Source organism: Comamonas aquatica NBRC 14918 (genome assembly GCF_000739875.1).
GTDB classification, from domain to species: Bacteria; Pseudomonadota; Gammaproteobacteria; order Burkholderiales; family Burkholderiaceae_C; genus Comamonas; species Comamonas aquatica.
In genome coordinates this window covers 1-55,415 of sequence record NZ_BBJR01000045.1, presented here as the reverse complement: position 1 = coordinate 55,415, position 55,415 = coordinate 1, and the positions used below count along the sequence as shown (strand labels likewise).

Annotated in this window: 55 protein-coding genes, 1 pseudogene and 1 riboswitch (1 of these 57 running past the window's edge); of the genes and pseudogenes, 30 read left to right on the top strand and 26 right to left on the bottom strand. The window is 66.5% G+C overall.

Annotated elements, in window-relative coordinates; genetic code table 11:
- The 3 genes from CA2_RS10320 to CA2_RS10310 form a co-directional block, all read right to left on the bottom strand.
- A protein-coding gene (locus tag CA2_RS10320; RefSeq protein ID WP_042416336.1) for a barstar family protein crosses the window boundary here: on the bottom strand, positions 1–346 show its 5' portion. It extends 80 nt beyond the left edge of the window; only the first 346 of its 426 coding nucleotides appear in the window; it begins with the start codon at positions 344–346; its stop codon lies off the left edge, out of view.
- A 128-nt stretch (positions 347–474) separates the two neighbouring features.
- The gene (locus CA2_RS10315) at positions 475–873 is read right to left on the bottom strand and encodes a guanyl-specific ribonuclease (RefSeq protein ID WP_042416333.1); all 399 of its coding nucleotides are present in this window, start codon (positions 871–873) and stop codon (positions 475–477) included.
- A gap of 131 nt (positions 874–1,004) precedes the next feature.
- Entirely contained in the window at positions 1,005–3,314 is a 2,310-nt protein-coding gene (locus CA2_RS10310; RefSeq protein WP_042416330.1) for an NADP-dependent malic enzyme, read from the bottom strand.
- Between the two features lie 270 nt (positions 3,315–3,584).
- Here CA2_RS10310 and CA2_RS10305 point away from each other — a divergent pair, with 270 nt between their 5' ends.
- Positions 3,585–4,586 (top strand): Bug family tripartite tricarboxylate transporter substrate binding protein, encoded by a 1,002-nt coding sequence (locus tag CA2_RS10305; protein WP_042416327.1) that lies wholly within the window; start codon positions 3,585–3,587, stop codon positions 4,584–4,586.
- A gap of 238 nt (positions 4,587–4,824) precedes the next feature.
- Here the strand turns inward: CA2_RS10305 and CA2_RS18570 are convergent, their stop codons facing one another.
- Positions 4,825–5,112 (bottom strand): DUF2061 domain-containing protein, encoded by a 288-nt coding sequence (locus tag CA2_RS18570; RefSeq protein WP_042416405.1) that lies wholly within the window; start codon positions 5,110–5,112, stop codon positions 4,825–4,827.
- A pseudogene (locus tag CA2_RS18565) lies at positions 5,113–5,313 on the bottom strand (DUF2061 domain-containing protein); the annotation flags it as partial. It lies immediately after the preceding gene.
- A gap of 326 nt (positions 5,314–5,639) precedes the next feature.
- On the opposite strand from CA2_RS18565, the gene CA2_RS10290 reads away from it, so the two are divergent.
- From CA2_RS10290 to CA2_RS10265, 6 genes are all read left to right on the top strand, one after another.
- Complete coding sequence (locus CA2_RS10290; RefSeq protein ID WP_245620933.1) at positions 5,640–9,284, top strand: PAS domain S-box protein; 3,645 nt, start codon at positions 5,640–5,642, stop codon at positions 9,282–9,284.
- Positions 9,247–10,296, top strand: coding sequence for an HD domain-containing phosphohydrolase (locus CA2_RS10285; protein WP_245620932.1), 1,050 nt, complete (start codon positions 9,247–9,249; stop codon positions 10,294–10,296). The genes CA2_RS10290 and CA2_RS10285 overlap by 38 nt, the downstream gene beginning before the upstream one ends.
- Before the next feature lie 11 nt (positions 10,297–10,307).
- Positions 10,308–10,838 carry a GNAT family N-acetyltransferase gene (locus CA2_RS10280; protein WP_042416318.1) on the top strand — a complete coding sequence of 177 codons (531 nt, stop codon included), beginning with the start codon at positions 10,308–10,310 and terminating at the stop codon, positions 10,836–10,838.
- 60 nt (positions 10,839–10,898) lie between these two features.
- Positions 10,899–11,420, top strand: coding sequence for an NUDIX hydrolase (locus tag CA2_RS10275; RefSeq protein ID WP_042416315.1), 522 nt, complete (start codon positions 10,899–10,901; stop codon positions 11,418–11,420).
- Positions 11,421–11,556: 136 nt separating this feature from the next.
- Positions 11,557–12,138 carry a DJ-1/PfpI family protein gene (locus CA2_RS10270; protein WP_042416312.1) on the top strand — a complete coding sequence of 194 codons (582 nt, stop codon included), beginning with the start codon at positions 11,557–11,559 and terminating at the stop codon, positions 12,136–12,138.
- Positions 12,139–12,286: 148 nt separating this feature from the next.
- On the top strand, positions 12,287–12,640 hold the full coding sequence (locus CA2_RS10265) for a ribbon-helix-helix domain-containing protein (protein WP_042416309.1): 354 nt from the start codon (positions 12,287–12,289) through the stop codon (positions 12,638–12,640).
- 46 nt (positions 12,641–12,686) lie between these two features.
- Here the strand turns inward: CA2_RS10265 and CA2_RS17205 are convergent, their stop codons facing one another.
- Both CA2_RS17205 and trxA read right to left on the bottom strand, forming a co-directional pair.
- Complete coding sequence (locus tag CA2_RS17205; protein ID WP_156106014.1) at positions 12,687–13,700, bottom strand: nuclease-related domain-containing protein; 1,014 nt, start codon at positions 13,698–13,700, stop codon at positions 12,687–12,689.
- 89 nt (positions 13,701–13,789) lie between these two features.
- Positions 13,790–14,746, bottom strand: coding sequence for a thioredoxin (trxA, locus tag CA2_RS10255; RefSeq protein ID WP_042416307.1), 957 nt, complete (start codon positions 14,744–14,746; stop codon positions 13,790–13,792).
- Between the two features lie 256 nt (positions 14,747–15,002).
- Between trxA and purE the strand changes: the two genes are divergently transcribed.
- The 6 genes from purE (at position 15,003) to CA2_RS10225 (ending at position 21,373) form a co-directional block, all read left to right on the top strand.
- Complete coding sequence (purE, locus tag CA2_RS10250) at positions 15,003–15,497, top strand: 5-(carboxyamino)imidazole ribonucleotide mutase (protein WP_042416303.1); 495 nt, start codon at positions 15,003–15,005, stop codon at positions 15,495–15,497.
- Positions 15,494–16,666: a 5-(carboxyamino)imidazole ribonucleotide synthase gene (locus CA2_RS10245; RefSeq protein ID WP_042416300.1), complete on the top strand. Its 1,173-nt coding sequence runs from the start codon at positions 15,494–15,496 to the stop codon at positions 16,664–16,666. Before purE ends, CA2_RS10245 begins: the two co-directional genes overlap by 4 nt.
- 9 nt (positions 16,667–16,675) lie before the next feature.
- On the top strand, positions 16,676–17,674 hold the full coding sequence (locus CA2_RS10240; RefSeq protein WP_042416296.1) for an L-threonylcarbamoyladenylate synthase: 999 nt from the start codon (positions 16,676–16,678) through the stop codon (positions 17,672–17,674).
- Positions 17,675–17,858: 184 nt separating this feature from the next.
- Positions 17,859–18,704: a hypothetical protein gene (locus tag CA2_RS10235; protein ID WP_042416293.1), complete on the top strand. Its 846-nt coding sequence runs from the start codon at positions 17,859–17,861 to the stop codon at positions 18,702–18,704.
- Positions 18,705–18,749: 45 nt separating this feature from the next.
- On the top strand, positions 18,750–20,459 hold the full coding sequence (locus tag CA2_RS18270; protein WP_169741465.1) for a hypothetical protein: 1,710 nt from the start codon (positions 18,750–18,752) through the stop codon (positions 20,457–20,459).
- 2 nt (positions 20,460–20,461) lie between these two features.
- Positions 20,462–21,373: a glycerophosphodiester phosphodiesterase gene (locus CA2_RS10225; protein ID WP_042416290.1), complete on the top strand. Its 912-nt coding sequence runs from the start codon at positions 20,462–20,464 to the stop codon at positions 21,371–21,373.
- Between the two features lie 66 nt (positions 21,374–21,439).
- Here CA2_RS10225 and dacB read toward each other — a convergent pair whose 3' ends face one another.
- On the bottom strand, positions 21,440–22,852 hold the full coding sequence (gene dacB / locus CA2_RS10220) for a D-alanyl-D-alanine carboxypeptidase/D-alanyl-D-alanine endopeptidase (protein WP_245620935.1): 1,413 nt from the start codon (positions 22,850–22,852) through the stop codon (positions 21,440–21,442).
- Positions 22,853–23,019: 167 nt separating this feature from the next.
- Here dacB and tsaB point away from each other — a divergent pair, with 167 nt between their 5' ends.
- From tsaB to corA, 4 genes are all read left to right on the top strand, one after another.
- Positions 23,020–23,718, top strand: a complete 699-nt coding sequence (gene tsaB, locus CA2_RS10215; protein WP_042416284.1) for a tRNA (adenosine(37)-N6)-threonylcarbamoyltransferase complex dimerization subunit type 1 TsaB — start codon at positions 23,020–23,022, stop codon at positions 23,716–23,718.
- Positions 23,718–24,224, top strand: a complete 507-nt coding sequence (rimI, locus tag CA2_RS10210; protein ID WP_052369912.1) for a ribosomal protein S18-alanine N-acetyltransferase — start codon at positions 23,718–23,720, stop codon at positions 24,222–24,224. Before tsaB ends, rimI begins: the two co-directional genes overlap by 1 nt.
- Complete coding sequence (locus CA2_RS10205) at positions 24,215–25,024, top strand: uracil-DNA glycosylase family protein (protein ID WP_042416280.1); 810 nt, start codon at positions 24,215–24,217, stop codon at positions 25,022–25,024. Before rimI ends, CA2_RS10205 begins: the two co-directional genes overlap by 10 nt.
- Before the next feature lie 203 nt (positions 25,025–25,227).
- Positions 25,228–26,214 carry a magnesium/cobalt transporter CorA gene (gene corA / locus CA2_RS10200; protein WP_042416278.1) on the top strand — a complete coding sequence of 329 codons (987 nt, stop codon included), beginning with the start codon at positions 25,228–25,230 and terminating at the stop codon, positions 26,212–26,214.
- A 155-nt stretch (positions 26,215–26,369) separates the two neighbouring features.
- Here corA and otnI read toward each other — a convergent pair whose 3' ends face one another.
- From otnI to CA2_RS10180, 4 genes are all read right to left on the bottom strand, one after another.
- Positions 26,370–27,185 (bottom strand): 2-oxo-tetronate isomerase, encoded by an 816-nt coding sequence (gene otnI, locus CA2_RS10195; protein WP_042416276.1) that lies wholly within the window; start codon positions 27,183–27,185, stop codon positions 26,370–26,372.
- Positions 27,186–27,323: 138 nt separating this feature from the next.
- Positions 27,324–27,908: a methionine biosynthesis protein MetW gene (gene metW / locus CA2_RS10190; RefSeq protein WP_042416273.1), complete on the bottom strand. Its 585-nt coding sequence runs from the start codon at positions 27,906–27,908 to the stop codon at positions 27,324–27,326.
- The gene (metX, locus tag CA2_RS10185; RefSeq protein WP_042416389.1) at positions 27,905–29,035 is read right to left on the bottom strand and encodes a homoserine O-succinyltransferase MetX; all 1,131 of its coding nucleotides are present in this window, start codon (positions 29,033–29,035) and stop codon (positions 27,905–27,907) included. Before metX ends, metW begins: the two co-directional genes overlap by 4 nt.
- Before the next feature lie 111 nt (positions 29,036–29,146).
- Entirely contained in the window at positions 29,147–29,725 is a 579-nt protein-coding gene (locus CA2_RS10180) for a TMEM165/GDT1 family protein (RefSeq protein ID WP_042416270.1), read from the bottom strand.
- A 90-nt stretch (positions 29,726–29,815) separates the two neighbouring features.
- Positions 29,816–29,918, bottom strand: a riboswitch (yybP-ykoY riboswitch).
- A 272-nt stretch (positions 29,919–30,190) separates the two neighbouring features.
- Between CA2_RS10180 and rbp (CA2_RS10175) the strand changes: the two genes are divergently transcribed.
- Together rbp (CA2_RS10175) and rbp (CA2_RS10170) are read left to right on the top strand one after the other, a co-directional pair.
- Positions 30,191–30,535 (top strand): RNA-binding regulator, encoded by a 345-nt coding sequence (gene rbp / locus CA2_RS10175; RefSeq protein ID WP_042416267.1) that lies wholly within the window; start codon positions 30,191–30,193, stop codon positions 30,533–30,535.
- A 215-nt stretch (positions 30,536–30,750) separates the two neighbouring features.
- Positions 30,751–31,185: an RNA-binding regulator gene (gene rbp, locus CA2_RS10170; protein WP_042416265.1), complete on the top strand. Its 435-nt coding sequence runs from the start codon at positions 30,751–30,753 to the stop codon at positions 31,183–31,185.
- 97 nt (positions 31,186–31,282) lie between these two features.
- Here the strand turns inward: rbp (CA2_RS10170) and lptC are convergent, their stop codons facing one another.
- Genes lptC through CA2_RS10155 form a run of 3 tightly spaced genes read right to left on the bottom strand, consistent with a single transcriptional unit; the run spans position 31,283 to position 33,440 of the window.
- Positions 31,283–31,882, bottom strand: a complete 600-nt coding sequence (gene lptC / locus CA2_RS10165) for an LPS export ABC transporter periplasmic protein LptC (protein WP_042416263.1) — start codon at positions 31,880–31,882, stop codon at positions 31,283–31,285.
- Positions 31,879–32,439: a KdsC family phosphatase gene (locus CA2_RS10160; RefSeq protein ID WP_042416260.1), complete on the bottom strand. Its 561-nt coding sequence runs from the start codon at positions 32,437–32,439 to the stop codon at positions 31,879–31,881. Before CA2_RS10160 ends, lptC begins: the two co-directional genes overlap by 4 nt.
- A complete protein-coding gene (locus CA2_RS10155) occupies positions 32,439–33,440 on the bottom strand; it encodes a KpsF/GutQ family sugar-phosphate isomerase (protein WP_245620931.1) in 1,002 nt (333 codons plus the stop codon). The genes CA2_RS10160 and CA2_RS10155 overlap by 1 nt, the downstream gene beginning before the upstream one ends.
- Before the next feature lie 263 nt (positions 33,441–33,703).
- On the opposite strand from CA2_RS10155, the gene CA2_RS10150 reads away from it, so the two are divergent.
- The 7 genes from CA2_RS10150 to cobJ all read left to right on the top strand — a co-directional run bounded on the left by CA2_RS10150 (position 33,704) and on the right by cobJ (position 41,071).
- A complete protein-coding gene (locus tag CA2_RS10150; protein WP_042416258.1) occupies positions 33,704–34,261 on the top strand; it encodes an adenine phosphoribosyltransferase in 558 nt (185 codons plus the stop codon).
- Positions 34,262–34,407: 146 nt separating this feature from the next.
- Complete coding sequence (locus CA2_RS10145; RefSeq protein ID WP_245620930.1) at positions 34,408–35,484, top strand: Lnb N-terminal periplasmic domain-containing protein; 1,077 nt, start codon at positions 34,408–34,410, stop codon at positions 35,482–35,484.
- A 51-nt stretch (positions 35,485–35,535) separates the two neighbouring features.
- Entirely contained in the window at positions 35,536–37,473 is a 1,938-nt protein-coding gene (locus tag CA2_RS10140) for an esterase/lipase family protein (RefSeq protein WP_042416255.1), read from the top strand.
- A 62-nt stretch (positions 37,474–37,535) separates the two neighbouring features.
- The gene (locus tag CA2_RS10135; RefSeq protein ID WP_081888952.1) at positions 37,536–38,957 is read left to right on the top strand and encodes a ferredoxin-like domain-containing protein; all 1,422 of its coding nucleotides are present in this window, start codon (positions 37,536–37,538) and stop codon (positions 38,955–38,957) included.
- Positions 38,879–39,508, top strand: coding sequence for a precorrin-8X methylmutase (locus CA2_RS10130; RefSeq protein WP_042416252.1), 630 nt, complete (start codon positions 38,879–38,881; stop codon positions 39,506–39,508). The genes CA2_RS10135 and CA2_RS10130 overlap by 79 nt, the downstream gene beginning before the upstream one ends.
- A complete protein-coding gene (gene cobI, locus CA2_RS10125) occupies positions 39,498–40,262 on the top strand; it encodes a precorrin-2 C(20)-methyltransferase (RefSeq protein WP_042416250.1) in 765 nt (254 codons plus the stop codon). Before CA2_RS10130 ends, cobI begins: the two co-directional genes overlap by 11 nt.
- The gene (gene cobJ / locus CA2_RS10120; RefSeq protein ID WP_042416247.1) at positions 40,256–41,071 is read left to right on the top strand and encodes a precorrin-3B C(17)-methyltransferase; all 816 of its coding nucleotides are present in this window, start codon (positions 40,256–40,258) and stop codon (positions 41,069–41,071) included. The genes cobI and cobJ overlap by 7 nt, the downstream gene beginning before the upstream one ends.
- Here cobJ and CA2_RS10115 read toward each other — a convergent pair.
- The gene (locus tag CA2_RS10115) at positions 41,032–41,799 is read right to left on the bottom strand and encodes a cobalt-precorrin-6A reductase (protein WP_042416243.1); all 768 of its coding nucleotides are present in this window, start codon (positions 41,797–41,799) and stop codon (positions 41,032–41,034) included. The genes cobJ and CA2_RS10115 overlap by 40 nt on opposite strands.
- On the opposite strand from CA2_RS10115, the gene CA2_RS10110 reads away from it, so the two are divergent.
- Genes CA2_RS10110 through cobF form a run of 4 tightly spaced genes read left to right on the top strand, consistent with a single transcriptional unit; the run spans position 41,798 to position 45,138 of the window.
- On the top strand, positions 41,798–42,997 hold the full coding sequence (locus CA2_RS10110) for a bifunctional cobalt-precorrin-7 (C(5))-methyltransferase/cobalt-precorrin-6B (C(15))-methyltransferase (protein WP_042416241.1): 1,200 nt from the start codon (positions 41,798–41,800) through the stop codon (positions 42,995–42,997). The genes CA2_RS10115 and CA2_RS10110 overlap by 2 nt on opposite strands.
- Positions 42,985–43,464: a cobalamin biosynthesis protein gene (locus CA2_RS10105; RefSeq protein WP_245620929.1), complete on the top strand. Its 480-nt coding sequence runs from the start codon at positions 42,985–42,987 to the stop codon at positions 43,462–43,464. The genes CA2_RS10110 and CA2_RS10105 overlap by 13 nt, the downstream gene beginning before the upstream one ends.
- Before the next feature lie 4 nt (positions 43,465–43,468).
- Positions 43,469–44,299, top strand: coding sequence for a precorrin-4 C(11)-methyltransferase (gene cobM / locus CA2_RS10100; protein WP_042416238.1), 831 nt, complete (start codon positions 43,469–43,471; stop codon positions 44,297–44,299).
- The gene (gene cobF / locus CA2_RS10095) at positions 44,296–45,138 is read left to right on the top strand and encodes a precorrin-6A synthase (deacetylating) (protein WP_042416235.1); all 843 of its coding nucleotides are present in this window, start codon (positions 44,296–44,298) and stop codon (positions 45,136–45,138) included. The genes cobM and cobF overlap by 4 nt, the downstream gene beginning before the upstream one ends.
- A gap of 925 nt (positions 45,139–46,063) precedes the next feature.
- Here the strand turns inward: cobF and CA2_RS10090 are convergent.
- The 10 genes from CA2_RS10090 to CA2_RS10050 all read right to left on the bottom strand — a co-directional run bounded on the left by CA2_RS10090 (position 46,064) and on the right by CA2_RS10050 (position 55,368).
- Positions 46,064–46,447, bottom strand: a complete 384-nt coding sequence (locus CA2_RS10090) for a putative barnase/colicin E5 family endoribonuclease (RefSeq protein WP_042416232.1) — start codon at positions 46,445–46,447, stop codon at positions 46,064–46,066.
- Complete coding sequence (locus CA2_RS18030) at positions 46,398–46,892, bottom strand: hypothetical protein (RefSeq protein WP_156106013.1); 495 nt, start codon at positions 46,890–46,892, stop codon at positions 46,398–46,400. The genes CA2_RS10090 and CA2_RS18030 overlap by 50 nt, the downstream gene beginning before the upstream one ends.
- Positions 46,831–47,121: an HGGxSTG domain-containing protein gene (locus CA2_RS18750; RefSeq protein WP_081888947.1), complete on the bottom strand. Its 291-nt coding sequence runs from the start codon at positions 47,119–47,121 to the stop codon at positions 46,831–46,833. The genes CA2_RS18030 and CA2_RS18750 overlap by 62 nt, the downstream gene beginning before the upstream one ends.
- A gap of 46 nt (positions 47,122–47,167) precedes the next feature.
- A complete protein-coding gene (locus tag CA2_RS10080) occupies positions 47,168–48,394 on the bottom strand; it encodes a plasmid recombination protein (protein WP_042416225.1) in 1,227 nt (408 codons plus the stop codon).
- Positions 48,395–48,480: 86 nt separating this feature from the next.
- Positions 48,481–48,831 carry a hypothetical protein gene (locus tag CA2_RS18825; protein WP_369441217.1) on the bottom strand — a complete coding sequence of 117 codons (351 nt, stop codon included), beginning with the start codon at positions 48,829–48,831 and terminating at the stop codon, positions 48,481–48,483.
- 10 nt (positions 48,832–48,841) lie between these two features.
- Positions 48,842–49,078, bottom strand: coding sequence for a helix-turn-helix transcriptional regulator (locus CA2_RS10070; protein WP_042416223.1), 237 nt, complete (start codon positions 49,076–49,078; stop codon positions 48,842–48,844).
- Between the two features lie 113 nt (positions 49,079–49,191).
- Positions 49,192–49,680 carry a hypothetical protein gene (locus tag CA2_RS10065; protein ID WP_042416219.1) on the bottom strand — a complete coding sequence of 163 codons (489 nt, stop codon included), beginning with the start codon at positions 49,678–49,680 and terminating at the stop codon, positions 49,192–49,194.
- 120 nt (positions 49,681–49,800) lie between these two features.
- On the bottom strand, positions 49,801–52,905 hold the full coding sequence (locus CA2_RS10060) for a type I restriction endonuclease subunit R (protein ID WP_042416374.1): 3,105 nt from the start codon (positions 52,903–52,905) through the stop codon (positions 49,801–49,803).
- Between the two features lie 219 nt (positions 52,906–53,124).
- Positions 53,125–54,030, bottom strand: coding sequence for a DUF3800 domain-containing protein (locus CA2_RS10055; protein ID WP_042416216.1), 906 nt, complete (start codon positions 54,028–54,030; stop codon positions 53,125–53,127).
- Positions 54,031–54,114: 84 nt separating this feature from the next.
- Positions 54,115–55,368 carry a restriction endonuclease subunit S gene (locus CA2_RS10050; protein WP_081888946.1) on the bottom strand — a complete coding sequence of 418 codons (1,254 nt, stop codon included), beginning with the start codon at positions 55,366–55,368 and terminating at the stop codon, positions 54,115–54,117.
- Positions 55,369–55,415 lie beyond the last annotated feature (47 nt).

Below are 55,415 nucleotides of genomic sequence, written 5' to 3'. Positions count from 1 at the left end.
ACTGCTCGCGCACCTCCTTGTCGAACTTGTGCGCGATCGGCAGCTGGTCCAGCACCACCACAAACCCAGGCTGGGGCCCGGCCTTGTGCAGCGGATCGGTCAGGCAGTCGTACAGGGCGTCAAAGTTCTTGCCAAAGTGGGCGGGAAAGTGGAATTGCACCGCAATCAGGTCCAGGGCGTCCTGCTTGGTCTGTGCGTGGGCCAGGTTGGCGTAGAGGAAATGCTGGCCGGTGGCCTGGGCGGCCTGCTGCAGGTCGCTGATGCGGAACGCACGGATGGACTGCACGATGTTGCTGCGCACACCACGCAAGAGGTTTTGAGGTTCGGGACAAGACGAAGTGTCCATCTCCGGAGTTCTTTCTATCGATCGTAGGTGCCCACACAAAGTTGGGGCAGAAGGTGTGATGGAGAGCGCGCTAACCCACAAGTTCCCCAACGCGGGATGGCTGCGATTCCAGTCCAAGTCAAGTGCACTCATGGCGTGATCTTCCGAAAACTGTTGTAGTGGTCGCTGGTGTAGTAGCAGGCTTCGGGCTGGTTCGGGGGCGCGCCACCGCAGACGATGCGCCGCGCGCCGCGGTCGCGGGCCCAGGGTGTCTTGACGGTGTATTCCCGGTAATACCCCCGGGGGTAGGCCGGCAGCAGGCGCTCCCGATTGCCAAACACCGAGCCATCCTTGTCGTAGGGAAAAGGGCCGCCCTGGAAAATCAAACGATAGGTGGTGCGCGCTTGCGAAGGCAGCTCTGCCAGAGCCACCGACTCCACGGGCAATGGCCCCCTGGCCTGCGCCAGTGGCATCCCCCCGGCCAGCGCCAAGCCCACCGCCATGGCCCCAACGGCCCGCAACACGCGCCGGATGGTCGCATCCCGCATTACGCAACACCTTTCAGAAGTCCTGGCTCCGCCCAGAAAATCGACCGCAAGTGTGACCCAGCCCCCTGCAAATTGCAAGAAAAAAGGGCCGATTGCCACCAGCAATCAGCCCTTTCTTGATGCAGACCGGCTCAGCGTGCGGCGTTCGCGTCCGCAACGGTCAGCGCCGTCATGTTCACGATGCGGCGCACCGTGGTGCTGGGGGTCAGCACATGCACGGGCTGACTGGCGCCCAGCAGCACCGGACCGATGGCGATACCACCGCCGGCCGCCTGCTTGAGCAGGTTGTAGGAGATGTTGGCGGCATCGATGTTGGGCAGCACCAACAGGTTGGCGGAACCCGTCAACGAGCTGTTGGGCATGAGCTTGGCGCGGGCCTCTCCGTCCAGCGCCACATCGCCGTGCATCTCGCCGTCCACTTCCAACCAGGGCGCCTGCACGCGCAGCAGCTCCAGGGTCTGGCGCATCTTGATGGCACTGGGCTGGTTGCTGGAGCCGAAGTTGGAGTGGCTCAGCAGCGCCACCTTGGGCTTGATGCCGAAGCGCATCATTTCCTCGGCGGCCATCACGGTGATCTCCGCCAGTTGCTCGGCCGAGGGGTCGTAGTTGACGTGCGTGTCGACCAGGAACACCTGGCGCTCGGGCAGCATCAGGCCGTTCATGCAGGCGTAGGTGGTGGCACCGGCCTTCTTGCCGATCACCTGGTCGATGTAGTGCAGGTGGATGGCAGTGTTGTTCCAGGTGCCGCAGATCAGGCCATCGACCTCACCCTTGTGCAGCAGCATGGAGCCGATCAGCGTCAGGCGGCGGCGCATTTCGATCTTGGCGATCGGGGCGGTGATGCCCTTGCGCTCGGTCATGCGGTGGTAGGTCTGCCAGAAATCGCGGTAGCGCTCGTCGTGCTCGACATTCACCACGTCATAGTCGCGCCCTTCCTCCATGCGCAGGCCGAACTTCTCGATGCGCTGGGCAATGATGGCCGGGCGGCCGATCAGCGTGGGGCGGGCGATGCGCTCATCGACCACGATCTGGGCCGCACGCAGCACGCGCTCCTCTTCGCCTTCCGAGTAGGCCACGCGCTTCTTGGCGGCCTTCTTGGCGGCGGTGAAGATGGGCTTCATCACGGTGCCGGAGGCATAGACGAAGGTCTTGAGGTGCTCGCGGTAGGCATCCATGTCCTGGATCGGCCGCTGGGCCACGCCGCACTCGGCCGCAGCCTTGGCCACGGCCGGTGCCACGACCAGCATCAGGCGCGGATCGAAAGGCTTGGGAATCAGGTACTCGGCACCAAAGCTCAGGCTCTGCCCAACGTAGGCGGCCGCCACTTCTTCCGACTGCTCGGCCTCGGCCAAGGTGGCAATCGCGTGCACGGCTGCGATTTCCATCTCGGTGGTGATGGTGGTGGCGCCGCAATCCAGGGCCCCACGGAAGATGTAGGGGAAGCACAGGACGTTGTTGACCTGGTTGGGGTAGTCCGTGCGGCCGGTGGCGATGATGGCGTCGTCGCGCACGGCCTTGACGTCTTCCGGCAGGATTTCGGGGTTGGGGTTGGCCAGGGCGAAGATGATGGGCTTGGCCGCCATCTTGGCGACCATGTCCTTCTTCAGCACGTTGCCGGCGGACAGGCCCAGGAAGGCGTCCGCGCCTGCGATCACTTCGGACAGGGTGCGCAGGTCGGTCTTTTGCGCAAACAGCGCCTTGTCTTCGTCCATCAGCTCGGTACGGCCTTCGTAGACCACACCGGCGATGTCGGTGACGAACACGTTCTCGCGCTTCAGGCCGACTTCCAGCAGCAGGTTCAGGCAGGCCAGGGCGGCCGCACCGGCGCCCGAGGCCACCAGCTTGATCTCGCCGATGTTCTTGCCCGCGACCTTCAGTGCATTGACCATGGCCGCCGCCACGGTGATGGCCGTGCCGTGCTGGTCGTCGTGGAAAACGGGGATGTTCATGCGCTTGCGCAGCTCGCGCTCCACGAAGAAGCACTCGGGTGCCTTGATGTCTTCGAGGTTGATGGCGCCGAAGGTGGGCTCCAGCGCGGCGATCACGTCGACCAGCTTTTGCGGGTCTTTCTCGTTGATCTCGATGTCGAACACATCCACGCCGGCGAACTTCTTGAACAGCACGCCCTTGCCTTCCATCACCGGCTTGGACGCCAGCGCGCCGATGTCGCCCAGGCCCAGCACCGCTGTGCCGTTGGAGATCACCGCCACCAGGTTGCCGCGGCTGGTGTACTTGAACGCGGCCGCAGGGTCCTTGACGATCTCTTCACAGGGGGCCGCCACACCGGGCGAATAGGCCAGCGCCAGGTCGTGCTGGTTGGCCATGGGCTTGGTGGCCGCGATGGCGACCTTGCCGGGCTTGGGGAACTGGTGGTACTCAAGGGCGGACTGGCGCAGCAGCGCGCGCTTGTCGGGCAGGGCGGGGGTGGTGTTCTCGGACATGTCGTCTCGTCTCCCAGGACGCTGATAAATTGATTGCACTCCGGCGGCTGGCCGTGTTCAATCTTTGGAATTGAGCGATCCATTGTAGGTGGTTGCTATCAAAAACACGGCTTATCCAGTACTGGGGGCGGGTCAAACACCTGCAACCAGAACATGCCCAATCCAGCAGCCCCGCATGCGCGCAAACAGACGGCCTGACCGGCCGCCACGGCGCGTTTTGCCGATATGCTGGCCACCATTAACAACACTAACCACGAATTAGGAGAACTAATGACTCACTTGGCTCACTCTTTGGCGGGCGGCTGGCGCGCAGCCCTGGGCGCGGTGGCACTGGCGGCCACCGCCTGGACGGGCGCCGCCCACGCGGCCGATGCCTACCCCAGCAAACCGATCACGCTGGTGATCCCGTTCTCGCCCGGTGGTTCGACCGACATCCTGGGCCGCCTGCTGGCGCAGAAGCTGAGCGAGAGCCTGAACACCTCGGTGGTGGTGGAGAACAAGCCCGGCGCCAACGGCACGATCGGCGTGGACCGCGTGGCCAAGTCCGCGCCCGATGGCTACACCATCGTGCTGGGCGATGTGGGCGGCATGTCCATGGCCCCCGGCCTGTACCCCAAGCTGCCCTACAACCCACTCAAGGACTTGGCCCCCATCAGCCTGGTGGGCCGCAGCCCGCTGGTGCTGACGGTGGGTCACAACAGCCCGCTGAAGTCGCTGGCTGACCTGACCGGCACGGCCAAGGCCAACCCCGGCAAGCTGAACTACCCCTCGTCCGGCACGGGCGGCCCCAACCACCTGGGCGGCGCGCTGTACGCCATCCAGGCGCAGGTCAACGTGACGCACGTGCCCTACAAGGGCAGCGCCCCGTCCGTGGTGTCGCTGGTGGCGGGGGAGACCGATTTCGGCTTCCTGACGGCCGTGACCATCAACTCGCAGCTCAAGGCCGGCAATGTGCGCGCCCTGGCCGTGGCGCACAACACGCGCCTGCCCGCCATGCCCGAGGTGCCCACCATGGATGAGGCCGGCCTCAAAGGCTTCACCGCCGACGCCTGGTTCATGGCCGCCGTGCCGGCCGGCACCCCCCAGCCCATCATCGACCGCCTGTACCGCGAGATCGCCAAGATCCTGCCCCAGGAGGATGTGAAGACCAAGCTGGACGCTGTGGGCGTGCTGCCCTCGGGCCTGTCGCCCAAGGAGTCGGTGGTGTTCCTGAACAGCGAAATCAACAAGTGGCGCGAAGTGATCAAGACCGCCAAGATCACGCTGGACTGAGCCTGCGCCGCCCGCGCGCCCATCCACCCTGCACGCCCTGGTGTGCAGGGTTTTTTTATGAGCAGGTTGCGCTCAATCTGAAAGGATTTGCGGTAGTTTTGTATCGTAAAGCCTGATTCATCAAGCGCTGCGCGCTTCCTTTTTTAGCCGTGGCAAGGCGCCAGGCCGGCCAGCCGCTGCACCAGCCATTGGGCAAACCGGGTCCATGTTGAGATAGGCATCGTGGGCTCCCGGGGGTTCAAGCGCTGTGCTGCAGCACGCTGCGGTGGCCGCAGACCGGCAGCTGGGGGCCGGCTGCCGCCGCAGCGCACGGCCCTGCCGCGGACGGGCGGCGCTGCGCCTGGCGCTCCCACAGCGTCTCGTGCAGGTAGAAGAACAGCATCTGCACCGTGGGCTCCAGCAGGCTCAGCGTCAGGGCCGCCACCCAGTCGCCGGTGACCGCATAGGCCACGCCCGCCGCCACCACCAGGTGCACGCCGTAGTAGCTGACCGTCTTCAGCAGGGTGCGGTAGCGTGCCAGCGACACCCGGGCCCAGGCCTTGTCGTGCAGGAAGTAGGCCACCACCTGGACCGAGGGCTCCAACAGGCTCAGCGTCAGGGCCGCCAGCCAGTTGCCGGTGACCGCATAGGCCACGGCGGCGGCCACCACGATGTGCACGCCGTAGTAGCTACCCGCCTTCAACAAGGCGGTGGCGTGCTGGCGCAGCAGGTGGTGCAGGGGGGACATGGCGGCTCCTCGGTCAGATCAATGCAGAAATGATAGTTGTTATCAATTTCGAATTGAATTCGATAGTTTCAATACCTGCCATACACCGTCCCTATGCCACACCCCGCAGGCTGTGGGCATGACGCCGCCCTAAAGCGTGACGGTTTGTGCGTCAATTCCATCCGCTTGCCCAAAGCGGGCAAGATGTGCGCTTTACGCCCTCACCGTGCGCAACCATGTGGATACGCCTTCTGCCTGACCCAGATCTCTACGTACCCATGCAATGGGCCTGGATGGACCAGCTGCTGGTTGCCATTTCAGTTGGAGTCGCTATTTGCAGCGCCGTCATGGCCCTGCACATGTCCGCACTGACGCGCAGTGCCAACCAGCGCTTCACACGCGTGCTGGCGCGGACATCGGGGGCTTGTTCTCTGGGCGGTGGCATTTGGAGCATGCACTTTATTGGCATGCTGGCGTTTGCACCTTGTGCCAATGGCGTTTTTTCGACCTTGTACAGCGCCCTGTCGGTCACGCCCAGCCTGCTGGGGGCCTGGTGGGTGATGCGCGAGCTGCAGCGCCCCGCCACCCGTGGCCTGCGCCTGTTGGGCAGTGGCAGCCTGTTTGCAATTGGCATCGCTGCCATGCACTTCGGCGGCATGACCGCTTCGGACACCGCCAGCTACACCTACTACGCCCCGCAAGGCTTGGTGTTGGCCGTCGTCGTCGGAGTCGGCCTGGCCACCCTGGCGCTGGCAGTCCATCAGCGGCTGCTGCAATCTGGCGCCCGCGTCCTCTACGCCACCCTGCTCAGTGGCAGCTTGCTAGGCCTGTCGGTGGCAGGCATGCACTACGCCGCGATGGGTGCCATCTACCTGCCCGCCGGACTGGAGGTGGCCCCCGACCCCACGGCCCCTGATTACTGGCCGGTGGTCATCGTCACAGCCTCGGTTTGTCTGGCCCTCGGCCTGCTGGTGCTGGGGGTCAACGTGGGTGTGCGCAGAAACCAGCTGTTTGCCCAAATCCTCCGCAGCGAAGCGCGCCTGCGCGCCGTGGTCGACACCGCAGTGGACGGCATCATCATGATCGAGGGCGATGGCCGCATCTGCGCCTTCAACCCGGCGGCCGAGCGCCTGCTGGGCTGGTCCGCCGCGGAAGTCCTGGGCCGCAACGTCAGCATGCTGATGCCGCCGACCGAGCAGCAGGCGCACGACGGCTACCTGCAGCGCCACCTGCGCACGGGGGCCACCAGCATCATCGGCTCCGGGCGTGAGGTGCACGCCCTGCACAAGGAGGGCGAACAGGTCGCCGTGCGCCTGGCCGTGGGCCGCGTGCAGACCGAGGGGCCCCCCCTGTTCGTCGGCTTTCTGACCGACATCCGCCAGCGCCGCGCCATGGAGGCCTCGCTGCGCCACAGCGAGGAAAAGCACCGCACCCTGATCAGCAACATACCCGGCGTCACCTTTCGTCGCGCGGGTGGTGGCATCTGGCAGCCGATGTTCCTGAGCAAGCCGGTGGAAACGCTCACCGGCTGGCCCGCCGAGGCCCTGCTGTCGCAGCCCCAGCGCATGGAGGCGCTGGTGCTGCCCCAGGACATCCCCGGGCTGACCGAGGCCGTGTACAGCGCCATCGATGCCGGCCTGGCCTACAGCCACGAGTACCGGCTGCGCCACCGCGATGGCAGCGTGCGCTGGGTGCGCGAAAGCGGGCGCGGTGTGTACGACGAGTACGGGCAGCTGCGCTGGATCGACGGCGTGCTCATCGACCACACCGAGATCAAGGCACGCAACGCCGAATTCGAAGGCACGGTGACTGCCATCAACCGCGCGGTGGCGGTCGTCGAATACAGCCTGGACGGCCATGTGCTACACGCCAACCAGAACTTCCTCGACATGTTCGGCTACACCCTGGACGAGGTGCAGGGCGAGCACTACCACCTGTTCTGCCTGGACACCCCGCAGCGCCACGCCGAGACCTCCCTGATGTGGCAACAGCTGCAGCGCGGGGACTTTGTCAGCCTCGAATGCCAGGCGCGCGTCAAGCACGGCGAGCTGCTGTGGGTGCAGACCACCTTCAGCCCCATCCTGGACGCCTGTGGCAAGACCTTGCGCATCACCCAGCTGCTGACCGACATCACCGCCAGCCGCACCCTGTCCGAGGCCTTGCTGCAAGCCAAGGAAAAGGCCGAGGCCGCCGCCGCCGCGCGCAGCACCTTCCTGGCCAACATGAGCCACGAAATCCGCACGCCGATGAACGCCATCATCGGCTTCTCCGAGACCCTGCTGGACACCCCGCTGGGCGCCACCCAGCAGCGTTACGTGGAGACCGTCTACCGCTCGGCACGCTCCATGCTGCGCCTGCTCAACGACATCCTGGACACCGCCAAGCTGGACAAGGGCGCGGTGCAATTGGAGGAAGAGGACTTCGTGGTGGCCGACGTCTGCCACCTGGTGGTCGGCACCCTGCGCATCCAGGCGGAAAAGAAGGGGCTGCACCTGCTGCTGGATATCCAGCCGCAGGTGCCGGCCTACCTGCGCGGCGATGCGATGCGCATCCAGCAGGTGCTGACCAACCTGATGGGCAATGCCGTGAAGTTCACCGAGCGCGGCCACGTGCTGCTGGAAGTCGGCTACCACCAGGGCATGCTGCAGCTGCGCGTGCAGGACACGGGCATCGGCATCGCCCAGGAAAAGCTGTCGCACATCTTCGACCCGTTTGCGCAGGCCGATGCGTCCACCACCCGCCGTTACGGCGGCACGGGCCTGGGAACCACCATCTCGCGCCAGCTGACCCAGCTGATGGGCGGCCAGATCAGCGTGCGCAGCCAGCTGGGCGCCGGCACGGAATTCCTGGTGCAGCTGCCGCTGCCGGCCGGACAGGCGCCGGAGCGCCGCCTCCCCGCGGCCCACAGCGCCACGCTGCCCGCCCTGCGCATCCTGGCGGTCGACGACGTGCCGCAGAACCTGGAGCTGCTGCAGGTCGTGATGCAGCGCTACGGCCACAGCGTGGCCCTGGCCCACGACGGGCACGAAGCCGTGCGACTGCGCCAGACCCAGGACTTCGACCTGATCCTGATGGACCTGCAGATGCCCCACATGGATGGCCTGGAGGCCGCCCGCAGCATCCGCCACTGGGAGGCCACACACGGCCAGCGCCACATGCCCATCATCGCCCTGTCGGCCAGCGTACTGGCCCAGGACCGGCAGAACTCCGACGCCGCCGGCATGGACGGCTTTGCCACCAAGCCGCTGGAGCTGCCCAAGCTGATGGCCGAAATGGCACGCGTGCTGTCCGAACACCCCCCCGCCACGCCTGCCGGCGCGGCCCTGCAGCCTGCCGCCCCCGCGAGCACCTCGGCCTACCCGCTGGACGGCAGCGTGGCCGACTGGGACGCGGGGCTGGCGCTCTGGGGCGGGGTCGAGCCCCTGCGCGCCGCCTGGTCCCGCTTTCTGGGCGAGCAGCAAGGCCGCACCCAGGAGCTGCGCCAGCTGGTGCAACAGGGCGACTGGGAGGCCATCCGCACCACCGTGCACCGCATGCGTGGCGCCGCCGGCAACCTGGGCCTGCAGCCCCTGCAGGCCCTGCTGGCCCAGATGGAGCACGATGCCCAGCACCAGGACCGCGCCGCGCTGGAGCCCCAGCTGCCGCAACTGGCCACGGCCCTGGCCCAGGTAGAGGCCTTGCTGCGCGCAAGCGCACCGGCCGCCACGCCCGCTGCACCAGCACGGGCTGCTGCCACACTGTCTTCCGCGCAGCAATCCCAGGCCCTGACCGCGCTGCGCGCGCTGGGCGAGGCCCTGCAGCAGGGCGAAATCGCCAGCCCGGCCCTGCAGACCCTGCAGCAGTTGCTGCCCGCGCCGGAACTGGCGGCCCTGCTGGAGGCCCTGGATCTGTTTGAATTTGAACGGGCGCTGGAATGCGTGCGTACCCTGTCCACCCGCCTGGAAAACTGTGTCGATGACGAACCCCATGCCCACCTCGCCCCCCAGCCATGAAGATCGCAGGCCCCGCTTGCTGCTGGTCGACGATGAACCCACCAACCTGCACGTGCTGCGGCAGATCCTGGGCGATGACTACCGCCTGCAATTTGCCACCGACGGCACCCGGGCGCTGCAGCTGGCGCAGCACCAGCCCCCGGACCTGATCCTGCTGGACATCATGATGCCGCAGCTCAACGGCTACGACGTCTGCCGCCAGCTCAAGGCCCGGCCCGAAACCCGCGGCACCCCAGTGATCTTCGTCTCGGCCCTGTCCGAGATGGGCGACGAGGCCGAGGGCTTCGAGGCCGGCGGCGTGGACTACATCGTCAAGCCCGTGCGGGCGCCCGTGGTGCGGGCCCGCATCCGCACCCACCTGTCCCTGGTGCGTGCCGAGGCGCTGCGCCAGTCGCGGCTGCAGATCGTGCAGTGCCTGGGCCGCGCGGCCGAGTACAAGGACAACGAGACCGGCATGCACGTGCTGCGCATGAGCCACTTTGCCCAGGCCCTGGCCCTGGCCATCGGCTGCAGCCCGGAATGGGCCGACGAGCTGCTGCACGCGGCCCCCATGCACGACGTGGGCAAGATCGGCGTGCCCGATGCGGTGCTGCTCAAGCCCGGGCCGCTGAACGACAGCGAATGGCAGATCATGCGCCAGCACCCGGCGATTGGCGCCGAGATCATCGGTGCGCACGAGGACGGCGTCCTGCAGCTGGCACGCACCATCGCCCTGGCCCACCACGAGAAGTGGGACGGCAGCGGCTACCCGCTGGGCCTGCGCGGTACGGCCATTCCGCTGGCCGCACGCATGGTGGCGATCGCCGATGTGTTCGATGCCCTGACCTCGGTCCGCCCCTACAAGCGCGCTTGGTCGGTGGACGAGGCCCTGGCACACATCGCGGACCAGTCGGGCCGGCATTTCGACCCCGACCTGGTGCCGGTCTTCATAGGCTTGCGCCACGAACTGGAAGCCATACGCCAGCGCTGGCGAGACGAGGTGCCCGAGCCCGCCATCGAGGACTGTCTCTGATAATCGCCCCCATGACCGCGCCCACCCTGCCTGCCTCCTGGACGCTGCGCCCGCTGGGCGCGCACGACATCGACAGCCTGCTGCACGTGCAGACGGTCTGCTACGGCGACAGCTTCCAGGAAAGCCCGGCGGTGTTCGCACGCCGGCTGGCCTGCCCCCACCAGTGCTCCATCGGCGTGGTGCGCCCGGGCCAGACTGCACTGCTGGCCTACCTGGCGGCCTACTGGTCCAACCCCGGCAAGATCACGCCGCTCGATGGCGACTTCAGCGCCCCCGCACCCGGCCCCCACGTGCTGTACCTGCACGACATGTCGGTCCTGCCGGAGCTGAGCGGCCAGGGCGTGGCCCGCCACCTGGTGCAGCACCTGTTTGCCGCGGCGCGCCAGCGCGGCGTGCAGCAGGCGGCCCTGGTGTCGGTCCAGGGCTCACAGACATACTGGGAACGTCAAGGTTTTTCTGTAAAACCCGTGCTGGATGCACAACAGTCCATGCACCTCGAAACCTACGGTCCGGGCGCCACGTACATGACGGCAGCGCTCTGATTTCTGACAGATGCGGATTTAGCTGACAGGCCAGCCCGACGGGCTCGCGATAATGCCCGCATGCCTAACCGATGGAAACCCAATGTCACGGTCTCGGCCGTGATCGAGCGTGACCAGCGCTTTTTGCTGGTGGAAGAAAACACGGCCGACGGTCTGCGCCTGAACACCCCCGCCGGTCACCTGGACCCCGCCGAGACCCCGCTGCAGGCCTGCGCGCGCGAGGTGCTGGAAGAGACCGCCTACAGCTTCGAGCCCACGGCCCTGGTCGGCATCTACATGAACCGCTTCATCCGCACCCGCACCGGTTCGGACATCACCTACATGCGCTTTGCCTTCACCGGCGAGCTGGGCCAGCACCACGCCCACCGCGTACTGGACCAGGGCATCGTGCGCACCGTGTGGCTGTCGCTGGAGGAGTTGCAGGCCACGGCCCACCTGCACCGCAGCCCCGTGGTGCTGCAGTCCGTGCGCGACTACCTGGCGGGTCAGCGCTTCGACACACGCCTGATCCAGGCCGACCCCAGCATCTACTCGGTGCCCCAGCCCACCGAACACACCCAGGACCTGCTGGCCCGCCTGTAGACCGGCACGGCCCGGCAGCGGTGGCGCACCCCAGGGGGATGGGTGCGCCGCGGTCCGCTGTAGTAACCCATTAATACCCCCGACCTGCCCGTGACTTCCACAATGAATGGCCACCACAACCATTCCAGGAGACACCATGGCAGCCAAGAAAATTCTGATGATCTGCGGCGACTACTGCGAGGACTATGAAACCATGGTCCCCTTCCAGACGCTGCTGGCCGTGGGCCACACCGTGCACGCGGTCTGCCCCGGCAAGAAGGCCGGCGACCACATCAAGACCGCCATCCACGACTTCGAAGGGGCGCAGACCTACAGCGAGAAGCCGGGCCACAACTTCACGCTGAACGCCAGCTTTGCCGACCTGCAGGTCGCCCAGTACGACGCCCTGGTCATCCCCGGCGGTCGCGGCCCCGAGTACCTGCGCAACGACCCCGCCGTCTGTGCGGCCGTGCGCCATTTCTTCGACACCCACAAGCCCGTGGCGGCGGTCTGCCATGGCGCCCAGCTGCTGGCCGGCGCCGGCGTGCTGCGGGGGCGCACCTGCTCGGCCTACCCGGCCTGCCGTGCCGAGGTCGAACTGGCCGGCGGCACCTACGCCGACATCCCCGTGGACCAGGCCCACACCGAGGGCAACCTGGTCAGCGCCCCGGCCTGGCCCGCCCACCCGGCCTGGCTGGCGCAGTTCCTGGCGCTGCTGGGCACCCGCATCAGCCACTGAGCCCAGGCAAACGTTCTGCGTGAAAAATGCGTGCAAGGCGCTGCTGGCCTGCGCCAGCAGCTTCTCTTTTTGCGGCGGCAAACCCGCATTGACGCGGACCGCCCACGCGCCCACCATGGCGGCCTGACCGTCCTCCGGGAGCCCCACCATGTGCCAAGTCTTCATCAGCGCGGACCCACAGCTCTACGCCCACCGCGCGCGCTCGCTGCGCCTGCACGGTGTGGCCACCAGCATCCGCCTGGAAAACCTGTTCTGGCAGGTGCTGGAGGAGATCGCCAGCCGCGACGGCTACACCGTGCCGCAGCTGTGCACCAAGCTCTACGACGAACTGCTGGCCGAGCGCGGCGCCATCGACAACTTCGCCTCCTTCCTGCGCGTGTGCTGCACGCGCTATCTGGCGCTGCAGCTGTCGGGCGAGATTCCGCAGGACCGCAGCATCCCCGTGCGCAGCCTGCGCCCCAGCGCGCAGGCCTCGGTGCCTGCCGCCGCCCTGCGCCACTGAGGGCCTTTTTGGCCTCTAGCCCATATCCAGCGCGCGCTGGGCGCTCTCATTCCTCCAGCGGCAACACCTCCACCGTGCGCGGCTGCATGTGGCGGCACTCGGGAAAGCGCTGGCAGCGCCAGAAGTGCAGCGAGGCCCCGTCGTCGCGCGACACGCTGCGGGCCACCAGGGGTGCCGCACAGCGCGGGCAGGGGGCGGCGGCCTGCGGCGTTGTGGGTGGAGGCTCCGGGTGCAGCACCGGCTCCGTCCGCCCGGGGATGGCGGCCTCCACCGCGTCCGCCAGCGGGCGTGGTGGCCGCGGGGCCGCTGCAGGCGCAGACGCAGACGCAGACGCAGGTGCCGTTGCCGTTGCCGTTGCCGTTGCAGGCACGGTCGCCAAAACGCGAGTGGAAGCGGGCGACGCCCCCTCGGCCCGCGCGTGGCGCTGGCGCAGGTGGGCCACATGGGCACGGTGCGTGGCGCGGGTCGGTGCCAGGCGCTGCGCGTCCAGCTGTTGCAGGATGCGCTGCACCGCCTCGGGCGCCAGCAGCTGGGCGTTGAAGCTGCGCACATAGGGCACGACCGCCGCGCCCTGCACCACCTGGGCCGGCATCGCGGTCTTGAACTGGGCCGTGCCCGTCAGCACCACCACCGAATGCAGGTGGGCCAGCGGCACGTCCAGCAGCGTCTCCAGGGCCTTGAGGTGGCGCCAGTTCTGGCGCAGTGGGTTTTGGAAGCGCACGCGATGGCGGTAGAAGGTCTGCGTCCACTCCTTCTGCCGTTCCGCACCAAAGATCCAGCCCTGCAGGTGCTTGGTCTCCAGCACAAACACGCCGTGCACCGAGACCACCACATGGTCGATCTGCGTGGTGCTGCCATCGGGCAGCCGCAGCGTCATGTCGTGCAGCGCGTGGTAGTGCTGCGGGTCCAGCCCCTGCGCCAGCCAGCGGCGCACCAGGCGCTCGCCCAGCCAGCCCTTGAAGCGTGCGGAGCGCAGCACGCCGGACAACAGCGCCAGGCCCACGGCCAGCAGCAGCCAAAGCCCCATCACGCCGTGAAGTTGTTGCCACATCGCCGCCATGCCCGCCTCCTGCTGTTGTTGCGGCGCCCAGCATAACGGGCACAAAAAAGGAGCCACAAGGGCTCCTCGACCAACGGGCGCCAGGGCGCTCAGTTCAGCGCCATGCTCAGCTTGCGGCGGTAGCTGTTGACCAGGGCCGTGGCCGCGTCCTGCTCGCCCGCGCCCTTGCCCAGCAGCTCAATGCCGCCGGCGCTCTTGCCGGGCACGGTGTCCTGCTTCTTGGGCTTGGGCGGGGTCAGCAGCTCCAGGATGCCGACCAGCAGCTTGCGCGCCGCCTGGCCGTTCCACTCCTTGTCGCGCAGGATGATCTCCAGCAGTTCGTCCATGGACGCGGTCCACTGGCCTTCGGCCGCCAGCACCTGGGCCTTGGCAAAGCGGGTGTCGAAATCGCGCTTGTTCTGGGCGATGGCCGCATCGAACTGCTCCAGCGGCCAGTTGCCGCGGTCGTCCTGCTGCACGAACTGCATGCACTGCAGCCACTGGTGCAGCGCCTCGAAGCGCAGCGCCTGGGGAATGCGCTTGAGCGGCTCGACCAGCAGGCCGGCCGCTTCCTCATAGCCCCCGGTGGCGATCAGCAGGCGCACATAGTCAAAGCGTGCATCGTCGTTGGCGGGATCGGCCGCCAGGGCCTCGGCCAGCTTCTGCAGCGCGGCCTGGGTGTCGCCGGACTCCAGCATCTGCTGGGCTTCGTCCACTTCGGCCTCGGCCTGCAGTTCACCGGCGCTGGGCAGGTGCTTGTCCAGGAATTCGCGCACCTGGCCTTCGGTCTGGGCGCCCATGAAACCGTCCACGGGACGGCCACCGACCATCAGCACGCAGGTGGGCACGCTGCGGATGCCGAACATGCCGGCGATCTGCTGGTTGGCATCCACATCCACCTTGGCCAGCGTGAAGCGGCCGGCGTACTCGGTCTCCAGCTTCTCCAGCGTCGGCACCAGGGTCTTGCAGGGGCCGCACCAGGTGGCCCAGAAGTCCACCAGCACCGGGGTGGTCATGGAGGCGGTGACCACCTCGGCTTCAAAATTCTCAATGGTGACGTCAATCATGTTGGCAACCCTGTGGCGGAGCGCGCCCAGCGCCCTCCGTGTTAGCGCACCCATGGCGCGGACCCGTCGATTCTCCAGCAAATCACGGCCCCGCCATCCCTGGGCGCAGATGCCTTCAGACGTGGGGGAAGGCGGCGCAATTTCAAGCCTGGGCGGGCGGCTCCGCCCCCGCACGACCCTGCGCGCGCGCGGGCGCCCCCATAAAAGTAAAATCGCGGGTTCCACTAGGCCGGGCCACAGCCGCCCCACAGAGAACATGAACCCCATCCAGATCGGCGTCGTCATGGGTTCCAGCAGCGACTGGGACACGATGCAGCACGCAGTAGCCATCCTCCAGCAGTTCGGTATCGCTTTCGAAGCGCAGGTGGTTTCCGCCCACCGCATGCCGGATGACATGTTCCGCTACGCCGAAGCTGCGGCCGAGCGTGGCCTGAAGGCCATCATCGCCGGGGCCGGTGGCGCCGCCCACCTGCCCGGCATGATTGCCGCCAAGACCCCCGTGCCCGTGCTGGGTGTGCCCGTGGCCAGCCGCCACCTGCAGGGCGTGGATTCGCTGCACTCCATCGTGCAGATGCCCAAGGGCGTGCCCGTGGCGACGTTTGCCATCGGCAATGCCGGTGCCGCCAACGCGGCCCTGTTTGCCGTGGCCCTGCTGGCCAACGAAGACCCCGCGCTGCGCGCCCAGCTCAACGCCTTCCGCGCCGAGCAGACCGACGCCGCGCGCGCCATGACCCTGCCGGTGAACGCATGAGCGCCAATGACACGCAAGTGATCCTGCCCGGCGCGACGCTGGGCGTGCTGGGCGGCGGCCAACTGGGCCGCATGTTTGCCCACGCCGCCCAGGCCATGGGCTACTTCACCGCCGTCCTGGACCCCGACGCCACCAGCCCCGCCGGCCGGGTCAGCCACCACCATGTGCGCACCGGCTACGAAGACCCCAAGGGCCTGGCCGAGCTGGCCCAGCAGTGCGCCGCCGTGACCACCGAATTCGAGAACGTGCCAGCGGGTTCCTTGATCCAGCTGGCCGAGCGCCTGCCCGTGTCGCCCGCCGGCGCGGCCGTGGCGATCGCCCAGGACCGCGCGGCCGAGAAGGCCCACTTCGTGAAGTGCGGCGTGCCCTGCGCGCCCTACGCCGTGATCGAAACGGCCGAGCAACTGGCGGCCGTCAACGACGCGCTGCTGCCCGGCATCCTGAAGACCGCACGCATGGGCTACGACGGCAAGGGCCAGATCCGCGTCAAGACCCGCGACGAGCTGGTGGCGGGTTGGAACGAACTGGGCCAGGTGGCCTGCGTGCTCGAGAAAATGCTGCCGCTGGCGCACGAATGCTCGGTCATCGTGGCGCGTGGCCGGGACGGCACCATCGTCCACCTGCCGGTGCAACGCAACCTGCACCGCGACGGCATCCTGGCCGTGACCGAGGTGTATGAAGGCAATCTGCCCGCAGCGCAGGCTGAGCAAGCGGTAGCCGCTGCGAAATCCGTAGCTATCGGCCTCGACTACGTGGGCGTGCTGTGCGTCGAATTCTTTGTGCTGGACAACGGCCAGCTGGTGGTCAACGAGATCGCCCCGCGCCCGCACAACAGCGGTCACTACAGCCAGAACGCGCTGGACGTGTCGCAGTTCGAGCTGCAGGTGCGCTGCATGACCAACCTGCCCCTGGTGCAGCCGCGCCAGCACAGCGCCACCGTCATGCTGAACCTGCTTGGCGACTTGTGGTTCAAGCACGGCGACAGCCCCCAGACGCCCGCCTGGGAGCAAATCCTGGCCCTGCCCGGCGCCCACCTGCACCTGTACGGCAAGGTCGATGCCAAGCGCGCCCGCAAGATGGGCCACCTGAACATCACCGCGGCCACGCCCGAGCAGGCCCGCGCCACTGCGCTGAAGGCCGCCGACATCCTCGGCATCCCGGCGTTTTAAGGAACTGACGTGATTCTGGATGGAACGCTGGACGCCTCGGTGCAAGCCGCTGCGCTGGCCCTGCAACAAGGCCAGCTGTTGGGCCTGCCCACCGAAACGGTCTACGGCCTGGCCGCCGACAGCGACAACGACGCGGCCGTGGCGCAGATCTTTGCCGCCAAGGGGCGCCCGGCCAACCATCCGCTGATCGTGCACGTGGCCGACGCCGCCGCCATCACCCGCTATGCCCAGGCCGTGCCGGTGTTTGCCCAGCAACTGATCGACGCGTTCTGGCCGGGCCCACTGACCCTGATCCTGCCGCGCCTGCCGCAGGCCGCCCAGGCCTCGACCGGCGGCCAGGACAGCGTGGGCCTGCGCTGCCCCAGCCACCCCGTGGCGCATGCGGTGCTGCAGGCCTGCCAGCAGTTGGATCCGCCGGTCTGGGGCGTCTCCGCCCCCAGCGCCAACAAGTTCGGCCGCGTCAGCCCCACCACCGCCCAGCACGTGGCCGCCGAGTTTGGCGACGAACTGCTGGTGCTGGACGGTGGCGCCTGCGAGGTCGGGATTGAATCGACCATCGTCGACTGCACGCGCGGCGTGCCCGTGCTGCTGCGCCCCGGCGCCATCACGCGCGACGACATTGAACGTGCGTGCGGCACCCGGCCACTCTCGAAAGAAGAGCTGCCTGCGCAGACCCCACGAGCATCAGGCACACTTTTGGCCCATTACGCACCGAATGCCAAGGTGCGCCTGATGGACGCCGGACAGCTGCAGTCCGCGCTGGACCTGCTGGGCCCCGAGGGCCGGCACATCGCCGTCTACCACCGCAGCACGCTGCGGTCCGCCAGCCGCGCCATCCACCTGCGCGCCATGCCCGGCGATGCCCTGGCCACGGCGCGCGAGCTGTTTGGCACGCTGCGCGACTTTGACGAGCTGGGCGTGCGGCTGATCTGGATCGAGACCCCGCCCGACAGCGCCGACTGGGAAGGCGTGCGCGACCGCCTGCAGCGCGCCGCTGCGGCCGGCTGACGCTCCCACCCGGCCGGCACCGCCGGCCACGGGCGGTGGAGCATTCGTGACAAACCAGTTACATTTATCGGCTTTCAGAGGCCGAAACCCTATGTAGCCGGGAGGACTGCATGCGGGCCATTCGGCCCGGCCCGGATGCGCGCCCCTGGTGCCGTCTGCGGCTGTCGCTTGCAGAACGACCACCATGCACCCTAGCTTTCGCACCACCGCGTCGCTGCTGACCCTGGCGAGCCTGCTGGCCCTGTCGGGCTGCGCCGTCAAGTACGACCACCGCGGCCACACCATCCTCAGCGCCGACCTGCCCGAGCTGTTCGGCACCGTCATGGACAGCCGGCCGCTGCCCGATGGCCAGACCAGCGTCACCCTGCGCCGCATGGGCGACCAGTGGAGCCTGAAGTTCGGCACCCTGGCCCGTGTCGTGGACCTGGGCGCCCTGCGCGGTGGCCGCATCGCCCACGTCAGCCAGGTGGGCACGGCCACCAACATCCTGCTGCTGATCGACACCCCGCAATGCGGCCGCCAGTACCGGCTGGTGAGCGTGGCCGGCAAATCCCAGGCGGCCGTCTGGGACCTGGACATGCCCTGCACCGGGGTGGAGCCGCTGGTGCAGACCGGCCGCGTGGAGCAGTACATCGACTTCACGGTCGGCAGCCGCGTCAGCCGCTTTGTCTACCGCGACGGCAAGCTGGGCCGCCGCCCGGACGTGGTGCTGCCCCCGGGCGTCACCAGCCTGCCCGGACCCGTGGGTAGCCAGGACCCTGCAGGCCAGCCCCCCGGGGAGCGCTACCAGCCGGGCCCCCCGTTCACCCCATCGGCGGCCCAGCTGCGCCAGCGCCCTGCCGCCAGTGCCACCAGCAGCACCCCGCGCGCCACACCCGCCCCAGCGCCTGCGGCCGAGCCCGCGCCGCGCCCACGGGCCCGCCCCGCGACGGTGGCCCCGGCCAGCGCCCGCACGGCCCCACAGACGCCGCAAAACCTCGACTTCGGCACCGAGATCAAACCCACCATCACCGTCGACCTGACCAAGTAAACCGCCGGGCCCCTGCGGGGGCCTGCGCCTGCCATCGTGACCGCCTTGTCCCAACCTACCACCTTGCGCGACGCCCTGCTGCCCGGGGCGTCGACCGCCCCGCGCGCCCGCGACGCCACGCCGGCACACACGGCGCCCCAGCCCCCGCTCCCAGGCCTGTCCACGTCCACCCTGGTGGGCCTGATCCTGCTCACGGCCCTCTACCTGGCGTTCGAGCTGGCCTTCAACGCCCGTCTGCTGGATGTGGTGGGCGGCGGCGCCAGCGCCGACGATGTGCACCACATCGAAATCTCCGGGCGCCTGCTCTCGGGCATTGCCGTGGCCCTGGTGGTGCTCCAGGGGCTGCTGACCTGGCGTGCCCGCTGCGTGCGCCTGGGCCGGGCGGCCACGCCCCGGATGGGGGTCGTGCTGCTGCTGTGTGGCCTGACCGTGGGCGGGGTTTACCTGGGGCTGCAGCAGTTGGTGGACGGGATCGTGGCCTCGCGTTCCACCGAATTCCGCCGCCAGGCGCTGAACATCACGCTGATCCAGCAAGCCATCGTCGACGGCCGCGTGCAACTGACCGGCATGGAGCAGGACGCCGGTCTCTACGCCCGCCCCGAAGGCAAGGCCTTCTTGGCCCTGTTCCCGGCCATGGCGGCCTCGGTGCAGGAGCTGGACCGCAAGATCGAGCATGCCAAGCTGACGCTGATTGCCGAGCACGTGGGCCACCAGGCCGGCGGCATCCAGGGCTACTACCGCAGCTACCAGCAGGCCATGGACGGTGTGGCCAAGCAATGGCGCGACTACAGCAAGCTGGGCAGCGCCAATGTGGATGTGGAGGCCGAGGTGGCCAGGCAACACCGCAAGGCCTGGAACGATTACCTGAGCGACCTGGGCAAGCGCGGCTGGACCCCCTCCACCGTGCCCGGCGCCTACGAGGGCCGGGTGCGCCAGAGTGTGCGCCAGCGCGTGCCCGTGCCCAGTGACTGGGACTTGCGCGACGAGGCCGGCTTTCGCGCCGCCGTAGATCGCAAGGTGCGCAGCCGCTTCCATGGCCAAGTGCCCGAGGTGAAGGTGCGCGGCCAGCGCATTGCGCCCGGGCTGTCCCAGGCGGCCTTCACAGCCCACCCGGCCGTTCAGGCCGAGCTGCGCGACCAGCTGAAGCTGCCCGCCGGCACCAGCGTGCCCCTGGGCACCGATGCCGAAGGCTTTCGCCGCCAACTGTACGACCCCATGCGCATGGCCCGGGCCCGCACCGAAGCGGCCAAATACAACGCCCCCCTGGCCACCTTTGCCGACGGCGGCAGCAACGCCGCCCAGGGGCTGGACGCCACGCGCGCCGCCCTGGTGCCGCCGATCGCGCTGCTGTGCTCGCTGCTGGGCGCCATCGGCCACCTGGGCAAGCTGGTCTACCTGCTGTGCAAGCTGGCCCTGCGCCTGGCGGCACGCCAGATACCGGCCGCCGTGCTGCAGCGCCTGGGATGGGCGATCCTGCTGGTGCCCTTCGTGCTGGCCGCAGGCATCTGGACCACGCTGAGCCACATGGACAACAGCGTCACCACGTCCGAGCTGTACCAGACCCTGACCGCCCAGACCCTGCAACGCAACCAGGCCGACGATGCCCAGCAGCAGCGCAGCCTGCCGCTGGCGCCGGCCATCGTCAACGCCCTGCACGTGGTGGCCGTGGGCCAGGGCTATGCCTACCCGTACAACGAACACCTGCGCGTGCACTACCTGCAGGGCATCACCTTCGGCTACCGCCCCAAGGACTAGTCATGCCAGTTTCCTCCCGCCCCCCCCTCCTGCGCAGCCTGGGCCTGCTGTGCGTGTCCCTCAGCCTGCTTCCCACGGCCCAGGCCGCCTGCCTGGGCATGGAACTGTTCGCCCACCGGGGTGCCCCCGGCCATCCGGAAAACAGCCGCTCCGCCGTGGAAGCGGCCGTGCGCGGCAGCTGGGAGGGCGCCGAGATCGATGTGCAGACCCTGGCCGATGGCGGCCTGGCCGTGCACCACGATGCACTGACCACCCGCACCACCAGCATCAAGGGCCGGGCCGTGCGCCAGCTGCCCAGCGAAGCCTGGCGCGAGGTGCGCCTGCGCGACCGCGACGGCAAGCTCACCGGCGAGACCGCGCCCTTCCTGCGTGACCTGCTGCCCGCCGTGCAGCGCAGCGGCAAGGTGCTGAATGTGGAAATCAAGGAAGAGCACCGCAACTGCCAGGCGGCCGAGGCCGTGGTCGGTGAACTGCTGGGCCAGTTGCCGTCCGGCCAGTGGACCATCAGCGCCACCGAGTTCGACCACCTCAAGTGCGTGCGCAAGCTCGATGCCCAGGCCTACCTGGGTGCCGTGGCCACCGACAAGGTGAGCATCGCGCTGAGCGACAAGCGCACCGCCTCGCGCGCACACCTGCTCAAGAGCCCGGACATCTCACCCAAGGTGCTGGGCCAGCTGCAGCGCGAGGTCGGCAAGCCCGTGGGCCTGCACGTGGACATCTACTCGCTGCGCGCCAACCCGAACCTGTTTGCCGATGCGGCGCACATCGGCATGCCCGTGTTCACCTACAGCCTGCGCGGCGACCGCGAACACGCCCAGGACCTGCGCCGCCTGCTGCGCGAGCGCGGCCTGCTGCCCACGGGGGCCATCATCGACGGCGACCCGGCCAGCTTCTGCGCCCAGGTGGTGGGCTGAGCCGCACGGGCCGCGCCATGAAAAAACCGGCCTGGGGCCGGTTTTTTTCTACCCCGGGCACACGACTCAGCGTTGCGCCACGGCCGCCCCGTCCTGGGCTACCCAGTCCACCAAGGCATCCAGCACCGGTCGGGCGGCCCCGGCATTCGGGTGGTTGACCATGGCCACCAGCACATAGCGCTGGCCGCTGTAGCCATGCACATAGCCCGCCAGGCTGTTCACATCGCGCAGCGAGCCGGTCTTCAGGTGGGCGTTGGCGCTGGCCTTGCTGCGGCGCAAGGTGCCGTCCGTGCCGGAAATCGGCAGCGAGGCCACGAACTCCGGCATCACCGCCGAATGCCAGGCCGCCTGCAGCATGCGCCCCAAGGCCTGGGCGCTGATGCGGGCGTTGCGGCTGAGGCCCGCGCCGTTGTCCACCACCGGCATCTCGGCCGCCGCCCAGCGCAGCTGCCACCACTGGGACAGGGCCGTGCGCCCGGCATCAAAGCTGCCCACGCCCATGCGTTCCTTGCCCAGGGTCAGCAGCAGCTGCTGCGTCATCACGTTGTTGCTGAACTTGTTGATGTCGCGCACCACCTCGCCCAGGGCGGGCGAAACGCTGTCCCAGGCGGGTTTCAGGCCCGGCGGCACCTGGCCATCGCGCACGCGGCCGGTGATCTGCCCGCCCATGCTGCGCCACATGCCCTCCACGGCCCGCGCGGCAAAGCGCTCGGGGCCGGCCAGGGCCACGGGCCAGTTCTTGTCGCCACAGCTGGCCGGGTAGCGGCCCAGCAGCTGGATGCGCTGCGGGTCGCTCCAGTCGGCCTGCAACTGGGTGCGCCAGTCGCCGCAGGCCGTGCCGGTCGGGGCCAGGGGCACGCTGGCCGGCGCCTGCACGCCCGCCATCGGCAGCTCGTAATGGATGCGCGCCACGCCCGCGGCCGGGTCCGGGATGAAGCCCAGCACCTGGGTCTTGTAGTTGATCAGCAGGGCGTCGGGGCCCGCGTTGTAGGGCCGGAAGGGTTCGTTGTCGAAGGCCGCCGCATCGTGGCCGGAGACCTGGAACGCGCTGTGGTCCAGCACCACATCGCCGACGATGACCTTGACCCCCATGCCCTGCAGGCGCCCCAGCAGCAGCCACAGCCGCTCGGACACCAGCTTGGGATCGCCCGCGCCCTGGATGTAGACCGTGCCCCGGAATGCGCCCTGGTCCACCACGCCATCCAGATAGACCGGCGTGCGCCAGACGTAGGCCGGGCCCAATTGCTCCAGGGCGGCATAGGTGGTCACCAGCTTCATGACCGAGGCCGGGTTCATCGCCGTGCGGGTCTGCCACGCCAGGCGCACCGGTTGCTGCACCTCGACCGGCGCGGCATAGATGGACACGGCCTCGCGTGGAATCTGCGCCCGCGCCAGCGCGGCCTCCACCGGCGCCGGCAAGGACTGGGCCAGCGCCCCACCACCGGCGGCGAGCACCCCGCCCGCCACCCCCAGGCGCATGCTGCGCCACCACATACGTTCAGACATAGCCGCAAAGTGTAGGGGCTGCACCGGCCAGCGTGCGCCACGCGGGTTTGCGCCAGGGCCCGCACACGCGCGCCGCCACCGGCCGATAATTCGCAGCTTTGGCGCCACCGCGTGCGCCCTCTGCCCTGGCCGCCCACCCCATGAATCTGCTTGCCTTCGACACCAGCACCGACACCTTGTTCATCGCCCTGCAGCGCGGGACAGCGCTGTGGCAGCACCAGGCGGCCGGCGGCGCCAACTCCTCGGCCACCTTGCTGCCCAGCATCCAGCAAGGCCTGCAGGCGCTGGGCCTGCAGTTCGCGGATTTGGATGCCATCGCCTTCGGCCGTGGGCCGGGGTCCTTCACCGGCCTGCGCACCGCCTGCGCGATTGCCCAGGGGCTGGCACTGGGGGCCGGCAAGCCGCTGCTGCCCGTCGACACCCTGCTGGCTGTGGCCGAAGAGGCCCGCGAGCAGCATGGCCTGACCGACGTCATGGCGGTGCTGGACGCGCGCATGTCCGAGGTCTACCACGCCGGCTACCGCTGGGCCAATGGCCTCTGGCACGCCACGCACGCCCTGGGTCTGTGCGCCCCCGAGGCCCTGCAGGTGCCTGAAGGGCTGAGCGTGGTGGGCAACGCCCAGGCCGCCTATGCCGAGCGCCTGGCGCCCCAGGCGACACACCGTGTGGCCCTGCCCACGGCCACCGCCCTGCTGCGCCTGGCACCGCGGCTGATGGCCGACGGTCACTTGGTGGACGCTTCCTACGCCCTACCGCTGTACATCCGCGATAAGGTGGCCCTGACCACGGCCGAGCGTGAAGCCGCACGGGCCGCCAGCCAACCCGCCCCGCACGCATGATGCACCGCCAGCCCTCGCCGCTCCCCGCGCCTGCGGTGCCGCCGCTGGCCCCGCCCTGCGCGCTGCAGCCCATGACCGAGGAGCTGCTGGACAGCATCCTGACCATTGAGAACGTGGCCTTCACCCACCCGTGGTCCCGCGGCAACTTTGCCGATGCGCTGCGCAGCGGCTACCACGCGCAGGTGCTGCTGGACGGGGACACCGTGCTGGGCTACTTTGTCGCCATGCAGATCCTGGACGAGGTGCACCTGCTGAACCTCACGGTCTCGCCGCTGCACCAGGGCCAGGGCCTGGCCCGCACGCTGCTGGGGGCCCTGTGCGACTGGAGCCGCCACACCGCCCACGCCCAGTGGCTGTGGCTGGAGGTGCGCGAAAGCAACCAGCGCGCACGCCGTTTGTACGAACACTATGGATTTGCCCAGGTGGGGGCGCGCAAGAAGTACTATCCGGTGCACCATGGCGAACGTGAAACCGCCATCTTGATGAGCATGTCCCTATGGCCCTGAACCTCGACACCCGCCAACGCGCCATGCTGCAGGACATGGGCATCACCATCTGGTGGCCCAAGCCCGCAGCGGGGGCTCCCGTGCCCGCGGCGGCCCCGGCCGTCGCGGTGGTGGCCGTGGCGGACCCGGTGGCGGCACCCGCGGTCGCCGCACACCCTGCCACGCCCCCAGCGCCCACTGCAGCCCCCACGCCCGTCGCCCCCGCGGTGGCGGCGGCAGCGCCTGCGCCGCAGCCCCGTGCCCAGGCGGTACCCGCCTCGGAGGCCGAGGCCGCACCAGCCACGGCCTGGCGCATGGCCCCTGCCGTGCAGGCCTATCCCCAGGCCGGTGGCGGCAGCGCCGACGATGGCTGGCTGGTGATCTGGGAAGGCCCGCACCCCGGCGCCCCGCTGACCGGGGACAGCGGCAAGCTGCTGGACAACATGCTGCGCGCCCTGCGCCTGCACCACAGCGCCCATGTCTGGATCGCCGGGGTGCAGCGCCCCGGCAGCGAAGCCTTGTCGGCCGCCGGCCTGGCCGCCGAGGCGGTGGAATGGCAGCCGCTGGACCAGTCCCTGCCGCACTGCCTGCAGCACACCCGCCCGGCCCGCGTGCTGGTGCTGGGCCTGCATGCGGCCCGCGCCGTGCTGGGCAGCGAGGAAGCCCTGGGCCGCCTGCGCGCCCAGGTGCACCAGCTGCACGGCACGCCCACCGTGGTCAGCTACGACCCGGCCTACCTGTTGCGTTCACCGCACGCCAAGCCGGCCGCCTGGGCCGATCTGTGCCGCGCCCACGCGCTGCGCCCCCCCCCGGCGCCCTGAGCCTGCGCCCGAAAGGCCCCGGCCCCCTGTCCACCAGGATGCCCGGCATAATCGAGGGCTTGTCATATTTTGGAGATAACTCCGTGGAAACCTACCCTAGTTGGTAGCTTCCATCCTCTCCCAGTGCCCGATGGCCGACGCGGAAGGATTGGAAGCGCACCCTGCATCCCCGCCAAAGCCACAACAACATTTGGGAGAGCTGCATGCTCAATATCTTTTCGCTGTCCAATGGCCGTCTGGTCCAGGAAGAGATCGAATCGCTGGAAGAACTCAAGCAGTTCCAGCCCATCTGGGTTGACCTGGAGTCGCCCACCCTCGAGGAAAAGCGCTGGATCAAGCAGCACTACGGTCTGTCGATTCCCGAAGACGCGACCGACGAGGACATCGAGGAGTCCGCCCGCTTCTATGAGGAAGACAACGGCGAGCTGCACATCCGCAGCGACTTCTTGGTGGACGACGAGGATGACCCACGCAGCGTGCGCGTGGCCTTCATCCTGAACCAGCACAACACCGAGCTGAAAAGCTGCGGCGTGCTGTTTTCCATCCACGAGGAAGACATCCCGGTCTTCCGCCTGCTGCGCCTGCGTGCACGCCGCGCGCCCGGACTGATCGAAGAGGCCAAGGAAGTGCTGCTCAAGCTCTTCGACGCCGACGCCGAATACTCCGCCGACACGCTGGAAGGCATCTACGACGACCTGAAAAAGGTCAGCGCCCAGGTGCTGGACGGCAACGTCACCGACAGCGACGCCCAGACCGTGCTGGCCGACATCGCGCGCCAGGAGGACCTGAACGGCCGCATCCGCCGCAACATGCTGGACACGCGCCGCGCCGTCAGCTTCATGATGCGCAGCAAGATGCTGAATGCCGAGCAGTTCGAGGACGCACGCCAGATCCTGCGCGACATCGAGTCGCTGGACAGCCACACGGCCTTCCTGTTCGACAAGATCAACTTCCTGATGGACGCCACCGTCGGTTTCCTGAACATCAACCAGAACAAGATCATCAAGATCTTCTCGGTGGCCAGCGTGGCCCTGCTGCCCCCCACGCTGATCGCCAGCGTCTACGGCATGAACTTCCGCGTCATGCCCGAGCTGGAATGGGAATACGGCTACGTCTACGTGCTGCTGCTGATGGTGCTCAGCGCCGTGGGGCCCATGCTGTACTTCCGCAAGCGCGGCTGGCTCAAGTAAGGCCGCAGGCACTCAAAAAAGGAGCAGCTGGCGCGCATTCCAAGCCAATTTCAGATGGTTTATCGCCTGAAATCAAGGCAAAACGCGCGCCACACGCTCACTTTTTCACGGATCTTTGGCCACCACGATGGTCACACCGCGTGGCCTCCGCGCCCTCAGCCCATGCGGCAGGCGGGGTGCGCCATCCAGACCAGCCCCTGGCTGGTACCGTGGCGCGGGCGGTATGCACAGCCCACCCAGCCGCTGTAGCCCAGGGCATCAATGAGGTCGAACAGATAGGGATAGTGCAGCTCGCCCCCATCCGGCTCGTGCCCCTCCGGCACGCCCGCCACCTGGATGTGCCCGACGCGCCCCGTGGGCAGGTAGGTGCGCAGCTTGGTGGCCACATCGCCCTCCATGACCTGGCAGTGGTACAGATTCATCTGCACCTTCAGGTTGGGCGCCGCCACGGTCTGCACCAGGCTGTGGGCTTGGTCCTGTGTCTGCAGAAAATAGCCCGGCATGTCGCGCCCATTGATCGGCGCAACCAGCACCTCCACGTCGGCGGCGGCCTGCGCCGCCCAGCGCAGGTTTTCGTGGGCCGTGCTGACCAGGACTTCGCGCGCCAGCGTGTGCGGCACCAGGCCGGCCATGACGTGGATGCGCGGGCAGCCCAGCACCTGGGCGTAGTGCAGGGCATGCCAGACACCTTCGCGAAAGTGGACCTCTTCCCCGGGAATGCACAGGCTGCCGCGCCGCCCGGCCTCCCAGGCCTGGGCCATCTCCGCCAGATTCCCGCCCCCGGCCGGGGCGTTGAACAGCACCTGCTGCAGGCCATGCTGCGCCAGCTGCTGCGCCAGCTCCTCGGCCGCGTAGGCATAGGGAAACAGGTATTCCACCGCCCGGAAGCCGTCCCGGGCGGCCGCACCGAAGCGGGCCAGGAAAGGCAGCTCGGTGTACATCAGCGAGAGGTTGGCGGCACAGCGGGGCATGGTTGCATTATGGGAAATTGCACCGCCGCCGCTTTGACGCTGGTCGGTTGGTGGCCCCCCGCGTCGCCGCGGCCCTCCCGCTCACCCCGAGGGCACCGGGGTCATGCCGGCGCGCAGCCGGCCCGCCCACGGTCGCGCCTAGCCCCGCTCCAGGCAGAACACGGCCGTGCTGGCGCGCAGATTGGGCCAGCTGCGGATGACCTGGCCTTCGCGCAGACCAAAGGCATCGACCACGTGCAGCCGGTTCTTGTGCGCCAGCACCTCGAAGTCCTTGAACGTGCCCACGCGGATGTTGGGTGTGTCGTACCACTGGTAGGGCAGGTGGCGCGTCACCGGCATGCGCCCGCGCAGCACCGAGAAGCGGTTGGGCCAGTGCGCAAAGTTGGGAAAGCTGACCACGCTCATGCGGCCCACGCGCGCGGTCTCGCGCAGCATGGTTTCGGTGTTGCGCAGATGCTGCAGCGTGTTGATCTGCAGCACCATGTCGAAGCTGTTGTCCTCGAAGATGGCCAGGCCGTCGTCCAGGTTCAGCTGCAGCACGTTGATGCCGCGCTGCACACAGGCCAGCACGTTGGCGTCATCGATCTCCACGCCATAGCCGGTGCAGCCCCGCTCGCGCTGCAGGTACTGCAGGAAGCTGCCATCGCCGCAGCCCAGATCCAGCACGCGGGCGCCCTGGGGCACCAGCTGTGCCAATGCTTGCATGGTGGGGGTCGCGCTCATGCGGAGAACTCCTTGGCAATGCCGTCAAAGTAGGCGCGCATCGCGGCCAGATAGCGGGGGTCGTCGAGCAGGAAGGCGTCGTGCCCATGGGGCGCGTCGATCTCGGCATAGCTGACGTCGCGCCCGTTCTGCAGCAGGGCCTGCACGATCTCGCGGCTGCGCCCCGGCGCAAAGCGCCAGTCGGTGGTGAAGCTGACCAGGAAGAACTTGGCCAGACTGCGGGTCAGCGCCGCCTTCAGGCTGCCGCCGTACTTCTTGGCAGGGTCAAAGTAGTCCAGCGCACGTGTGATCAGCAGGTAGGTGTTGGCGTCGAAGTAGCCGCTGAACTTGTCGCCCTGGTAGCGCAGGTAGCTCTCGATCTCGAACTCGATGTCCTGGGTGGTGAACTGGATGTCGGGGCCGTTGCGCAGGGCGCGGCCGAACTTCTGGTTCATCACATCGTCGCTCAGGTAGGTGATGTGGCCGATCATGCGGGCGATGCGCAGCCCGCGCTGCGGCACCACGCCGTGGGCGTAGAAATCACCGCCGTGGAAGTCCGGGTCGGTGACGATGGCGCGGCGCGCCACCTCGTTGAAGGCGATGTTCTCGGCGTTCAGATTGGGCGCACTGGCCACCACCACGGCGTGGCGCATGCGCTCGGGATACTGCAGGGTCCAGCTCAGGGCCTGCATGCCCCCCAGGCTGCCGCCCAGCACGGCGGCCAGTTGTGCGACGCCCAAGCGATCGAGCAGCAGCGCCTGGGCATTGACCCAGTCCTCCACCGTCAGCACGGGAAAGCTGGAGCCGTAGACCGCGCCGGTCTCCGGGTTCGTGTGCATGGGGCCAGTCGAACCAAAGCAGGAGCCCAGGTTGTTGACGCCGATGACGAAGAACTTGTTGGTGTCCACGGACTTTCCGGGGCCGATCATGTTGTCCCACCAGCCCTCGCTCTTGGGCTGGCCGGCGTACACGCCCGCCACGTGGTGCGAGGCATTCAGCGCATGGCAGACCAGGATGGCGTTGGAGCGGTCGGCATTCAGCGTGCCATAGGTCTCGTACGCAAGGGTGTAGTCACGAATGTGCTTGCCGCTTTGCAGCGGCAGCGCATCCGGAAAGTGCATGGTTTGTGGTGTGACGATGAAGGACATGAAAAAACCCGGCATCGCTAAAAACGAGGCCGGGTTCTGTGCAAGCGGTTTCGTCTTTAGCAGGATTTATAAAGCGCCCGCAAGCAGAAGCAAATCGGCGCATGCAAGGCATTATGCCAAACCCGGCCCCCCTGTGGCGAACAAGGCCACCACGCCCAGCACCAGGAAGATCAGCGCAGAAATCACATGCACCAGGCGGATCGGCACCTTCTTGACCAGCTTGTCGCCCAACCACACCACGGGGGCATTTGCCAGCATCATGCCCAGCGTCGTGCCCAGCACCACCCACAGGTAGGCGTTGTACTGCGCGGCCAGCATCACCGTGGCGATCTGCGTCTTGTCGCCCATCTCGGCCAGGAAGAACGCCACCACCGTGGTGCCGAACACCCCCCAGCGCGAATGCCCGGCCACTTCGTCATCTTCGAACTTGTCCGGGATCAGCATCCAGACGGCCATGGCGATGAAGGACAGGCCCAGGATCCAGCGCATGGCGTCGGGCCCGATCATGGCGTTCACCCACGAGCCGACGGCACCGGCCAGGCCATGGTTGACCACGGTGGCAACAAAAATGCCCAGAACAATCGGCCAGGGTTTGCGAAAACGTGCGGCAAGAACCAGGGAGAGCAACTGCGTTTTGTCGCCCATTTCAGCCAGGGCAACAATACCGGTCGATACGAGAAAAGCTTCCATAGTGGGGTTTTTTAGACGGCTGGACGAACAAACACGCATTGGCTGCCGCCGCGTCCAGCCTGGATACGGTTGCAGCCAATGGTCTTGCCCAGCTTCTGAAGCCGCATGCACCATAGCGCACTCGCGCCAAGTCTGTTGATACATGCTTTTGACGCATTGCACGCCAAACGGACTACTCCCCAAAGACGGAGGCTATTGTAGCGATTTGCAATATTTATTGCCCTCCACCCAAGCACACCACTGTTATCAAGATGGAATTGCGGGTTAATACGAGTGCTTTGTTGTATAGGAGCACAAATTTGACAAAACCCCAGTGACCTCTAGATAGCTTGCGACATAATGGGTTCGCTCCCGGGTACTCGGGTACAGGAGCAAGTGCGTTTGCGTCTCTAAGGTAGGTCAAGCCTCAGGTTGGCTTTCGGTTAGGGCTCCATCGCGTTTCAAGTCTTTTTCTAGGAGTCCTCCATGGGCAACAAACTTTACGTGGGCAACCTGCCTTACGCTTTCCGCGACAACGACCTTGAGCAGGCGTTCTCCGAATTCGGCGCTGTCCAAAGCGCCAAGGTCATGATGGAGCGTGACACCGGCCGTTCCAAGGGCTTCGGCTTTGTGGAAATGGGCAGCGATGCTGAAGCCCAAGCTGCCATCCAAGGCATGCACGGTCAAAACTTCGGCGGCCGCGATCTGGTCGTGAACGAAGCACGCCCCATGGAACCCCGCCCTCCCCGTAGCGGCGGCTTCGGCGGTGGCCGTGGCAACGGCGGCGGCTTCGGCGGCGGCGGTTTCGGTGGTGGCCGTAACAGCTACTAATCCCGAACGCGCGTCTTGACGCGACGCTCCATAAAAAAAGGAACCGCAAGGTTCCTTTTTTTTTATGGCCGTTTTATTTTCCTAAACCGCTTGTATTTCCATAAAAACTCTGCGGATAATGTTTCCGCGGAATTTCCGCTTTCTGTTTACCAATACCAACAAATGGGTGCTTTCAAGACATCGGCACCCCATTGGTTTCGGCTGAGGAGCGAGTGATGGGCAGTAAGTTGTATGTAGGCAATTTGCCATATGGCGTTCGCGATCACGATTTGGAACAGGCTTTCGTGCCATTTGGCACAGTGGCCAGTGCCAAAGTCATGATGGAGCGCGATACCGGGCGTTCCAAAGGCTTTGGCTTTGTGGAAATGGGCAGTGACGCCGAGGCCAGTGCAGCCATTCAAGGCATGAATGGCCAACCCCTGGGCGGCCGCAGCCTGGTGGTCAATGAAGCGCGTCCCATGGAGCCACGCCCGCCCCGTTCCGGGGGCTACGGCAGCTATAGCGGCAACCCGAATGCAGGCAACAACGGGTTTGCCGGTCGCGGGGAAGGCAGCTTTCGCAGTCCCTATGGCACCGGTCCGCGTGGGCGGGGCAATCCAGGTTATGGACAGAGTACCGAAGGGGGTAACCGATTCAAGAACGACCATTAACTTCTTGCAAAATGAAAAAAGGCCCTGAGGGCCTTTTTTTATTTTGCAAGAATAATCCTACATTTATATTTCTTATATTCTTACGCAGCCGTATTCATCACTTGCGTGATTCGATCACACCCCGCACCCGCCCCTTGAGTTCAATTACTTGGGACAGGTTGTCGTAATTCATGCTGTCTCCGACAAAACGGCTTCCACCACGTGTCAGCACGACGGGCAAATGGGAGCGAACGCGCTCTTCCTTCGTCCAGGCGTGCAGAAACTCACCCTCCACCTGCAGAGCCGCCTGGGGCTGACCGGGCACCACGCGCCGCACCTTGGCATCCCCCCACAGCTGCACCTCGGAGGCGTCCGAATTGCTGATACCGCGTTGGGCGGCAGAGGTCGTGACCGTGCCATCCGGCGCAATGCTGCGCGTGCGCACCGCATCCACTTCCAAGGTGTCGGACAAAGGCAAATGGCGCGCCATATCCCCCTGGATCACACTTTGCAGACGCCCGCTGGCGTCGAACTGGTGCACCGAAAAATCGCGCATCGTGTAATCCGGATCGGCCGAAGCCACCTGGTCCGCCGGACCTGCCAACGGCTTGGGAGCATTGCGCACCAGCCACCAAGTGCCCAAGGCCAGTACTGCCATCAGCATGATGGGCAGGTAAATGGACAGTTGCTCCCAGACACGTTGCAAGGTTTTTTTCATCGCAGATAGGTCTCCAGCAAGCGGTGGTAGTGCCCACCGGCCTGCAGCAGCAGATCACACAACTGGCGCACCGCCCCCTGGCCGCCAGGCAGGTCGCTCACCCAATCGGCGCGTGCCAGGTTTTCCGCGTGGGCGTTGCGCGGTGCGCACGCCAAGGCGCAGCGTTGCATCACGGGCAGATCCGGCCAGTCATCACCCATGGCGGCGGCCTGGGCCCAATCCAGCCCCAGGCTGTCCAGAATGGACTGCGCAGCCGGCACCTTGTCTTCGGTGCCGTAGACCGCATGCTGCACCCCCAACTGCTTGAGGCGCAAGCGCAGCGGCGCGGAATCCCGCCCCGTGACCACCGCAGGCACGATTCCCGCCTTCTGCAGCAGCTTGATGCCGTGACCGTCCAGGGTGTTGAAGCGCTTGAGGGTCTCGCCGTGCTCGCTGAACATCAGGCCCCCGTCGGTCAGCACGCCATCCACATCCAGGAACACCACCCGCACCTGCTGGGCCTTGGCAAGCACCGAGGCCTCACAACGCACCGACATATCCATTTGCATTGCTTCCATCAGATCACCTTGGCCACCATCAGGTCCCGGATATGGACCATGCCCACCAAAATCCCTGCTGCATCCGTGACCAGCACCGACGTGATGCCGTGGCGCTCCATCAACTGGGCCGCATCGGCCGCGAGGGCATCGGGACCGATCGTGCGGGGTTGGGGGTGCATCAGGTCTGCGGCCTTGGCCGCACGCAGATCTGTGCCGTCTTCGATGCGGCGGCGCAGGTCACCATCCGTGAAGATGCCCAGCACCCGCCCTGCGGCATCCACCACCGCACTGGCCCCCATGTTCTTGGCGCTGATCTCGCGCATCAGGCGGTCAAACCCGTCCTGCGCCAGCACCTGCGGCACGTCGTCGCCACTGCGCATGACGTCGCGCACATGGGTCAGCAGCTTGCGGCCCAAGGAACCGCCGGGGTGGGACAGCGCAAAGTCTTCGGCCTTGAAGCCGCGTGCCTCCAGCAGGGCCGCAGCCAGGGCATCGCCCAGGGCCAGCTGCACCGTGGTGCTGGCGGTGGGCGCCAGATTCAAAGGGCAGGCTTCCCGCTCCACGCTGGTGTCCAGCACCCAGTCCGCATGTTTGGCCAGGCTGGAGGTCAGGCCCCCGGTCATGCCGGCAATCCGCACGCCCTGGCGCTTGAGGGCCGGCAGCAGCGATGTTAGTTCGTGGCTCTCGCCACTGTTGGAGATCGCCAGCACCATGTCCTTGTCGGTCACCATGCCCAGGTCGCCATGGCTGGCCTCGGCCGGGTGCACAAAGAAGGCCGGGGTGCCGGTCGACGCCAGGGTGGCGGCGATCTTGCGCCCGATGTGACCACTTTTGCCCATGCCCATGACCACCACGCGCCCGGGCGTCGCCAGCATGGCCTGTGCCACCTGCACGAAGCGATCATCCAGCCGCTGGGCCAGCGCCTGCAGCGATTGGATTTCAATGGTCAAAGTCTCACGCGCCGTGGCCAGGGCCTGCGACGCGCCCAGTACGGGCGAGGTCGGCATGGGGATGTTCATGGCCCGATTTTATCGGTGCGGCCGAGACCCCGCCGCCCCATCGGGCCAGTGCCTAGCGCAAGCAGGGCCAGCGCAGCGGCCCGCTGCAGAAACCACCCACGGGCGCCGACCTGATCGTGCGCCCCACGGCGCCAGACGCCGACACTGATTACACTTTTTGCCATTCCCCGCCTTGCGATCGGCAAGGCCCTTCGTTTCCGGCGGGAGCGTGCCGATGCAGCCCCTGCCCCAGCAGCCCTTTGCGGCTTTGAAAACTGCGCCCCATGTACACCACCAGCGTCAACGACTACCTTCGCCAGCACATCCGCACCGTGTCCGACTGGCCTGCGCCCGGCGTGCAGTTTCGTGACATCACCCCGTTGCTGCAGGACCCCAAGGTATTCCGCGTATTGATCGATGCCTTCGTGCACCGTTACATGGATGCCGACAAGCGCCCCGACATGGTGGCCGGCCTGGATGCCCGGGGCTTCATCCTGGGCGCCGTCATTGCCTATGAGCTGAACGTGGGCTTCGTGCCGATCCGCAAGAAAGGCAAGCTGCCCTTCACCACCGTCGAGGAAACCTACGAGCTGGAATACGGCAGCGCCACCGTGGAGCTGCACACCGATGCGGTCAAGCCTGGGGACAAGGTCCTGCTGATTGACGACCTGATTGCCACCGGCGGCACCATGATGGCCGGCAAGAAACTGATCGAAAAACTGGGTGCCACCGTCATGGAGGGGGCCGCGATTGTCGACCTGCCCGAGCTGGGGGGCTCCGAGCTGCTGCGCACCACCGGCAAGCTGCCGCTGTTCACCCTGGTGGATTTCGCCGGCCATTGAGGCCTGCGTCCTCCCTGTGGTGCACACCCCGCCGGCCCTGCCGGCTTTTTTGTGTCTGTGACCCTGGCCCTACAGATACATACCGTGACAGCGTTCACCTATGTGTCACGGCAAACTTGGTTTGTTTACATTTTTACCTTGCCCCCATGCCCTACCCCGCCAGCCACCGTTTCATGCCTGTCACCCCGCGCTGGCGGCGTGGGCTGGGGGTGCTGACCTGGCTGCTGGTGTGCCTGGGGGCCATGCTGTGCGGCGCCTGGGGCAGCACCGCGCTGTACCTGGAAGGCCCGCAGACCCACAACATCGCGACAGCCCTGGCCCTGGTCTGGGGCTTCGCCTGGCTGGTGCTGCTGGGCTACGGCGCGCTGCAACGGCGCACCCTGCCGGTCATGGCCGGCGGGCTCGTGCTGATGCTGGCCCTGCTGGCCTGGTGGAGCACCATCGCACCGCGCAGCGACCGGCGCTGGGCCGATGACGTCGCGCACCTGGTCGAGGCCGCGCCCGAATACAACGCGCCCCAGCACATCCAGCTGCGCCATGTGCGCAACTTCATCTGGCGCAGCGAGACCGACTACACCCCGCGCTGGGAAACCCGGAACTACGATCTGAACCGGCTGCGCAGTGTGGACGTGGCACTGTCGTATTGGATGGGACCAGCCATCGCCCACACCCTGGTGTCGTTCGGGTTCGACAACGGCGAGCATGTCGTGTTCTCCGTGGAAATCCGCAAAGAGCAGGGTGAGCACTTCGACGCCCTGGCTGGCTTCTTCAAGCAGTACGAAATGGCACTGGTGGCCGCCGACGAGCGCGACATCCTGGCCGTGCGCACCAACGCCCGGGGCGAAGAGGTGCACCTGTACCGCGTGAAGCTGTCGCTCGCCGCCATGCAGGAGTTGTTCCTGGCCTATGCCCAGCAGGCCTCGCAACTGGCGCAAGCGCCGCGCTTCTACCACACGCTCACGGCCAACTGCACCACCATCGTCTGGCAGCTGGCACGGCGCATCGGACAGGAACTGCCCCTGGACTGGCGCCTGCTGGCCTCGGGCTACCTGCCGGAATACCTGCGCGACGCCGGCGGCCTGGAATCCATGCAACCGCTGCCGCTGCAGCGCAGCAACGGCCACATCAACGCCCGCGCGCAGAGCTGGCAACCCGCCCCCGGCCTGGACGACACCCAGGCCAGCATCGACTTTTCGCGCCACATCCGCGCCGGCATGCGCTAGCCGGCCCCACCTGCGGCCACCGGCCCGGCATGGCGCCTACACTCGCGCACTATGACGCTGTTTTCGCCCTCCCGCTGGCACCTGGGGCTGGTGCTTGCTCTGGCCATCCTGCTGACGGGGTGCGCCGGTGTCACCGTCCGCACCACCGATCCCGCCACCTACCTGGCCGAGCGGCGCAGCGACGTGCTGACCTCGGGCGAACTCAGCCCCGCGGCGCAGGAAGCGCTGCGGGTGCTGGACCTGGACAGCAAGCGCTGCCTGGCCGACGTCCCCTGGTGCCACTACACGATCGCCACCGCCACCGGCCTGTACGACGAGCAGCGCATGGCGACGCTGGCCGAGCTATGGATCCTGCAGGCGCGCAAGGCGCAGCAGGTGCCCTCACTGCCCGGCACGCGCACCCCCGAGGATGTGCAGGCCTGGCTGGAAGCCGCACGCCACGCCTGGGCCTACCTGTTCTTCACCCAGCGCAAGCCCAGCGACCGGGCCTTCGAAGACCGCCAGGTCCAGGTGCGCGACTACTACAACCACGCCGTGCAGCAGGCGGTCACCGGCCTGTTCGCGCTGCGCGGCGAGGCCGCCCCGTCCGCGCCCATCACTCTGGGCAGCTGGCATCTGACCTCGGACTTCTCGGGTGTCTGGCTGCCCGCCAACAAGAACATCCCCAACGAACTGGTGCCTGCCACCTCGCTGCGCTTTTCCGGGCTGCGCAACCAGTACCGCCGCGATGGCTTCGGTGCCGAGCTGGTGGCCGTGTTCCAGAGCGATGCGGACCGCGATCTGGCACGCACCGCCCAGGGCATGCTGGAAGGCCCGCCACGCCCGCCCTACCAGGAGTCGCTGTTTCCCGCCGTCACCGTGGTGCTGAACTTTGCCGGACAGAGCCTGGAAGAGGTCCTGTCCACGCGCGAGGTGCAGTTGCAGGCCTTCGACCCCTACCGTGTCCGGCAGGTCGAGCTAGCCCGCACCCGGGTGCCGCTGGCGGGCAATTTTTCCTCGGGCTACGGGCTGTGGCTGGCGCGCTCCGGCTTTGCCACCCAGGCGCTGCGCACCCTGGTGGGGCTGAGCAACGGCATCGTGCGCCCCAGCATCTACCTGATGCAGCCCTACGACCCGAACCGGCGCACCATCGTCATGCTGCACGGACTGGCCAGCAGCCCCGAGGCCTGGATCAACGTGGCCAACGAGGTGCTGGGCGACGAGAACCTGCGCCGCAACTACCAGATCTGGCAGGTCTACTACCCCACCAACGCCCCGCTGGCGCTCAACAACCAGGCAATTCGCCAGGCCTTGCAGCGCACGCTGCAGCACTTTGACCCGCAGGGCACGGCGCGTGCCTCGCAGGACATCACCCTGGTGGGGCACAGCATGGGTGGGGTACTGGCCCGCCTAATGGTCAGCAGCACCCAAGGCCAGGTGCTGGCGTCCATCACCGACACCTACGGTCTGGACCCAGACCAGTTGGACGAACAGCTGCGGCCCTTTGTCGAATTCGAACCCGTGCCCCAGGTCAGCAGCGCCATCTTCATCGCGGCCCCGCACCGCGGCACGGACTTTGCCAACAACCGCATCGCGCGCTGGGTGTCCAACTTGATCACGCTGCCGTTCTCCATGGTCGAGCAGTTCGCCGACCTCACGCGCCAGCTGGCCCATGCCTCGCCACGCATCGGCAAGGACTCGCTGCTGCGCATTCCCAACAGCATCGACAACCTCAGCGACGCGGACGAGTACGTGCGCCTGATGGCCAACCTACCGATCAGCCCCCGCGTGCGCTACCACTCCATCATTGGCAACGACACACCCAACCTGCCGCTGGCCGACAGCAGCGATGGCATCGTGCCCTACCGCAGCGCCCACCTCGAGGGGGCCGCCTCGGAGCTGATCGTGCCCTTCAGCCACAGCGTGCAGGAGCACCCGCGCGCCATCGTGGAAATCCGCCGCATCCTGCACAACCAACTGCTGCCAAGCAACGCCCCAAGCAAGCCATAAGTCCAGATGGGTCAAGGGTCCACCCGCGCAATCCCGCCACAATTTTCGACATGGAACCCCACATGCCCCCCCCCTCTCCGCGCATCAAGGGCTGGTGCCCGGGCGCCTGGCAACCCATGGCCTCGGGCGATGGGCTGGTCGTGCGCGTGCGCCCCCCGCTGGGCCGATTGAGCGCGGCGCAGGCCGTGTTGCTGGCGGACCTGGCCACCCGCTATGGCAGCGGAACGCTGGAACTGTCGAACCGTGCGAATGTCCAGTTGCGCGGTGTGGACCCGCAGCAGCACGGCGCCGTGCTGCAGGCCCTGGCCGCGGCGCAGCTGCTGGATGCCGACGCCCGCCAGGAGCAGCTGCGCGCCATCGTGATCGACCCGCTGCACCAGCCCGGCGACGGGGTGCTGGCCAGCGCCCAGGCCCTGCAATCCGCGCTGCAACAGGCACCGGAAGAAGTGCTGCAGGGCCTGCCGGCCAAATTCGGCTGGCTCGTCGCTGGTCCGCAGCACGCCCTGCTGGCCACGGTCCCTGCCGATGTGCGCCTGCTGTGCCTGCCCGCAGAGCACGGCGCACCAGCGCCCCATCGCTGGCGGGTCCAGCCCGAGGGTGTGGACCTGGCCCTGGCCGCCCCCACGCTGGAGCACGCCATCGCCTGCGTGCTGCTGCTGGCCGGCTGGAGTGCCGCACAGGCGCGCCAGCGCCGCGCCCAAGGGCTGCACCCCGGGCGCATGGCCAGCCAGCTGGCGGCCTACCACAGCCAGCACCAGCGCCTGCCCGACTGGCCCCTGCCCCCAGGGGTGCGCTGGCACACCCCGCCTGTGCCCCACCTGGGTGGCGATGCGGAGCCCGCACCGGGCTGGACGGCCGCGACCGGCTATCTGGTCGCAGCGCCCCTGGGGCGCGTTTCCGCCCCCGCGCTGGCCCGGCTGGCCCAGGCCCTGCCGCACACCACCGGCGCACACGGCACGCCCCCGGGGCTGCGCATCACACCCTGGCGCATGCTGTGCATCGAAGGCGTAGCGTCCCCCACGGCAGACGAGTGGACACGGCAGGCCGGGCTGGACCAGGCGGCGCACTGGATCACCGCCCCCACCGATCCGCGCCTGCGCATCTCGGCCTGCACGGGTGCCCCGGGCTGCGACCAAGCCCTGACGCCCACACAAGCCCTGGCGCTGGACCTGGCACCGCAGGTGCCTGCTGGCAGCCACCTGCATGTCTCGGGCTGCGCCAAGGGCTGCGCGCGCCAGCGCCCGGCCACCGTCACGCTGCGCGCACAGCGCAGCACCGATGCCGAGGGCCGCGCCCACACCAGCTTCGCCGTGGTGCGCGAGGGCACGGCCGGCGATGCCGCCTGCCTGGAGCTGCCGGCGTCCGGCCTGCGCGACAATCCACGCTTGTTCTCCGAAAAGATTGCATGGCTCACGTCTACGAAACCCATGGCGCCGAAATCTACCGCCAGTCCTTTGCCACCATCCGCCGCGAAGCCGATCTGACGCGCTTCACCCCGGGGGAGGAGCGCGTCGCGGTGCGCATGATCCATGCCGCCGGCATGGTCGAACTCGCCCCCCACATCCAGTTTTCCCCCGACCTGTTCGCCGCCGGGCAGCAGGCCCTGCTGGACGGCGCCCCCATCCTGTGCGATGTGCGCATGGTCAGCGAGGGCATCACGCGCTCGCGCCTGCCGGCCAACAACCCCGTCATCTGCACCCTGCAGGACCCCGGCGTGGCCGAACTGGCCGCCCGCATGCACAACACCCGCAGCGCTGCCGCGGTCGAGCTGTGGCGCCCCCACCTGGCCGGTGCCGTGGTCGCCATCGGCAACGCCCCCACCGCGCTGTTCCACCTGCTGAACATGCTGCAGCAGCCCGACTGCCCGCGCCCCGCGGCCATCATCGGCTGCCCCGTGGGCTTCATCGGTGCCGCCGAATCCAAGGAGGCACTGATGCAGGACCTGCCCGTGCCCGCCATGATCGTGCGCGGCCGCCTGGGCGGCTCGGCCATGACCGTGGCCGCCGTCAACGCCCTGGCCAGCCATGTTGAATAAGCCCGCGATGGTGGCCCCCACGGGCGTGGTCTGCGTGGGCCTGGGCCCCGGTGACCCGGAACTCATGAGCGTCAAGGCCGACCGCCTGGTGCGCCAGGCGCGCCATGTGGCCTTCTTCCGCAAGCCCGGCCGCCCCGGCAAGGCGCGCCAGGCCGTGCAAGGCCTGCTGGCTGACGATGTGGTCGAGTACGCCATGGAATACCCCGTCACCACCGAACTGCCGGTGGACAGCGAGGCCTATGTGCAGCAGCTGTCGCGCTTCTACGACCAGTGGTGCGAACGGCTGGCCGAGCTGGCCCGCCAGACGCAGGTGGTGGTGCTGTGCGAGGGCGACCCCTTCCTCTACGGCTCCTTCATGCACCTCTACACCCGCCTGCAGGCGCGCGGCGACGTGCCCGTGGACGTGGTGCCCGGCATCCCCGGCATGGTGGGCTGCTGGCATGCCACCGGCACCCCCATCACCTGGGGCGACGACGTGCTGAGCGTCATGACCGGCACGCTGTCCGAGGACGAGCTGGTGCGCCGCATGCAGACCGCCGACGCCCTGGTCATCATGAAGGTGGGGCGCAACCTGCCGCGCATCCGCCGCGCACTGCAGCGCTGCGGCCGCACCGAGGCCGCCTGGCTGGTGGAAAACGGCACCACCGCCCAGCAACAGGTCCAGCGCCTGCAGGACGTGGGCGATGCGGCCTGCCCCTACTTCGCCATCGTCCTGGTCCATGGCCAGGGCCGCCGCCCGGAGGCCGCATGGTGAGCCCCGCCGGACGCCTGAGCATCGTCGGCCTGGGCCCCGGGGCCCTGCCGCAAATCACCCCCGAGGTGTGCGCCGCCCTGCAGCAGGCCACCGACGTGATTGGCTATGTCCCCTACGTGGAGCGCGCCCGCGCCCTGCTGCAGGCCCAGGCCGCGGCGGACGTGGACGCCATCCGTTTCCACGCCTCGGACAACCGGGTCGAGATCGACCGCTCGCGCCATGCGCTGGCGCTGGCCGCGCAAGGCCACCGCGTGGTCGTCGTCTCCTCGGGGGACCCCGGGGTGTTTGCCATGGCCAGCGCCGTGCTGGAAGCCGTGGACCACGCCACGCCCGCCGAAGCCGCGCTGTGGCACACGCTGGACATCCAGGTGCTGCCCGGCATCACCGCCATGCTGGCGGCCGCCGCGCGCGCCGGGGCCCCCCTGGGCCATGACTTTTGCTGCATCAACCTGTCGGACAACCTCAAGCCCTGGTCCGTGATTGCCAAACGCGTGCAACTGGCGGCCGAGGCCGACTTTGCCATGGCCTTCTACAACCCGCGCTCCCTCAGCCGGCCCGAAGGCTTCAACCGCCTGCTGGCGCTGCTGCGCACGCACTGCGAACCCGAACGCCTGCTGGTCTTTGCCCGCGCTGTCTCCACGCCCGAAGAGCGGCTGACGGTGTGCGCCCTGCAGGACGTGCAGCCCGAGATGGCCGACATGCGCACCGTGGTGCTGGTCGGCAACAGCACCACGCGCCGCGTGGGGCCGTGGATCTACACCCCGCGTTCCTACGGCAGGGACGCGGTGGCGCCGGGCACGGTGGCATGAGCCAGCCAGTGCATCACCGCGTCCACCTGGTCTGTGGACGCGCGCGCCGGCACCTGCGGGCGCTGCACCATGATGACGCGCAGGCCCAGGGCCCGCGCCGCCTCCAGCTTGCCGCGCGTGGCCTCGCCCCCGGCGTTCTTGGTCACCAGCCATTCGATGCCGTGGGTGGCCAGCAAGGCGCGCTCCGCCTCGGCATCGAAAGGGCCGCGCGCTACCAGCACCATAGCACCCTGCACAGGCAGGGAGCCCACTTCCGGCATATCCACCACCCGCAGCAGATACTGGTGCTGCGGCACATGGCTGAATGCCGCCAGCTGCTTGCGGCCCACGGCCAGGAAGACGCGGGCCGGCGCCACCGGCAAGGCGCGGGCGGCGGCGTCCATGTCGGCCACCATCTGCCAGCGGTCGCCGGCCTCGGGCTGCCAGGCGGGGCGTTCCAGCGCCAGCAAGGGCGTGCCGGTCTGGGCGCAGGCCGCGCAGGCATTGCGGCTCATCTCCGCGGCAAACGGGTGGGTGGCATCCACCACGTGGCTGATGCCCTGGCTGCGGATGAACTGCACCAGCCCCTCCACCCCGCCAAAACCGCCGCAGCGCGTGGGCAGGGGCTGGGCGGCGGGCTGGCGGGTGGCGCCCGCATACGAAAACACCGCGGGCACCGCGGCCTGGTGCAGGCGGCGGGCCAGCAAGCTGGCATCGCTGGTGCCACCCAGCAGGAGAACATGTGTCATGGCTGATCCGTGGCTGACCTTGGTCGGAATGAACGAAGACGGGCTGGAAGGCCTGAGCGCTCCGGCACGCCGTGCCGTGGAAGCGGCACACACCATTTTCGGTGCTCCACGCCACTTGGAGTTGGCCCAGGCCGGCGCGCGGGGCCGCGCCTGGCCCATCCCCTTTGATCCCACCCCCGTCCTGGCCTTGCGCGGCCAGCCGGTGGTGGTGCTGGCCTCGGGCGACCCGTTCTGGTTTGGGGCCGGGGGCACGCTGGCCCAGCATCTGCCGCCCCACGAATGGAACTGCCACGCCCAAAGCGCCACATTTTCGCTGGTGGCCGCCCGCCTGGGATGGCGGCTGGAACACAGCGTGTGCCTGGGCCTGCACGCCAGCCCCGTGGCGCAGGTGCTGCCGCAGCTGCGGGCTGGGCGCCAGCTGATCGTGCTGCTGCGCGACGGCGCCGCCGTGGCGGACTTTGCCGACTGGCTGCAGGCCGAAGGCTGGGGCCGCAGCACACTGTGGGTGCTGGAGGCCGTGGGTGGCCCGCGCGAACGCTGCCGCATGCTGGCGGCCGACGCCGTCGCCACCACCCTGGCCGAAGACCCGGCGCAATCGCCGGTCTGCGTCGCCGTGCTGGCGCACAGTGCGCAGCAGGAAGGCCTGCCCACCACCCCGGGCCGGCCCGACGCCTGGTACGCCCACGATGGCCAGATCACCAAGGCCCCCATCCGCGCCATGACGCTGGCCGCCCTGGCGCCGCGCCACGGCCAATGCCTGTGGGACATCGGCGGGGGCTCCGGTTCGGTCTCGGTGGAGTGGTGCCTGGCCGGGGGCCAGGCAATCACCATCGAGCAGCACGCCACGCGCGTGGCCAACATCACGCGCAACGCCCAACGTTTTGGCCTGCAGCAAGCGCTGCGCTGCATCCACGGCACGGCACCCCAGGCCTTGCAGGATCTGCCGCGGCCACAGGCCGTGTTTGTGGGCGGCGGCTTCGATGCCGCCCTGTTTGCACACCTGCAGGCGGCCATGCCCACGGGCTGCCGCCTGGTGGTCAACGGCGTGACGCTGGAAACCCAGGCCCTGCTGGTCCAGCTGCACGCCAGCCACGGCGGACAGTTGCAGCGGCTGGAGCTGTCCAGCGTGGAGGCCCTGGGCCGCATGCGCAGCTGGAAGGCCGCGCGCCCGCTGGTGCAATGGGTGTGGCAGCGGTGAGCGCCACGCAGCCCCTGGTGGCGGGCCTGGGCCTGCGCGCCACGGCCCGTGCGGACCACCTGCAGGCGCTGTGGCAGCAGGCCTGCGACTGGCTGGTGCAGCAACCCGACTGGCCGGCGGGCCAGGTACCGACCGTAACCACCCTGGCCGTGCTGGCGCACAAGGCCGGCCACCCGGCCCTGCAGGCCTGGCGCGCGCAACTGCCGTGGGCCACGCACCTACTGGCCCTGCCGCCGGCGCAGCTGGCCGGCCAGCCGGTGCCCACCCAGTCGGCGCGCCTGCTGGCGCGCTATGGCACGGGCAGCGTGGCAGAAGCCGCCGCGCTGATCGCCGCCGGCCCGGGCGCACGGCTGTGGCGGCCGCGCTGGGTGGCTGCCGACGGCTGCGCCACGCTGGCGCTGGCCTGCGCCGCCCCGTCTTTTGATTGTGTATCCGGAGAGGCCCTGGCCTCTCCCCTTGAGGAGTAACGGCATGACCGTGCATTTCATCGGCGCCGGCCCCGGCGCCGCCGACCTGATCACCGTGCGCGGGCGCGACCTGATGGCCCGCTGCCCGGTGTGCCTGTATGCCGGGTCGCTGATCCCGCGCGAACTGCTGGCGCACTGCCCGCCGGGCGCGCGCATCGTCAACACCGCGTCCATGGACCTGGACCAGATCGTGGCGGAAATCCAGGCCGCCGAGGCCCAGGGCCAGGACGTGGCCCGCCTGCATTCGGGCGATCTGTCCGTCTGGTCGGCCATGGGCGAGCAGCTGCGCCGCCTGCGCGAGCTGGGCATTGCCTACAGCGTCACGCCCGGCGTGCCCTCGTTCGCCGCCGCGGCCGCCACGCTGGGCGCCGAGCTGACCCTGCCCGGCCTGTGCCAGTCCCTGGTGCTGACGCGCACCTCGGGCCGCGCCACCGCCATGCCCGAGGGCGAGAACCTGGCCGCCTTTGCCGCCACCGGCGCGGTGCTGGCCATCCACCTGTCCATCCACGTGGCCGAGAAGGTGCAGGCCGAGCTGCTGCCCCACTACGGCGCCGACTGCCCCGCCGCCATCGTCTGGCGCGCCAGCTGGCCCGATGAGACCGTGGTGCGCACCACCGTGGGCCAGCTGGCCCAGGCCGTGTCCAGCCGCATGGAGCGCACGGCCATCATGCTGGTGGGCCGCAGCATCAGCGCCGAAGACTTTGGCGAAAGCCGCCTCTACGCCGCCGACTACGACCGCCGCTACCGCCCCCTGGGCACCGAGCCGCGCTTCCCCGCTGCCGACACCGCCGTGGACACCGCCACCGACCGCCCGCTGGGCCACGACGCGGCATGAGCCGCCCCCTGCCCCCCGTGGCCCTGACGCTGATCGGCATTGGCACGGGCAACCCCGACCACCTCACGCGCCAGGCACTGCAGGCCATGCGCGCGGCCGACCTGATCCTGCTGCCGCACAAGGGCGAGGACAAGGCCGAGCTGGCCGCGCTGCGCCAGTCGCTGTGCGATGCCGTGCTGGCCGACGTGCCCACGCCGCCGCGCGTGGCCGGCTTTGACATGCCTGTGCGCCGCAGCCAGGGCGAGGACTACCTGGCCCAGGTGGACGAATGGCATGCCGCCATCACCCGCCGCTGGCAGGCGACGATGGCCCAGGCGCTGGCCGACGGGCTGCAGCCGCGCCAGGCCGAAGGACCACTGCACGTGGCCCTCCTGGTCTGGGGCGACCCCTCGCTGTACGACAGCACGCTGCGCATCGCCGCGCGCATGCAGCCGCCGCCCGTGCAGGTGCATGTGGTGGCCGGCATCACCGCCATCCAGGCCCTGACCGCCGCCCACGCGCTGGCGGTGAACGAGATCGGCCAGCCCTTCACCGTGACCACCGGTCGCCAGCTGCGCGACCACGGCTGGCCCGCCGGGGTGGACACCGTGGTCGTCATGCTGGATGGGCAGTGCAGCTTCACCCACATGCCGCCGGCGCTGGCGCAGGACGTGGACATCTGGTGGGGCGCCTACGTGGGCATGGCCCAGCAGGTGCTGGACCACGGCCCGCTGACCGAGGCCGGCGCGCGCATCCTGGCCACGCGCGCCGCCGCGCGCGCGCAGCACGGCTGGATCATGGACATCTACCTGCTGCGCCGCCGCAGCGCGGCAGCCCCTGCCACGGCGTTTAGCTCTTGAAAAAGTAGCAAATACCTATGATTTAACAAGGACTTCCAGCCTATTTCGGTTGGAAGTCCTTTTTTTGGGTGCGCCAAGCGCTCTGTTTTTTTGCGTGCGACGCAGACCGTCCCTGGACCGTCCACCCAGGGTGGACAGCCACCCTGCGCACCGACGCCGCAGGCCACGCTGGGCGGGGCACCCTCGCCCGCCCGTACGCAGGGCGCCGCCGCGCTCGATGCAGAAGCTAGAAAACAAGATTAAGCGATTGATATAAAACAACTTTATTTTTTAATAATTTTAAATGGGCACACATATGGGCACACGCATCTGACCTGCCCCTTTTGGAAGGCTTTTCTTCACGAGCACACATAGAGGCGAAATTTCTGGATTAGGCACCGCTCAACGTTCTGAACACCTTCCCGCGGGCGCTCATGATGTTGCGTGGCTTTCCACGCTTGCGTCCAGCTAACCCCAAAAGCGGGCGCTGGCGCAGTTGTCTGGCCACTGGCACCGGATTGATGTTTGGTTGGTTAAAAGTGCTGCCTCAGTTTGCTGGTTTCTCGCAATCCAGTTTGCTGGTTTCCAGCAAACTAGGTTGCTGCTTTCACGCAAACTAGATTGCTGCTTTTCTGCAATCTGGAATACAGGGTGAAGCGAATCAAAGAAGCGCCGTCGGCACGCCTACCCGGTTGGAGCCTGCCTACCGCTGCCCAACGCCCGATATAGGTCAAGCGCTGCGTTCTGCCGGTCCAGCAGCAGCGAAACAAACAGAGCCTGGGCCGAGAACAGGCTGTTGCGCGCGCAAATCTCAACCAGCACCGTGCTTTGCAAGCAGCTGAACACTGCATTGCCATCATCTGAGCTGTCCGCGACAATACTTTCAGTGCTCGCTCCCAGGCCGTCACGCGTAGGTGTAGTGGCGGTTTGCGCAGGCTTCTTGGAATCAAATCCTTCCTTTTGGCCACCGGGCACCCGAATCTGAAAGCCGGTCAGCATCCACGCATTGTTGCCACCCGACCGGACCAAAATAGCGCGCTGCCCCTGGTAGTCCAAGTGCAGGGGTAGAGTTACCCACCTCGATCCGGCGCGCTTCCTCCCCCTTCGCAATGGTCTGTACCAGGCCTTCTTCCAGCAGCTGGATAGCCTCTTGGCGTGTCATGCCGTCCTTGGCCTGGCGTTGCGCCAGGATGTGGGCGATCCCGCGCTTGTCATCCCCCCACACGAAGTCTACCCAGCCCAGGCCCGCGCGGTGCATGGCGCGGGCCGGCAGGATGTAGTCACGAATGATTTCGGCGTCGGACAGCGCCAGCGAACGGAAGCCGGGCACATGCTGGCGCAGCCAGGAGCGAATCGCGACGATGGCGCGGTTGCACGAAATTCAGCTTGGGCGTGGTCTGCGCCATTTCGGCCAGGACTTCTTCGGCCGCCACGCGGCGGCACAGGTCGATACCACCACGCAGGCCGTATTCCTGAATCTTGGTATCCACCAGAGCCCGGAGCATCGTGGCGATCTGGTTCAGGACGGGCGCCAGCTGCTGGTCAAACAATCCATCGTGTCCAAGCACCCCACTCGCCAGCATGCGGTCGGTGTCGTTCAGCTTGATTTCCATCGCACAGTGACCCACCAGCCACCAACAATCTAGCGCAGCATTTCCAAGTTTTTGTACCTTGGAAATGTCAAGTTTTGTCTGGTTCTCATGGGGTTGGGTTTTAAGCCGTGCCTTTCCGTTCAGTTTGTCGGTTCTTCCTGGGGCGACCGCCTTTCTTTCCATTACGGCGGCTGGCAGCCTTGCCCTTTTTGGTTTTGGGCCCCGTGGACAAGCCACCATGCAACTTGCAGCGTCCGCCGCGATACAGGACCTTGCTTTTGCAGGGAGTGCCCTTGCGCGTCCTCGCGCCACAGCAGTCGCTGTGGAGATGGAAGGACGCAGGTTCGTGATCAGCGCTCTGATTGCCAGGTGCTGGTGCCGGTAAGGCATGTGGTTGAGTGGGGTGGTGCATGGGTGCCTCTGTCTTGCAATTGAACGTACTTGTGTGTCGTCCAATCTCAGGGAATCCGGGCATTGAGCAGCCACCATTTCAAAAGCACGCAGTTCAGCGGCACTGTCGCCACCAGCCAACTGGTGCGTTGAAGAGTCGGTTGCGGGTACTTTGCGGCCGGCCACGATGGGATTGGTGCTGCCCGTACCCTGGTGACGCTTGCCTGGAGTACCGATCGAGGCTGGGCCAGGATGCCAAGGCTGGTATGGATGGGCCAAGTGGGAGCAGCGCCAGCAAACCCTACAGAGCATAGGGTTCGCTTTTGCAGGGCTGGCAACTTCAGCCCAATCACGACATGCATGGGAGGCGAGGAACTGCAAGTGGCTTCTGAGATGGCACGGGCGCCAGCCGCACTGGCCGCAGGCTTGGACCGTGCAGGTGCCGTAATGTGGGCGCGTTGGTATTCCGGGCTTTGGCGATAGCGTTCCGCAGCCGCGCCACGGAGCTTGGTGATGGGCTTGGTTAAAATCTCCGCCATCGTTTTCGTGCGCTTGGGGCGGCAACGAGGGCGAGGCGGACTCAGGGTGTCGGCGGGCCCCAACGTCGGGGCCAGGGCTGCATAAAACTGCTGGGGGGCTTCTTCGATACAGTTGCGAAGCAGTTGGGCCACGCAACTTTCCCACATCGGGTCCTTGCGGTGCTGGAGTGCGCGAATGACTTCCCCGGCCATTTGTTCTGCCGTCAGCGCCATCTCGGAATGGTCCAGCAGGCCTAAAGCGGCTGCGTGGGGCTGCATGGTTTGTTCAAAGCGCGCCAAGCGCGCACGCAGCTGTGCTTTACCACCCAGTAAATCCGAGCCTTGCATCCGCCCGTGGACCAGGGGAACGATCAGCACATGCATGTGCTGTGCGCTTTCATCCTTGTGCACGACCGCGCTCAGGATGTTGGCGCTGCCAAACTCTGTGGCCATCCAGTCCAAAGCAGCTTGGAAGTACGCGGATTCGTCATCGCGGATGCCCACAGGCAGGCTGACCAAGGCCTCGATCAGGCGCACGGCATCCACCCGGAGCTTGTCGATCCCTGCTGCTTCCAGCTGTGCTTTGTAGGCAGCGTTGACCGCATCAGCCGTCTGGTGCCCGAGCAAGACGAGGTTGAGATGCTGCTGGCCTGGGGTGATGTTGGGCGTCAAAGCCAGCTCGCGCAGATTGTGCCGAGCCGCCCGCAGCGCTGCCGTGGGGCCCTTGAGCTTGGCAAAGCGCACCAGCAGGTTGGCAGAGCGTGTACGGCGGTCCATGTGCACGCGTGCCCCTCAAATGACTCCAGCCGTGACGAGCACGGCTGGGTGGAAGAGGGCCAGCGAACGCATGGCGGGGCCGCAGTTTAGTGGATACCCAAAACGCGGCGCAGCTCGGCGACCGACCAGGCCAAGCGGTTGTTGATGCGGGCAGGGCGCAGCGGCCCTGTTTCCTTGCAGGCCCACAGGCGCAGGGTCTGCTCGGAGCGGTTGAGGTGGAAAGCCGCCTCGGCGGTGGTGATGTGGGAGCGGGTTTCTTCGTCCAGGCAGCCTGCCATGCAGACCACAGCACCAGTGTCTGTGTTGATACGCGTGGAATCGCTACCACCGTGGAAGCGGCACTCCGAGGTCTTCCGGTTTCCACGGCCCGTCGGTTTCAGCCCTTGCACTTCATCAAAAGTCGAAGCCTTCGGCAGGAGGTCACGATCAAAATTCATGATCGCCCCCTTACTTCTGGCGGCTGGCAGCAACGCGCGCTGTCAACCACTCATCTACTTCCGATTCAACCCAGCCGACGGCCTTGGCACCCACGGAGATGGGTTTGGGAAAGGTGGAGTCGAAATCCCCCGGGCGCTTGGGGTTCCAACGCATCTTGGCGTAGATGCTGGAACGCGACAGCCCTGTGCGCGCCTCCAGTTGTTTGCGACGAATGATGGTCAGCGCTTTGGTAGTTGGTGCGGCCATTTCTTACCTCCTAGAGATTCAGAAAGCCGATGCGTTCTGCACCGGCACGGCCGCAGTCTCGAAAAATTTTCCCGATCGCCTAACCCCTGATAAAGCGCTTTATCAGGGGTTGCTTATGCAAACAGATTTTCCAAAACAGACGCAGGGAAGCCATTGAAAACATCCTGGTACTTGATATAGGCCTTCTCTACCGCCTTGTCCCCAGCATCCGCACTGTGAAAACGATTCGCTGCCTCACCGATTGCCTCCAGCTTGGTTTGTCCTTGACGGCGTGCCCACACGACATAGGCAGCACAGCGAATATCACGGAGCTCCGTATCCTCGCGCTGGTGTTTTCCACGGGGCAGCGTGAACCCAAAGGCTTGTTCCGGCGTGGACCGCTTTCTCTGCTTGTGCCACTCGTCCGTGTCATCGCACAAACGTCCCATGACGATGCGAAAGTACCGAATGAACAACGGGTCCTGTATCGACACCACATCGGCATCTTTCAGCCGCTGGTTGAAATACTCTGCCAATTGCAGCGCCAGCTCTGGATCATGCCCTGCCTCGAAATTGCACAGCGCAGCATCCAACCCCTCGTCACTGCTGAGATCCCACTTCATCGTTTTCCTTTCGTTGTCAGTTTGGTGTGCATTCGGACAATTCACATCCACGCTGCCGCATCGGCCTAACAGCTCTCTGCTGCAAACGAACAGCGTCGATCATGACAAGCAGTGCAAGGCCTACATCGCCCACTCTTCACCCAGGGCATGCGCCTGACGCAGCACCAGTTCTACCGCCGCATCAGCCGCATCTGGTGGGTACTTGTACTTGCGCAAAACCCGCTTGACCATCAGCCTCAACTTGGCCCGCACGCTCTCGCGTTCATTCCAGTCCACGCTCAGGTTCTGGCGCAGGTTCTCGGTCAGCTCGTGGGCGATCTTCTTGAGGGTTTCATCGGTCAGCTCCCGCACCGCTGATTCATTGGTGGCCAGGGCGTCATAAAAGCGCACCTCGTCCTCGGTCAGACCCAGCAGCTCACCCCGGCTGGCGGCCTCGCGGAACTTCTTGGCCATCTCGACCAGTTCTTCCATCACCTGGGCGGTTTCAATCGAGCGGTTCTGGTAGCGCTTAATCACGTTGCCCAACAGATCGGAGAACTTCTTTTCCTGCACCACGTTGCTGCCAAAGCGGCTCTTGATTTCACCTTCCAGCAAGCGCTCCAACAACTCCACCGCCAGGTTCTTCTCTGGCAGGTTCTGCACCTGGGCAAGGAACTCATCGTCCAGCAGCCCAATATTGGGTTTGTCCAAACCCACGGCATCAAAGATGTCCACCACCTGATCGGACACCACGGCGTTGCTGATGATCTGGCGGATGGCTTCGTCGCGCTGTTCGTCGGTGCGCTTTTTGGCGGTGATGTCCCGTTTGGTCAAGATGACCTTCACAGCCTGCATGAAGGCCACTTCCTCGCGCACCGCCTTGGCTTCGTCAAGGGTGCAGCACAGCGAGAAGGCTTGGGTCAGTGCCAGGGTGGTATCGGCAAAGCGGCGTTTGCCGTCCTTGCCGCCTTCTTCCCGCAGGCCCAAGATATGGTTGGCTGCTCGGGCGAGGGTTTGATGCCCCCCGGTCAGGAAATCGCTGTAATCGCAGCCATGCAGCATGGATTGCAGGACATCGAGCTTCTCCATGAGGACGCTGTACGCCTCGCGGGCATCCACTGTGGGGGTGCCACGGCCTTTGCTGGCCGTGTACTCCTTCATGGCGGCTTTGAGTTCGTTGCCGATCCCGATGTAGTCCACCACCAGGCCGCCTTGTTTGCCCTTGAAGACGCGGTTCACCCGTGCAATGGCTTGCATGAGGTTGTGGCCCTTCATGGGCTTGTCCACGTACAGGGTGTGTACGCACGGGGCATCGAAGCCCGTGAGCCACATGTCGCGCACGATCACCAGGCGCAGCGGATCAGCGGGATCCTTGAAGCGTTTTTCCAGGCGTTTTTTGACCTTGCCGTCGTAGATATGGGGACGCAGCAGGGCTTTGTCGCTGGCAGAGCCGGTCATCACGATCTTGATAGCGCCTTTTTCTGGGTCGCTGTCGTGCCAGCCAGGGCGCAACTTGATGATCTCGTTGTACAGGTGCACGCAGATGTCGCGGCTCATGCCCACCACCATGGCTTTGCCCGATTGGGCGGTGCTGCGCTCTTCAAAGTGCGCCACCAGGTCAGCGGCCACGCTGGCCACACGGGGCTCGGCCCCAACGATTTTTTCCAGGGCGGCCCAGCGGCTTTTCAGTTTGGCTTGCTGGCTTTCTTCCTCGTCCTCGGCCAGTTCATCGACTTCGTCGTCGATGGCTGGCAGGTCTTCGTCTTTCAACCGCAGCTTGGCCAAGCGAGACTCGTAGTAGATGGCCACGGTAGCGCCATCTTCCTTAGCCTGCTGCATGTCGTACACATGGATGTACTCACCAAACACGGCGCGGGTGTCGTGGTCAGAGCTGCTGACCGGGGTGCCGGTAAAGCCCACAAACGTCGCATTGGGCAACGCATCGCGCAGGTGCTGGGCATAGCCTGCCTGGTACTTTTCTTCGCCAGGCTTGCCTTTGAGGGTCGCCTTGAAGCCATATTGGGTGCGGTGCGCTTCGTCGGCGATCACCACGATGTTGCAGCGCTCGGACAGCACGGGGAAGATGTCCTCATCCTCCCCCGGCATGAACTTCTGGATGGTGGCAAAAATGATGCCGCCCGAGGGACGATTGCCCAGCTTGGCACGCAGGTCTGGACGTGTCAGTGCCTGCGTGGGCTGTTCCCGCAACAGGTCTTGGGCCAGGCTGAACACGCCAAAGAGTTGACCATCCAAATCGTTGCGGTCGGTGATCACCACGATGGTGGGATTCTCCATCGCGGCTTCCTGCATCACACGGGCGGCAAAGCAGGTCATGGTGATGCTCTTGCCGCTGCCCTGGGTGTGCCATACCACCCCGCCCTTGCGGGATGCACCAGGCCGCGACGCGGCCACCACTTCTTCGATGGCAGCACGCACCGCGTGAAACTGGTGGTAGCCCGCGATCTTCTTAACCAGCTGTCCGTCGTCCTCGAACAGAACGAAGTAACGGATGTAGTCCAGCAGGTACTGGGGCGCCAGCACACCGCGCACCAGCGTTTGCAGTTCCTGAAACGGCCCCAGGGGATCGATGTTCACCCCATCAATCGTGCGCCAGGCCATGAAGCGCTCGGCGTTGGCAGACAGGGACCCCATCAAGGCATCGGTGCCGTCCGAAATCACCAGCACCTCGTTGTACTGGAACACGTCCGGGATCTGCTCCTTGTATGTCTCGATCTGGTCAAACGCCTTCCAGATGTTGGCGTTTTCATCGGCAGGATTCTTCAGCTCCAGCAGCGCCAGCGGCAGGCCGTTGACGAACAGAATGACGTCGGGGCGACGGGTTTTGTGCGGGCCTTTGATGGTGAACTGGTTGACGGCCCACCATTCGTTCTTCTCGGGGTGCGTCCAGTCAATCAGGCGCACGAAGTCGCCGCGTGTCTCTCCGTCCTTTTGATACTGGACCGGCACGCCGCCCACCAGCAGCTTGTGGAAGGCACGGTTGGCAGACAGCAGAGAGGGGATGCCCAGATCCAAAACCTGCTTGATGGCATCTTCACGGGCAGCCACGGGAATGCCTGGGTTCAGGCGGTTGATGGCCTCGCGCAGCCGAAAGGGCAGAACAACCTGGCGGTAGTCGGCGCGCTCGGGCGAAGACCCGTCGAAGGCGATGTCGGGCCCATACCGATGGGTGTAGCCCACATCCTCCAGCCAGGCCAGGGTTTCTTGTTCGAGTTGCTCTTCAGTCACGCTCAATCCCTCCAGTGCGGCACCACCCCATGGCTCCGCTTGTGTATTTCGGCGGGTCTACGCCCGGTACTCTCACCCCAGCAAGCACTCCGCATCTCAGCCAGACGGCCACATCCACAGTGGCTGCCAACGTAGCCAACGGCTGTCCTTGCTGCGGTCGTGATGGGTGCCATATCGATGCTCTTGGCAGTAATCCGGGCATTAGGCTAAACTTCGTAACTAAGTGGATTGGGGGTTCCTGGTCGGCGCTACAGCCTCGGTGGGTTCATCGGGGCTTTTCGCTTTCTGGGGTGGATAAATCACCAAGCCCACATCCTGATAGCCGGTGCCCACACAGGCACGGCCACCATCACAGTAGAACTTTTTCTTCAGCACATCGAACGCAAGGTTCGGCTGTGCAGGGCGCAGGTAATTCAAGCCGACGGGCCGAGCCACCAGGTCGGCCAGCTGCAAACCCGCCAAATTGGTCTTTTTGTCGGCGAACACCACGTCAAACGGCAACACCCGGTTGCCGGGGTTGTCGCCATCGCAGACACGGCGAAATTCCAACTCCAGCTCGGCATCTTCTTTCTTGCCACGGCACTCCACCACCACGTGGGTCTTCACGCCATCCTGCCCCTTCTCGGCCAGGAAACCACGCAGTGCCTCCAACCCCATACCCAGTGCAATGTGGTACGGATTGGTCAGTGTCCCAGCGGATCGGTGCATCCGTGCTTTGTCCACCACGCACGCAATCAGGATGAAGTTGCTGGCTTCCATGATTGAGGTCAGCCCCGCCATGAACGCATCGCGCGTGGGCCGATGCGCGAGAAAGGCGAAGTCGCCCTTCTGTTTGCGGATTTCGTTCTCGTGCAGAACCACGCTGTCATGACCAAAGTAGTTGAACTTCAGCTTCTCGACGGCCGGCACGATCTTTTCTGCGTAATGCCGTTTGTGAAAGACGCACAGCGCCAGCACGAACACCGGGTAGTCCCTGTCAATGCTGGCCAGGGAGTGGTCTCCGCTTTCATCCACATACACCACATAGTCGCTGAACCGGCGGCCCGCGGGTTCCTGCGGAGCCTGCTCAACGGGTATCGCCTCGACGGATTCAAACAGCGCGTATTGGGTACCTGCGGGGGTCATGGTGTGGGGTTGACGAAGTTCAGTGAATAAAAATGCCTGTAGCACTTATGGAGTAAGCGCAAGCAGCTATTAAAAATAAATCACTCATGCTGACAGCGTACCGCCCAAGGCGGCCTCGGTGGCGGCCAGCGCTTCGGGCAGGCGCAGCTGGCCGGAAATTAGGCGGGGGAGCAGGGTGTCGCGGAGGGTGGAAAGGGTTTGGGCTTTGCGCTCATTGACGGCAACACGTTGTTTGAGCGGGCGCACAAGCTCGTCAAAACTAGTCAACACCTTCATTGATGGCACGACGACGGACAAGCTGGCGAGTTTCGATCGCCCAAGTTCTGTCTGTCCAGTTGAGCCTTCTCCCATCGCTTCAATTTCAGGCTGTTTGCGCGCCATGAACTGCCCGAGATAGGGCCAACTTAGATCAGGCCCTGCGCGGACAACCGTGACGTGAGAGTCAACGATGATTGGCTCTGGCAGGTACAAAACTTGTGCCACCCGACCCAATGTGCCAACGCCTGTTGAGTTCACCAGCACATCGCCAACAGCTACTTCTCGACCGTCAATTTTCCGCTGTGAGGGGTCATGCCTACGCCCCTTGGCGAAGTCAACCGAAAAGTCTCGAATGCACTTTTGATTGAGGACAAGGACGCCCCCTACTTCGAGGTACTTGGGTGACAAACCGCGATTGAGGTAGCTACAAACCGAGCCAAGTGTTCCAACTCGCCACCCCCTCGGCACCTCCCCCAACTCCGACGTTTCAAACCCATCGGGAAACAGCGCTGCGGTGGCCTCGTCCATGCCTCCGGGCGCGCGGCCCTCCATCTTGGCGCGCACGGGGTCGAAATCTACGAACCAGGACTTGAACAGGGCCTGGGCGATGGCTTCGAGGGTGGCGTTGGTTTCGCGCAGGAGAGTGATGCGGTCGTCGAGGGCGCCTACAAGTCCTGCGATGGCTCGCTGCTCTATCGGAGAAGGAATCTGAGTTTCTATCGCATTCAGCGTGGTCTGATTAATCAAGGGTTGGCCAGAGCCGCTGCGCCAATTATTCAGATTTAGCTGCTTGAGAAGGTAATACAGAAAGCTGGGGTCGTTCTCTCCCTTCGCGGTTGCTCGGATCGCGTTATCCGTCACCCAGCAAGCTTCACTAGAAAAATGAACCGAGCCACAGTAGGAGCCGACACGGCCAATCACGATTGTGTTCGGCTGGGAGTTGAACTCCCGGGCTTTGCCAATCAACCCGTTTGACCCGAATACCGGAACAGGAGCAGCGTCTTCCCGATCTGGGCTGGTACGTCCGTTTGCAAAACTCAAGACTTCTTCAAGTCGTGTGAGACGCAGCTCAGAACTCATACCCCAGCCCTCCCAGCTTCGCCCGAATCACAGCATCCAGCTCTGTG

Excerpts from the sequence above, each read along its gene's own strand:
- CA2_RS10315 (WP_042416333.1), bottom strand. The coding sequence starts at position 873 with ATGCGGGATGCGACCATCCGGCGCGTGTTGCGGGCCGTTGGGGCCATG.
- CA2_RS10310 (WP_042416330.1), bottom strand. The coding sequence starts at position 3,314 with ATGTCCGAGAACACCACCCCCGCCCTGCCCGACAAGCGCGCGCTGCTG.
- CA2_RS10305 (WP_042416327.1), top strand. The coding sequence starts at position 3,585 with ATGACTCACTTGGCTCACTCTTTGGCGGGCGGCTGGCGCGCAGCCCTG.
- CA2_RS10290 (WP_245620933.1), top strand. The coding sequence starts at position 5,640 with ATGGCCCTGCACATGTCCGCACTGACGCGCAGTGCCAACCAGCGCTTC.
- CA2_RS10285 (WP_245620932.1), top strand. The coding sequence starts at position 9,247 with ATGACGAACCCCATGCCCACCTCGCCCCCCAGCCATGAAGATCGCAGG.
- CA2_RS10280 (WP_042416318.1), top strand. The coding sequence starts at position 10,308 with ATGACCGCGCCCACCCTGCCTGCCTCCTGGACGCTGCGCCCGCTGGGC.
- CA2_RS10275 (WP_042416315.1), top strand. The coding sequence starts at position 10,899 with ATGCCTAACCGATGGAAACCCAATGTCACGGTCTCGGCCGTGATCGAG.
- CA2_RS10270 (WP_042416312.1), top strand. The coding sequence starts at position 11,557 with ATGGCAGCCAAGAAAATTCTGATGATCTGCGGCGACTACTGCGAGGAC.
- CA2_RS10265 (WP_042416309.1), top strand. The coding sequence starts at position 12,287 with ATGTGCCAAGTCTTCATCAGCGCGGACCCACAGCTCTACGCCCACCGC.
- CA2_RS17205 (WP_156106014.1), bottom strand. The coding sequence starts at position 13,700 with ATGGCGGCGATGTGGCAACAACTTCACGGCGTGATGGGGCTTTGGCTG.
- trxA (WP_042416307.1), bottom strand. The coding sequence starts at position 14,746 with ATGATTGACGTCACCATTGAGAATTTTGAAGCCGAGGTGGTCACCGCC.
- purE (WP_042416303.1), top strand. The coding sequence starts at position 15,003 with ATGAACCCCATCCAGATCGGCGTCGTCATGGGTTCCAGCAGCGACTGG.
- CA2_RS10245 (WP_042416300.1), top strand. The coding sequence starts at position 15,494 with ATGAGCGCCAATGACACGCAAGTGATCCTGCCCGGCGCGACGCTGGGC.
- CA2_RS10235 (WP_042416293.1), top strand. The coding sequence starts at position 17,859 with ATGCACCCTAGCTTTCGCACCACCGCGTCGCTGCTGACCCTGGCGAGC.
- CA2_RS10225 (WP_042416290.1), top strand. The coding sequence starts at position 20,462 with ATGCCAGTTTCCTCCCGCCCCCCCCTCCTGCGCAGCCTGGGCCTGCTG.
- dacB (WP_245620935.1), bottom strand. The coding sequence starts at position 22,852 with ATGCGCCTGGGGGTGGCGGGCGGGGTGCTCGCCGCCGGTGGTGGGGCG.
- tsaB (WP_042416284.1), top strand. The coding sequence starts at position 23,020 with ATGAATCTGCTTGCCTTCGACACCAGCACCGACACCTTGTTCATCGCC.
- rimI (WP_052369912.1), top strand. The coding sequence starts at position 23,718 with ATGCACCGCCAGCCCTCGCCGCTCCCCGCGCCTGCGGTGCCGCCGCTG.
- CA2_RS10205 (WP_042416280.1), top strand. The coding sequence starts at position 24,215 with ATGGCCCTGAACCTCGACACCCGCCAACGCGCCATGCTGCAGGACATG.
- corA (WP_042416278.1), top strand. The coding sequence starts at position 25,228 with ATGCTCAATATCTTTTCGCTGTCCAATGGCCGTCTGGTCCAGGAAGAG.
- otnI (WP_042416276.1), bottom strand. The coding sequence starts at position 27,185 with ATGCCCCGCTGTGCCGCCAACCTCTCGCTGATGTACACCGAGCTGCCT.
- metW (WP_042416273.1), bottom strand. The coding sequence starts at position 27,908 with ATGAGCGCGACCCCCACCATGCAAGCATTGGCACAGCTGGTGCCCCAG.
- metX (WP_042416389.1), bottom strand. The coding sequence starts at position 29,035 with ATGTCCTTCATCGTCACACCACAAACCATGCACTTTCCGGATGCGCTG.
- CA2_RS10180 (WP_042416270.1), bottom strand. The coding sequence starts at position 29,725 with ATGGAAGCTTTTCTCGTATCGACCGGTATTGTTGCCCTGGCTGAAATG.
- rbp (WP_042416267.1), top strand. The coding sequence starts at position 30,191 with ATGGGCAACAAACTTTACGTGGGCAACCTGCCTTACGCTTTCCGCGAC.
- rbp (WP_042416265.1), top strand. The coding sequence starts at position 30,751 with ATGGGCAGTAAGTTGTATGTAGGCAATTTGCCATATGGCGTTCGCGAT.
- lptC (WP_042416263.1), bottom strand. The coding sequence starts at position 31,882 with ATGAAAAAAACCTTGCAACGTGTCTGGGAGCAACTGTCCATTTACCTG.
- CA2_RS10160 (WP_042416260.1), bottom strand. The coding sequence starts at position 32,439 with ATGGAAGCAATGCAAATGGATATGTCGGTGCGTTGTGAGGCCTCGGTG.
- CA2_RS10155 (WP_245620931.1), bottom strand. The coding sequence starts at position 33,440 with ATGAACATCCCCATGCCGACCTCGCCCGTACTGGGCGCGTCGCAGGCC.
- CA2_RS10150 (WP_042416258.1), top strand. The coding sequence starts at position 33,704 with ATGTACACCACCAGCGTCAACGACTACCTTCGCCAGCACATCCGCACC.
- CA2_RS10145 (WP_245620930.1), top strand. The coding sequence starts at position 34,408 with ATGCCCTACCCCGCCAGCCACCGTTTCATGCCTGTCACCCCGCGCTGG.
- CA2_RS10140 (WP_042416255.1), top strand. The coding sequence starts at position 35,536 with ATGACGCTGTTTTCGCCCTCCCGCTGGCACCTGGGGCTGGTGCTTGCT.
- CA2_RS10135 (WP_081888952.1), top strand. The coding sequence starts at position 37,536 with ATGCCCCCCCCCTCTCCGCGCATCAAGGGCTGGTGCCCGGGCGCCTGG.
- CA2_RS10130 (WP_042416252.1), top strand. The coding sequence starts at position 38,879 with ATGGCTCACGTCTACGAAACCCATGGCGCCGAAATCTACCGCCAGTCC.
- cobI (WP_042416250.1), top strand. The coding sequence starts at position 39,498 with ATGTTGAATAAGCCCGCGATGGTGGCCCCCACGGGCGTGGTCTGCGTG.
- cobJ (WP_042416247.1), top strand. The coding sequence starts at position 40,256 with ATGGTGAGCCCCGCCGGACGCCTGAGCATCGTCGGCCTGGGCCCCGGG.
- CA2_RS10110 (WP_042416241.1), top strand. The coding sequence starts at position 41,798 with ATGGCTGATCCGTGGCTGACCTTGGTCGGAATGAACGAAGACGGGCTG.
- CA2_RS10115 (WP_042416243.1), bottom strand. The coding sequence starts at position 41,799 with ATGACACATGTTCTCCTGCTGGGTGGCACCAGCGATGCCAGCTTGCTG.
- cobM (WP_042416238.1), top strand. The coding sequence starts at position 43,469 with ATGACCGTGCATTTCATCGGCGCCGGCCCCGGCGCCGCCGACCTGATC.
- cobF (WP_042416235.1), top strand. The coding sequence starts at position 44,296 with ATGAGCCGCCCCCTGCCCCCCGTGGCCCTGACGCTGATCGGCATTGGC.
- CA2_RS18030 (WP_156106013.1), bottom strand. The coding sequence starts at position 46,892 with ATGGAAAGAAAGGCGGTCGCCCCAGGAAGAACCGACAAACTGAACGGA.
- CA2_RS18750 (WP_081888947.1), bottom strand. The coding sequence starts at position 47,121 with ATGCACCACCCCACTCAACCACATGCCTTACCGGCACCAGCACCTGGC.
- CA2_RS10080 (WP_042416225.1), bottom strand. The coding sequence starts at position 48,394 with ATGGACCGCCGTACACGCTCTGCCAACCTGCTGGTGCGCTTTGCCAAG.
- CA2_RS18825 (WP_369441217.1), bottom strand. The coding sequence starts at position 48,831 with ATGAATTTTGATCGTGACCTCCTGCCGAAGGCTTCGACTTTTGATGAA.
- CA2_RS10070 (WP_042416223.1), bottom strand. The coding sequence starts at position 49,078 with ATGGCCGCACCAACTACCAAAGCGCTGACCATCATTCGTCGCAAACAA.
- CA2_RS10065 (WP_042416219.1), bottom strand. The coding sequence starts at position 49,680 with ATGAAGTGGGATCTCAGCAGTGACGAGGGGTTGGATGCTGCGCTGTGC.
- CA2_RS10055 (WP_042416216.1), bottom strand. The coding sequence starts at position 54,030 with ATGACCCCCGCAGGTACCCAATACGCGCTGTTTGAATCCGTCGAGGCG.
- CA2_RS10050 (WP_081888946.1), bottom strand. The coding sequence starts at position 55,368 with ATGAGTTCTGAGCTGCGTCTCACACGACTTGAAGAAGTCTTGAGTTTT.